The sequence below is a fragment of the Acidimicrobiia bacterium genome, from assembly GCA_012959995.1.
In the GTDB taxonomy this organism is placed as follows: Bacteria; Actinomycetota; Acidimicrobiia; order Acidimicrobiales; family MedAcidi-G1; genus MedAcidi-G2B.
In genome coordinates this window covers 1-57671 of sequence record DUCC01000011.1, presented here as the reverse complement: position 1 = coordinate 57671, position 57671 = coordinate 1, and the positions used below count along the sequence as shown (strand labels likewise).

The following is a 57671-nucleotide window of genomic DNA, read 5'->3' as shown; positions in this document are numbered from 1 at the left end:
CAGCATAGGCCGCCCGTTTTTCGGCAGGGTCGCGTACCGCCGGAACCACCAACCCCACGTCGAGGCCCAACCAGCGGTGAATCTGGCCCATCCATTCGGCATCTCGGGTGGCTAAATAATCGTTGACCGTGCAAAGGTGAACGCCTTTGCCACCTAACCCATTGAGGTAAGCGGGCAGTGTGGAGACCAAGGTTTTGCCTTCGCCGGTTCGCATTTCGGCTACCCACCCGAGGTGCAGGGCCATGCCTCCCATAAGTTGCACGTCGTAATGGCGTTGTCCAATAACTCGGCAACTGGCTTCACGCACCACAGCAAACGATTCGACCAAAAGGTCGTCGAGGTCTTCTCCTTGGGTAAGCCGTTGACGAAACTCACCGGTTTTGGCTCGTAGCGCATCGTCAGAGAGCGCTTTGGTTTCTGCTTCCCTAGCGCTTATATCTGGAACGATGGCTTGTAGTGCTTTAAGTTTTTTTCCTTCGCCGCTGCGCAGGACTCGCGAAAATGCTCCCATAGTGGCTGAGTTTACCTTCTCTGTCTTGCGGGTTAGGCGGCAGCTGGGTGATAAAGCAAGCCCAGTTCGTCTAGTCGTGGGGCGGCGGCCTCTACGGTGGTTCCCAAAATGGCTGCTAAGGCTTGTAGGTCATCGCCTCGAATGGTCAGAACTCTTCCGTTGAAGTCTTGGCGTTTGACTTGGATGATGGTGAGGTAGCGGTTAATCATTTCGGCTTCTGGCCCGGTTGCTTTGGTCAGTCGGGTGAGGTCCATGATTATTTTTTGCCCCGGCACCCAGACGGGAGCTACTTCAATGGGTGCGGAAATGCCGAGATCTGTTTCGCCCTCTAAGGGCAATAGTTGATCTACCGGCACGCTATAGAAACGGGCCAAGCGTTGTAAGCGAGGAACGGAGATGGCTCGTTCACCTCGCTCGTAAGCCCCCAACACTGACGCTTTGAATTCAGCTTCCGAACGTGCTTCAACCTCGTGTAAAGAAAGCCGCTGCTGGCGGCGGATCACTCGAATACGCTCGCCAACTTTGCGACGGTATTGAGTATCGATTTCGTCAGACATCAGTGTTTTGGCTTCCTTTTACTGGATCGTTTTGGCCGAAGCCCAAGGGTAAGGCACCACACAGCGCGTGGTCGTTGAGAGATGAGCGTAGCGTCCAATGCGGTGGAGCGCAATTTTTGAAATGGCTCCCTAAAGTCGCAGGTCAGCAGGGTTTTATACTCAATGCTGTATTTATTAAAGAGAAACCAGCATTACTTAAGATGCCACGCAGTGCGTTCAACGCAAGGCGGAACGCACCCGGCTAATGAACCCTTCGTCGGGTGGGGAAACCTCTTCTTGTCGCTCTTCGGCAAACTTCCTGAGCGAGGTTTCTTGCTCTTCGGTTAAAGAAAGCGGTGTGTCAACGGTGACCTCAATAAGCAGGTCGCCTCTCCCCCGTCCGTTGACGTGGGGAACCCCTTTTCCTCGTAGACGAATTATTTTTCCGGTTTGCGTTCCTGCAGCAATAGTTAAGGTTTCGTCCCCGTCGAGCGTTTCGTAAGGCATGGTCACCCCGAACACTGCTTGTGTTACCGGCAGGTGCATGCGGTGCACGAGGTCGTAGCCGTGGCGCTCAAATACTGGGTGGTCTTCTACACGTAGTCGAACATAAAGGTCGCCCGCCGGGCCGCCCCGAGGCCCCACAGCGCCGCGACCGGTTAAGCGTAAACTGGCTCCTTCGTCTACGCCGGCCTGCACATCAATGGTGTAACTGGCCTCTTCGATGTTGCGTCCTTCGCCGGAACATTCTTGGCATGGTTTAGCAATGGTGGTGCCGGCCCCATTGCAGGTGGGGCACAAAGTGTTTGAAACCATTTGGCCCAAAATTGATTGTCTTACCCGTTGTACTTGTCCCGCTCCGTCGCAGGTATGGCAGGTAACGGCTTCGCTGCCTGGGGCTGCTCCGGTGGCTTCACAGGTTTGACAAGGCACTGCGGTGCGCACCTCAATGGTGGCTTCGGTGCCAAACACTGCTTCTTCGAAAGAGAGCGTGAGCACCGTTTCGAGATCTTCGCCACTAGCCACTCGAGGTCCGTTTTGTTGACCCCCAAAGAACGAATTAAATATGTCACCGAACCCGCCGAAGGGGACGCCAGCGGGCGCTCCTTGACCGGTGTGGCCGAAGCGGTCGTAGTTGTTGCGACGCTCTGGGTCGGAGAGCACTTCGTAGGCGGCGGCGATTTCTTTAAAGTTGCTTTCGGCCTCTGGGTCATCGGGGTTGGCGTCCGGGTGGTACCGGCGGGCCAACCCTCGGTATGAGGATTTCAGTTCGGAGGCTGAAACATCGCGCTCAACTTCGAGTATTTCGTAGAGATCTTTCGCCATCTGTTAGCCCTCGGTTATGCGTTGCCCAAGTTGACGCCCCACTACCGCCACGGTAGCGAGAGCTTGGGGGTAGTTCATATGGGTGGGCCCGAGCACCGCAATAGACCCGGCCCGTTCGCCTTCTACTTCGTAGGGAGCTACCACTAGGGCGCATTCAGCGAGGGGCTTTACCCCGGTTTCGCTGCCGATGGCTACGGTAAGCCCCCGGTCAATGACGTCACGGATCAAACTCACCACGACGAATTGTCGTTCCAATACTGCTAAGACTTGCTGGATGCGTTCCACGCCGTGGAAAGAGGCAGCCACTTGTGAGGTGCCGCCCACGAATGCTTGATCGAGGGCTTCTGGTCGGGCCCCCAACACGATCATCACCGCAGCCAAGACCTGGTCTACTGCTACGTCTCCAGAGAGCGGAGCGGCCGGGACGTCTGAAGAACGTCGGCCAATGAGCGCTGCGGAAAGGTGGGCGCTGGCCACCGCCACGGTTGATTCAACAGCCTCAGCGGCCAACTCTACAACATGTTTTTCTAGCGAACCGTTGGCCATAACCAAAACCAGCAACGTCACTTGGGCGCTTAGAGAAACCAGTTGCACGGAGCGAACTTCTTGATGGTGGCGGTCGGGGGCGATCACCACCGCAGCGGTTCCGGTCAGGTCGGCCAGCAGGGTGCTGGTGTCGCTGAGCATTTGTTCGAGTTCATTATAGGAGCGAGCAAAAAATGCTGAGACTTGTTCTCGGTCACCGGGATCTAAGGGGCCGGGGCGATCAAGTTGGTCAACGAAGAACCGGTAGGCCTTATCGGTGGGTATGCGGCCCGCCGAGGTGTGGGGTTTTACGAGGTAGCCTTGTTCTTCGAGATGCACCAGTTCGTTGCGCACGGTGGCCGAAGAAACGTCAACACCGGGGGCGGTAGAGATGTGCCCAGACCCCACGGGGACTGCTGTTTCGATGTATTCGGCCACCACGGCACTCAAGATGGCGGCTTTGCGGTCTTCGAGCATGGGGTGATGCTACCGCCCTACTACGGGTGGCGTAACCAATGGGACGCTTTAGTCGTCGAGGCGAAGTGCCGACACGAAGGCTTCCTGAGGGACTTCGACTCGCCCGATGGATTTCATTTTTCGTTTTCCGACTTTTTGTTTTTCTAAAAGCTTGCGTTTACGGGTGATGTCTCCACCGTAAAGTTTCGCTGTTACGTCTTTTCGGAAAGCTCGTACTGTTTCTCGGGCGATGATGCGCCCCCCGATGGCCGCTTGGATCGGTACTTCGAATTGTTGCCGTGGAATGAGTTCTTTGAGTTTTGCGGCCATCCGTCGCCCGTAAGAATCTGCGGCGCTTCGATGCACGATCATGGAAAAAGCGTCCACCGTTTCGCCGTGGAGCAAGATGTCTACGCGTACGAGGTCTGAGGAGCGGTAGCCCTCGGGGTCGTAATCCAAACTGGCGTAACCCTGGGTGCGGCTTTTCATTTGGTCAAAGAAGTCGATGACTACTTCGGCGAGGGGAAGGTGGTAACTCAGTTCTACGCGTTTGGGTGAGAGGTAGGTCATTGATTCCAACTCGCCTCGACGTTCTTGGCAAAGTTCCATGAGTGCCCCGGTGTATTCCGATGGGGTAATAATCTTTGCGGCCAGCCATGGCTCGTTTATGCGTTCAATTTCTGCCGCTAAGGGCAGGTCGCAGGGGTTGTCTACTTCCAGCTTTTCTCCGGTGGTTAATTCGATTTGGTATTCCACCGAAGGTGCAGTGGTGATGAGGCTGAGGTTGAATTCGCGTTCTAGGCGTTCTCGTACGATCTCCATGTGGAGGAGGCCCAAGAACCCGCATCGGAAGCCGAAGCCTAAAGCTCCGGAAGTTTCTGGCTGATAGGTAAAGCTGGAGTCGTTGAGGCGAAGTTTTTCTAGAGCGTCGCGCAGGTCGTTGAATTCATCGCCGTCTATGGGGTAAAGGCCGCTGAAGACCATGGGTTGAGGTTCGCGGTAGCCTTGAAGGGCTTCTTGGGCTCCCCGACGGTTGCTGGTTATTGTTTCGCCAGAGCGGGCTTCACCCACATCTTTTACTCCGGCCAGAAGGTAGCCAACTTCGCCGGGGCCTAATTCGTCTACCGGGGTCATTTCGGGACGCCGGACACCAATTTCATCTACGTCGTGCACTGCACCGGCTTGCATAAAACGCGCTTGAGTTTTGGGGGTAATGGTTCCGTTTACTACCCGGATAGAAGACACCACCCCTCGATATTGGTCGAAGTGACTGTCGAAAACAAGTGCTTGGAGGGGGGCATTTGGGTCGCCCACCGGCGGCGGGGTGCGGTCCACCACGGCATCGAGAAGTTCTATTACCCCTTCTCCTGTTTTTGCGCTGATCAACAATATTTCTTCGGCGGGGATGCCTAAAACGGATTCGATTTCTTCGGCGTAGCGTTCGGGTTCCGCTGCCGGGAGATCGATTTTGTTGAGAGCGGCCACGATTTCTAAATCATTTTCTAAAGCCAGGTAGCAGTTGGCCAGGGTTTGTGCTTCGATTCCTTGAGCGGCATCAACCACCAAAATCACCCCTTCGCAGGCCGCCAACGATCGGCTTACTTCGTAGCCGAAGTCCACATGGCCGGGGGTGTCGATCAGGTTAATAACTGCATCGTTCCAGTCCAGGCGCACGCTTTGCAACTTGATGGTGATGCCCCGCTCACGTTCAATATCCATGGAGTCCAAGTATTGGGCCCGCATTTCTCGGGGGTCTACTGCTCCGCAGAGTTCTAACATGCGATCAGCCAGCGTGGACTTGCCGTGATCAATATGCGCAATAATCGAAGTGTTGCGTAAGCGTGATAAGTCCATTGTGGGCTGACCGTACCGTAGGTTCAGGGTTGGTGGACACCCTTGGGCAGAGAAGTCGGTTTAAGACCGTATTTTTCTTTGCTGGGCGGTAGCATTGTGGGCTGTTCGTTAAGTCTTATTAACGGCGAGGTCTTTTGACTTCATGTCCCAAATATTTTCTCATAGAGGTATGTGCCCCCGTGGCAAACATTAAAAGCCAAATTAAACGAAACCGTCAAACCGAAAAGCAACGCACGCGTAACCGTATGGTGCGCACCGAGTTGCGTACCCGCACCAAGGCTGCTTTGGCCGCTGCGGAAAACGGTGCTGATCGTGACGAAGCCCTGTTGCTGGCTATGCGCCGCATTGACACGGCAGCTGCTAAAGGTGTGATCCACGCCAACACTGCAGCTCGTCAAAAGTCTCGTTTGCAAAAACGTTTCGACGCACAAAGCGCTTAACTGTTTTTTATCGGCGGGCCAGTGAGGCCAGTCGAGCGACTAATACTTCGGTCACCAACTCTGGCGGCCATGCGGTACGCCCTTTGAGGTCGAGGTCAGCGACGGCCAAGAGTTTGATGGCTTTGCCTGCTCCACCAGGGCCAAGCCGTCGGCTTACTTGTAACGCTTTTTTGGCCGGGAAGCCTTTGATGCCTAAGGCCTCGCTTGCTCCATTTTCGGTAGTTATTCCCGAACCGTCGAGGCGTAAAAGTCGACCGTAGTGGGCGTGGAGCGCGCTGACAATGGCCAACGGGTGCCGGTCTCCTGATTCTTGCATTCGGTGGAGTCGGTCTAAGGATTTTGCTACGTCACCGGCATCTATGGCGTCGGTGAGGTCCCAGGGAGCCACTCCCCCGGCTTGCCCTAAATAGGGTTCTACGTCGCTTGCGCTGAGTTCTTTTTCGGTGCCGAATACTGCTCCGAGGGTGGCGAACAAAGCCACCACTCGAGTTCGCTGTTCACCAATGCGTTGCGTTATGGCGTTACGGGCTGAACGATCAAAGCGAAGGTCGGCGGCGTCGAATCGCTTTTGTAACCATTGGTCGGCTTCTCTTCCTCGACCCACCGAACAGTGTTGAATGGCCCCGCCGGCGGCTTCGATCGCTTCTTTTAAAGATTTTGGCGGGGCACTCAGTTTTTGGTGGGTGGGGTTTTCGCCTTTTTCCCATACCAAAATAAGCCGGGTTGTGGGGAGAGGGTCGGCTAAGTATTCCACGATGGGGGCCACCAGGTCTTTGGTGCTAAAACGCCCGCCGTGGCGGCCTACCACGACCCGTCGTTCGGTTAAAAAGGGCGGGGTTTGTGCGGCATCAACGAGTCGGGCCACTGAGTATTCGTTTTCTACTAGGTAAGCGGTTTCGTTGAGTTCTTCAAGAGCCAGCGACCGGTCTTGCCCGTCGAGCGCTTTTTCTACCAGGGAGCGCAGGGCTTCGTTAATCAACGTGGGGTCGTCCCCGGTGAGCAGAACAATCGGATTTTTCATGGTTGTCCTTTTTTACCGTGGGCTAAGACTGCTGCCATCATGTCACTTACCCGACGTGCCCCTTGCACATCGTGAGCTCGCAGTACCCGGCACCCTAAGGAAATGCCTAGGGCATGAGCGGCCCAGGAGGCTTCTTTTCGCTGGTCAACTTCGGTGCCTACCAGTTCACCAATGAACCCTTTGTTGGAGGCCGAAAGAAACACTGCATAACCCAAGCCGGTCAGGTCGTCGCTGTGGCGCAGGAGTTCGGCCGACATGGCAGGGATTTTGCCAAGGTCTAGTCCGGCGTCAATCATGATCCGTTCGGTGGGGATGCCGGCCGCTAACGCCCATTGGGCACGGGTAGCGAGAAAATCGGTTACCTCGGTACGTACGTTTTGGTAGCGGGGTTGGGGATCGGGAATACGCGGCCCGAGGCGCACTTGGGTAGCCACTACCGAGGCTTGATGTTCGACACAGGCCGGAAGAAACGTCGGGTCGGCGAACCCGCTGATGTCGTTGCCGATGCATGCTCCGGCGGTAAAGGCGGCATCGGCTACCGCACCTCGCCAAGTATCTATGGAAAGGGGCAGGTCGAAACGGGCGGCCAGGGCTTCAATAGCCGGGATGACTCGGTCGAGTTCCTCGGCTTCGGTTACTTCTGGGCCGGGGCCGGCTTTTACCCCGCCCACGTCAAGAAAATCAGCGCCGTCATCTACGTGTTTTTCGGCTAAGGCCAAAAAGTCATCAAACGACCAGTAGCGGCCTTGGTCATAGAACGAGTCGGGAGTGCGGTTCAAGATCCCCATGACTAAAGCCCGGTGGGTTATATCAAAAGTGTGGGAGGGCCCTAAACAAAGTTGCACCCTGAGGACGCTACACGGCGGCTACCCCGGCGGGCGGTTCTGCTACCCCACGGGCCGCACCAAGAGGTGGCCGCTTTGTTGATCTACCTGCCATTGTTGCTGGCCGGCCATTACCACCGTTCCAGAGTCGGGAACCACCGCTGGGGGCGGCCCGCGAGGTGCCCAAATAGCTACGTCATCAAAGCGCTGCACTAGTGCGCTAAGCACTGCTTGGTCCACGGCGTTGCGAAAGATCAAAAGTTCTGGGGCCACTATTTGGTGGCGGCGCAGGCGGCCTAAGAGTTCTTCGGCACCGTAGTGATCATCGACCACCACGAGTTTTCCGGCAGAAGCAACCCGTAGGCCGTCGGAAACTTCGGTGACTGGCGACCGCAAGAAAGTAGCCCCGCCAACCAGCAGCAGGGCCAACAACACGGCAGTTAACGCGCTGCGTGCTGCGGTGAAGTTTTCTCGGTGGCTGGCCCCGGCGGCCAGGAACACCAGCCCCACCAGCAGCAACGCTCCCCCGGTGGGCAAGGCGGCGAAAGGTCGTTCCCCTACTTGGGCCGCTACTCCGGAAATCCAGCGCAGGCCTAGGGAGCTCGGAAAATGCAGCATCGTTGCTAACGGCGGGCCGACCACCCCGGCCACCAGTCCGGCGGTGATCCCCCAAATCATTAGCAGCCCCGCCACCGGCGCGGCCAGCAAGTTGGCGGGTAGGGCCGCTACCGGTACGGGCCCGAACCACACCAGCAGCAGCGGGGTGACCGCCGATTGAGCGGCCAGGGTGACTGCCAAACTGTTGGCCACGGTGCGGGGCCCCGGAAAAGCCTGAGCCAGCGGGCCGGCCAAAAGCAAAATACCGCCCGAGGCGGCCACCGAAAGTTGAAAAGCGGCCCGGTAAAGCAGCAGAGGGTCAACCAGCAACAAGGCAACGGTGGTGACACCCAAAAGTCGTAGTCCCATGATGGGACGCCCCGCCCCGAGGGCCATAGCGCTCCCCCCGGCCATCACCGTGGCTCGCAGCACCGAGGGCTCAAACCTGGTCAATAGAGCAAAAAAGATTAACAATAAGAGGGTAAGCGGAAGCCGGCTTCGTGTGCGCAAACGATTTAGCAAGGGGCTCGCCGCCGTTAACACGAAAGCCACGTTTTGACCCGAAACGGCCAAAAGGTGGCCGAGGCCGGCGGCTCGAAAATCATCAGAAATGGCGGGGCCTTGAAAACGGTCGTCGCCGATGGTTAGCCCGCTAAGTAGCGCAGCCTGGCCTGGTTGAAGCACCGCAGTGCCTCGGGCCAAGATTCTTCTTACCCCGTTGGCCAAGCGGTACGGCCACCAGGCTTGTTGCACCGGCCCGAGCTCGTCAACTCGAAGCGTGCCCACCACGTGGCGGGTGCGTTGCCATTGCCGCGGGGCGGTGCGTACCTGCCCGGAGAGTTCTAAACGCTGCCCAGCCAAAAGCGCAGCGATGCTGTTTTGGGTGGGGGTAAAGGTAGCGTCGTACCGTTTTTCATCGATGCGGACTTCAACCCGCCACCCGCCTCCGATGCGTTCGGTGGGGTCGCTCATGAGTTGCGCCACCCCGGTTACCGGCCCCAGGTATGGAGCGGCCGTGGCTTGCCAAGCCAGACCGCTGAAGTGGCAGGCCACCGTTCCTAACAGGAGCATGCCCACCCACCGCCGGTGACCACCCAAAATCAGCCAACTGAGAGTCAGACCGAACAAAACGCCCAGCCATGGAGCGCTTAGTGGTTGGGCCAACAATGCCCCGGCCATGACCCCAAGAAGGGTGAAGGCCACCGTCACGGAGCACTTATTTGCAACCGGAACCCGGCCAACTTGGCGGGACCGATGCCTGTCACGTTGAGCAGGTCATCTATGGAGGTAAAGGCTCCTTGGTTTTCTCGGTGGGCCACAATGGAGGCGGCCAGCGACGGGCCTATTCCAGTGAGTTGTTCCAACTGAGTGGCCGTGGCTTGGTTTATGTTCAGCGGTTGATTATTGGCCGCTTCATTTTCGGCTGGGTCGCTGGGTTCGCTTTGACTGGGTACCCAAATGCGTTGCCCATCGGTGAGTCGAGAAGCCAAGTTGAGTTGGTTGGGTAAAGCTTCTGGGGCGGGGCCGCCCGCTGCGTCGAGCGCATCGGCTATTCGTGCCGTGTTTTCTAGATGGTAAAGCCCGGGTGAAATAACCGCCCCAGCCACGTGCACCACTACCAGGCTGGGCATGGTGGTGGTGGAGGGAGCCACCGTCACGAAAGGCAGTGAGGCCACGGGGCTCTCGTCTTTTTGGCTCCAAGAAAGCGCGGTAATCGCTAGGGCGATAAGCAAGACCGCTACCGCCAGCAAGACCCGTCTCGGGTTTACTGGGTGTTCAAAAAGGTAATCGTCTATTCGGCGGCGCAGCGGGCTGGCCGGTTCGGCATCAATAACGGGCATGGGCCCACTTCCGGTTCTTTAAACATCAGAGGGGGGAAGTGGGTGTGGCCGGTAGGGCCGGTATTTGTTGGGGGTTTAGTACAGGGAAGAGGTGAGTTTTTTTCGCCATCCCGTGGTGCGAGGGTCGTCGGGGCCCAATACCTCGAGAAGGTCTATGAACGCTTGGCGGGCTTCTTCGTCGTCTTTTACTTGGGTAAGCAGTTCGGCGAGGCGACCTTCTATATCGTCAACTTGTTCTACCCGGGCCAGCGCGGCAAGCCGGCGAGCTTCGGGGGTTTCTGGTATGCGGGCCAGCAAGGTTGTTGCTTCTTCTCGGTCGCCTTCGTTGTTGCGTTCAATAAGTAAAGCGGCGAGCGCTAACACACCTTCAAGGTGGTCGGAGGTTTCTTCTAGCAGGGAACGTAGAGAGGCTTCGTCGCCGGCCGCTAGTCGTTGGTCTACTGGTGGTGCGGGTTCTTCGCCGAGCAATTTGCTCACAAACTGGCGTACAAAGTCTTCGCCTTGGGCGCCCATGAAAGAGTCAACCGGTTTGCCTTCGACAATGGCGTGGACGGCAGGTATGGATTGCGCCTGGAAGGCTTGCGCCAAACCTGGGTTTTCGTCAACGTTTACTTTGGCCAGCATTACCCGGCCGCCGGTTTCCCCAATAACTTTTTCCAAGATGGGGCCCAATGATTTGCATGGCTCGCACCATGGGGCCCACAGGTCCACTACCACGGGGGTGGTAGCGGAGCGGTTAATCACTTCGGTTTCAAAGGTGGCGTCGGTGACGTCCATGAGGGTCCTCTCGCTGCTAGCGGCAGAAAAACTTACGGGGGAAGAACTTGTGGTCTCAGGGTAGGGAGCCTGAGCCCTTCCTCCACTACTCTGCAAGGGATGAACGATATCTCTGGCATAAACGCGGCGAACCTGCAGAAATGGTTTGACTCTAAGGTGGGGGGCCTTGACGGGCCGTTGACTTTTACCCCGGTGACGGGAGGACATTCCAACTTGACTTACCGGGTTGCCGATTCGTCAGGACGCCAGTGGGTGCTGCGTCGTCCCCCACTTGGTCATGTATTGGCCACCGCTCACGATATGAGCCGCGAGCATCGCATAATTAGTGCTTTGTCCGACAGCGGTGTGCCTGTGCCGGGGATAATTGGCCTTTGTCAAGACACTGAGGTAAACGACGCCCCGTTTTATGTCATGGATTTTGTGCCGGGAGTAATTCTGCGCCTACGTGATGAGGCCGAAGAATATTCGGTGGAGGCCCGGCAAAAGATGGGTCACTCATTAATAGAAACCTTGGCTCGTATTCATTCTGTGGATGTTGATGCGGTTGGTCTTGGCGATTTGGCCCGACCCGATGGCTACATCGAACGCCAGTTAAAGCGTTGGCGTCGCCAGTTTGTGGATGCAACCAGTCGCGAGATTCCTCAGGTGCTTTCCGTGCACGACACGTTGGCGGCGTGCATCCCCGAACAACAGGGGGTGAGTTTGGTGCACGGCGATTATCGCTTAGACAACTGCATGATGAACCCTGAGGGGCCAGTGGCTGCTGTTTTGGATTGGGAAATATCTACTCTGGGCGATGCTTTAGCTGATGTGGGCGGCATTATCTCGTCCGTCACTGACCAGGTTTCTGGGGCCAATGATTTGGCTAGCCGTTCTGAGGGTTTCCCTACTGCTGATGAGATTCGTGAGATTTACGGCACGTTTAGCGACCGCAACCTTGAACACTTGGATTTCTATGTGGCCTTCAACTATTGGCGCATGGCTTGCATCATTGAAGGGGTTTACTCTCGGTATGTGGCCGGCGTCATGGGAGAGATAGATGACGTAATGGTGAAGGCCTTTGGGGAACGGGTAGTCGTTTTGGCCGATTTGGCGGCGGAGACTGCCGCTACTTTGTCATGAACTTGAATAGCGGCCCCATGTATGACTTACATGATGTTCCTTTCCTAGGCGACGCCGTGTTGGTGGTGTCTTTAGCAGGCTGGGTGGATGCTGCGCAGTCCAGCGCCGAAGCTACTAAGCAGCTTTTGCGTGACCCCGATAAACGTTTGATGGCTCGTTTCAATACTGATCGGTTGCTTGACCAACGGGCTCGCCGGCCAATTTTAAAACTGGTAGATGGGGTTACCCAAAGTTTGACTTGGCCTGCGCTGGAGATGCACTTGTTGTCTACAGAGGCCGACCGTCCGGTGTTGTTGCTCCATGGGCCGGAGCCCGACCACGAGTGGAAATCTTTTGCTCAGTCGGTGGTGGAACTTGCTCAGCAGTTCAATGTTTCTTTAGTGGTGGGCTTGGGGGCGTTTCCGGCGGCTGTCCCCCACACTCGCCCCACTCGGTTGTCTTGCACGGCCAGCACTCCTGCTTTGGCCGAGCGTTTATCTTTTGTCACGTCAACTTTGGAGGTGCCGGCGGGCGCTCAGGCGGTCATCGAGGTCGCCGCAGCGGCCGCTGGTATCCCTGCCGTAGGCATTTGGGCCCAGGTGCCTCATTATTTGGCCGCCATGAGTTTCCCTCCGGCTAGCGAAGCGTTGTTGGAAGGGCTCAGCGATTTGACGGAGGTAGATTTTTCTTTGGGTTCCTTGCCAGAAAAGTCTCTAGCAGCACGCAGTCGTTTAGATGAACTAATCACCCAAAACCCCGAACACGTCACCATGCTAGAAACACTGGAACAGGCTTACGACGACCTCCACGACGATCGAGGCCAACTCCCTTCCGGCGATGAACTAGCTGCCGAACTCGAACGCTTCCTCCGCGACCAATAATCAACTCCTAATAAATCGCAGTCACGTGGGGTTAGATGACTACGTTTACCAGGCGGGGGGCGCGGATGATTATTTTGCGGGGGGTGGCGCCTTCGAGTTGGGCGATGACTTTTGGGGTGGCCAAAGCAAGAGCTTCAGCGGTTGCTTCGTCGATGTCGGCTGACACTTCGAGACGTTCGCGTACTTTGCCGTTTATTTGCACCACCATGGTCACCGTGTCGTCCACCAGTTTTTCGGGGTCGGCTACCGGCCAGGCTTCAAGATGGATGTGGCCGTCGTTGCGTTGTTGCCATAGTTCGGCGCAAATATGCGGAGCGGCCGGAGCCATAACCAGTAGCAAGGCATCCACCGCTGCTTCCAAGGTTGGGCCGTGTGCTCCTTCGTCGGTTTGAATCCAGCGGTACAGGCTGTTGGTGAACTCCATAAAACCAGCCACCGCAGTGTTGTATGACCAGCGTTCGTACTCATCGGTGATTCGCTCCACCAAACGGTGGGTAGCTTTTTCGATTTCTTGATCGGCGGCCGTCATTTCGCCTTGGCGACACGGCCCGGGCAGCGAGTTGGTGGAAAGCGCTAAACGCCACACTCGCCCCAAAAACTTGGCGCAGCCGTCTATGCCGAGGTCTTCCCAATCCACGTCTTCTTGTGGCGGTTTTACCTGCAGGTGAGCCAGGCGCAAGGCATCGGCGCCTTGATCATCCAAGATGCCTTCTGGAGCCACCAAGTTGCCTTTAGATTTTGACATTTTGGTGCCACCCAAACGGATCATCCCTTGAGTAAAGAGGCGTTTGAATGGTTCCCGCAGTTCTTTAGGTACGACGCCTAAGTCGGCCAGCGCTTTGGTAAAGAACCGGGCGTACATGAGGTGCAAAATAGCGTGCTCTACACCGCCGATGTATTGGTCTACCGGCAGCCAACGTTTCATGGCCTCTTTGTCGAAGGGAACTTCTTCGTTCCACGGGTCGGTGAAACGCATGAAATACCAGGAGGAGTCCACGAAAGTGTCCATGGTGTCGGTTTCTCGACGAGCGGGGCCTGCACACTTGGGGCACGAGGCGTTGAGGAAGTCTTCGTGGGTGGTTAAGGGCGAGCGCCCGGTGGGCATGAACTCCACGTCATCGGGCAAGTCCACCGGCAACTGGTCAAGGGGCACCGGTTGTTCACCGCAGTCGTCGCAGAACACAATAGGGATCGGGCAACCCCAGTAACGCTGGCGAGACAACAACCAGTCCCGCAGGCGGTAGTTGATCTTGGCTTCGCCGAGGCCTTGGCTGGTTATCCATTGGCCGGCTGCCTCTTTCGCTTCGGCGATTCTCATGCCGTCAAGGAAACCGCTGTTAACGGCCGGGCCGTCGTCGGTAAACGCTTCGCCGTCAAAATCTGCCGGTGGTTCCACCGTACGCAAAATCTCGCAGCCGTGGGCTTTGGCGAAATCCCAATCTCGTTGGTCTTGCCCAGGCACCGCCATAATGGCGCCGGTGCCGTAGGTCATCAGTACGTAGTCAGCCAAAAATACCGGTATGGCTTGCCCGGTAAATGGGTTGATGACCGAACCGCCGGTGGCTACGCCGCGTTTATCTAACGTCCCTTCGCTGCTTAACCGCTCAATGTCCGAGAGGCCGGCGACCGAAGCACAAAAATCTTCTACTTCTTGGCGTTGTTGGTCACTGGTGAACTCTTCAACTCGGGGGTGTTCTGGAGAAAGCACGGCAAAGGTCATGCCGAAACCGGTATCGGGCCGGGTGGTGAACACCGCGAGGGGGTCTACATCGCTTCGAGCATTTCCGTCGGCACCGACTAGAGGCAGGCCGAACTCCACCCCTTCGGAGCGACCGATCCAGTTGCGTTGCATGACTTTGACCTTGTTGGGCCATTCCACTAATTCCAAGTCGTCGAGAAGTTCCTGTGCGTAATCGGTGATGCGGTAGAACCATTGTTCCATGTCTCGGCGATCCACTAAATCGCCGGAGCGTTCGCAGGTGCCGTCGGGCAGCACCTGTTCGTTGGCCAGCACGGTTTGACAGCCGGGGCACCAATTGACCGGAGCTTCGGCCCGGTACACCAAACCGGCTTCGTAGAACTTTAAGAAAATCCATTGCGTCCAGCGCATGTATTTAGGGTCATGGCTGCGCACCATGCGGCGCCAGTCGTAGACCGCTCCGATACGGCGCAGCGAAGCGGAGAGCGCTTCGACGTTGGTGTCGGTGTGTTGACGGGGGTGGGTGCCGGTTTTGATGGCAGCATTTTCGGCCGGCAAACCAAAGGAGTCGAAACCGATGGGAGAAAGCACACCGTCGCCTTGCATGGTCCGGTAGCGCACCAACAAATCGCCCATGGTGTAGTTGCGTACGTGCCCCATGTGGGCGGGGCCGCTGGGGTACGGGTACATCGATAGCACGTAGTACGGCGGGCGAGGGTCGTCGTTTTCAATATGGTAGGTGCCCTCGTCGAGCCAGCGTTGCTGCCAGTGGGCTTCTATTGCTTGGGGGTCGTATTGCGTAGACATCTTGATCAAGGCTAGCGACCTCTGGTGGGCGGGCGAGGGTTCTACCCATTCTTAAAAAGAGAATTTACCGGGCCGCTTCTGTTCTCAGTAGCAGACCTCGCTGGTAACCTGTGGCCTTCGCGGGGCTATAGCTCAGTTGGCAGAGCGCTTCCATGGCATGGAAGAGGTCGAGGGTTCAATTCCCTCTAGCTCCACGCATCACCCCAGGTCGTTGGCTTGGGGTGTTTCGCTTTCATTCCAGACTTTAGACTCTGTTGATGCCTCCCCTCTCTCCTAAGTCATCTTTTTCTGGCTGGCGCATCCTCGTTTTTGCCACCATTGCTTTAGGCCTTACCGGGCCGGGTCAAACCATAGGGGTCAGTGTTTTCATTGATCACTTTGCCGAAGATCTCAACCTTTCGAAAAACGCTATTGCCGGCGGTTACGCCATCGGCACTTTGTGCGGCGCTCTCGCCATGCCCACCGTCGGTCTCTGGATTGACCGCTATGGCGTCCGCCGGGCCATGACCATCATCGCCACCTTGTTTGCCGGAGCACTTTTTTACATGTCGGGGGTGCAAGGAATAATTAGCCTCACTATCGGTTTTTGGTTTATCCGCATGCTCGGTCAAGGGAGCCTTTCGCTGGTCAGCAATGTGGCTGTTTCTCTCTGGTTTGAACAGCGTCGCGGCCTCGCCTTGGGCCTTACCATGACCATCTCTTCGGCCATGATGGCGCTGGTTCCGGTGGGGTTGAGTTTTACTATTGCTCAGTGGGGGTGGCGCACTGCTTGGATTGTTTCTGCCAGCACCGTCGCCATGGTGGTCATTCCCCTCGCTTGGTTCGGCATTATTGACCGCCCCTCCAGCGTCGGCCAGCACCCCGATGGTCTTGCCCCTCACCCCGATCCGCAAAAAAGAGCCGCCGTGCGTCCCAGCATGGATCGCTCGGCGGCTTTACGTACTCGCGCTTTTTGGGTTTTGGCGGCCGCCTCGGGGGGCGCTTCTATGCTCAGCACCGGGTTGAATTTTCATCAGATTGCTTTGCTGGGTGAAAGTGGTTTTAGCCAAACCGAGGCAGCCATCATGTTTCTCCCGCAGGTCATCGGTACTTCGGTGGGCTCTCCGCTCATGGGGGTAACTCTCGACAAAATTGGCGCCCGTTTTGCTCCGCTAGTTTCTTTGCTGTTGTTGAGTGCCACTTTGCTGTTGGCCAGTCAGGTTTCGACTTTGCCTGCGGTCATTTGTTACGCCGTGCTCTTTGGCTTGATGTCGGGAACTGTCCGCACTTTGGGCGCAGCGTTGGTGCCGAAATGGTTTGGGCTTGACCACATTGGGTCCATTCAAGGAGCATTAATGTTTATAGGTGTGTTGGCGTCGGCCATTGGCCCTATTGCTTTTTCGGTGACTGCTTCGGCCACTGGTTCATTTCGTTCAACGGCTTTGTTGTGGGCCGCTTTGCCTTTGGTTGGTGCCGTTTTTGCCGCCACCAATCACCCATCAAGGCGTATTAAGGCTAGCTAGGGGAAGTATCGGCGCGCCAGTCGATGGTCGGACGGTCGCTCCATAAACGTTCTAGGTCGTAAAAGGCTCGTGCTTGTTCGTCGAACACGTGAACCAGAAAACCGCCGAAGTCCATTAATATCCAGGTTTGTTCATCGTCGGTGCCGCGGCCTTCAACGGCCCGAGGTTGAGGGCCGTCGAGGATAGTGAGTTGTTCTTCTATCTCGTCGACAATGGCTCGTACCTGGCGTCGGTTTCCGCCGCTGGTTACCACGAAGAGGTCGGTTACCCCCATGACGTCACCTACATCTATAAGCACGGTGTCTCGGCCTAATTTGTCGTCGGCCGCTCGGGCCGCTTGCACCGCCCAGCGTTGGATACCGGCAGAAGTGTTGTAGTTTTCTTTGGAGTTTGAAGAAGTTTTCATCGGGGACAACGCTAACCGGTTAAACCGACAAAGTCGGCGCCAACTAGTACGGTTATTTCTGCGGCGGGGCTGGCAAAGGCGTCATATTCCGCTGGTATTCCGAGCGATTGGGCCATGGTTGCTGCTTCGACGGCCACCAAGGGGTCGCGGTAGGTGATTATTGATTCGGCCACATCGAAGCTGGGGTGGTTGCCGACCACGATTATTTCTCCGCCGGCGGCCACTACCCGTTGGCGCGCTACGGGGTCGGTGGTGAAGTCGCCGGTTCCGTTGATCAGTCGTACGCTTACCCGGTCACCGGGGTGAGCGGAAATAGGAAATAGGAACATTTCTACAACGACCTGCGCTAAGAGATCTGCTTCTACATAAAGGCCGTCGTCGGCTTCGCTGACCAGCAACGGAACCACTACATGGTTTCCTGCGGAAATCACCGCCAAGAGTTCCACTACGTCGAGGTCAAGGGCTGGCAGTTTGTCGAGCGGGTTTTCACTTTCAGAGAGTTCCGCCAGCCACGAAGACCAAAAGGCTTGGCTCAAGGCCAGGTCGTCGTGGCCTGCTAAACCTTCGGAGAAATCCAAAAATTCAACGGTGTGGTTGGGCAGAATTAATGTTTCGCCTGCCTCAAAATGCGTTATTTTCACCCCTTCGCTGTTTTCGCTGGTCAATGCAGCGGGCAGCGGCACAGTTACCCCGCCTACTGGCCCGGTTAAACCTGCCCAACGGCTTTCGGTCAGCAACACTTCTTGGGTAAACCCGACGTTTAAGAGACTAACCATGGCTTCGGTGAGAAGTTCTTGCCCGCCTTCTTTGTAGAGGGCGGCCAAGTCGCAGGGTTCTTTGGCACAACCACCGGCTACCCGTAGATGGGGCGGCACGACCAGAATCGAACCTCCCCCGTTTTCACGGTCAGCGACCGTAGCTACGGCAAGGTCCGCTAGGTCTTCGTTTTTGTTTTCGGTGATGATCAGCATGGACCAGGTTTGTTCGACGAATGCTTCGAACCCCGGTGAGGTGGGGTCGGTCTGTGCGGTGCGAATTTCTCCGTCTTGGCTGTCTAAGAGTTCATGGGCACTTTCGATGAGCAGCATGGCCGACCAACCCATGGCCGCTACGAGAGCAACAGGAAACAACCAGCGCCACCCGTGCGAAGCCCGCGGTGCTGGGCTTTTGCGGCGAAAACGTTGAGGCATTTCGTTAGCGGTGGGTTCGGTCATGAACAGGACTCGCCAGAGTAGAGCCCATATTTTTTGATGTAGTCAGCGACGGCGAGCGGAACCATGGCCGTTAGGTCGTGTCCTACTTGGCCGCGCAAACGCACTTCGGTGCCCGCTATGTCTGGGGTGACAGCTACCAGTCGTTGAAAATCCCAGCCTTCGGGCGGCATGGCTTGGTGGTATCCGGGGCGATCCATAACCACAATTGTGGCACGTTGGCGTACCCTTTCTGCTTCTACCCAAGTATTGAGTACTGGAGCCACATCGCCGCCTATAAGTAAGAAAAGTTCTGCTTCGGGAAACCGGTTCCCCATTTCTGTCAAGGTAGCAGCCGTATAGGTCGGCCCGCCGCGGTTAATCTCTGATGGGTCGGCGGAGATCCCGTTAAGGTCGGCCACTGCTTTTTCAACCATGGCGAGCCGATGGTTTGCTGCGGTGACTTCTTGTCCTGCTTCGGTTTTTTGCCATGGGTCGTTGGCTACCACCAGCAAGACTTGGTCAAGGGCTAGTTGTTCTTGAGCCGCCAATGCAGCGGCCAGATGACCCAAATGTGGGGGGTCGAAGGTGCCGCCTAAAAGGCCGATCCGACGGTTGTTTGGTTGACTCACAAAACGAATCCTAGCCGAAAATCCTTGATTCGGGGAGCACCGGACTAAAGAAATGCCCCTCTGACCTGCGCTTTTAGCTCGTGTGTCACAAGACACAAAATTAACTCTTCCCTTGAGGCCAAATCTGTGCTTAAGTTGTCTATCGGCAAGGAAGCCACAAAAACAACCCCGCAGGGGTAATCGGGCATCCGCCACCTTTCCCTAGTATCAAATAATACCTTCGGCGCGTCGCCGAGGCTAAAACAGAGTGTGAGAAACAAATGAGTGATTCAGTAGGACAATACCTAAACGAAATCGGCATGGTGCCGTTGCTTGATGCACAAAAAGAGCGTGAGCTTTCTAAGATCATTGAAGCTGGTGCTGCTGCTCGAGCGGCCAAAGAAGAAGGCGAAACTGGTCGAGAGCTTGATCGGGCTATCCGTAAGGCTGCCCAAGCCAAAGATCGTTTTATTCGCTCCAACCTCCGGTTGGTAGTGAGCGTGGCTCGTCGCTACCCCTTGCCTCCCGGCATGGAACTCCTTGACCTTATTCAAGAAGGCAACTTGGGTCTTGAACATGCTGTCGACAAGTTTGATTGGCGTAAGGGGTTCAAGTTCTCCACTTACGCTACTTTTTGGATTCGTCAAGCTATTGGTCGTGCGCTGGATCAAAAGGCCAGTTTGGTTCGTTTGCCTGGTGACCGTTCCGCGAGTTTGCGTGCCGCTTTACGAGCAGTTTCCGGCAACGGAGACGAACTCGACGAAGAACATGCTCGTCTGCACCGTTTGACCACCCCTACTTCGTTGGATCGCACCATTGGTGACGATGACAGCAACGAGTTGGTTGATCTTCTTCCTGATTCCAAGCCAGGCCCCGAAGCTTTGGTTATGGCTCAGGCCGAAAACGACATGGCCACTGGCTTGCTTGATGTTTTGGATCACCGTGCTCGTTTTGCGGTGGAACAGCGCTTTGGTTTAACCGATGGCCGGAAGCGTTCTTACCGAGAAGTAGGCGAGAACCTTGGGGTTACCGCAGAAGCTGCTCGCCGTTTGGTGAAGCGTGCGGTAAACACCGTGCGTGACCGGGCTGGCGAAGTAATCGACGCTGCTTAGTTTTCTTAAGAAAACGACCAGACAGCAAAACTCATTAGGGCACAGCCCGCCAAGGCCGTAGACTGCTCTTTGTGACAACCCCATCTTCGACCTCTTCTTCAACTGATGCCGCTTGGGCTCCTGATTCTTGGCGGGGCCGGGTGGCTTTGCAGCAACCTGAATGGCCCGATCCGGCGCAACATGAGGCGGCTTTAGAAGAGTTGCGGTCTTTGCCCCCCCTAGTTTTTGCTGGCGAAGGGCGTGACCTCACCCAAAGTCTGGCGGCAGTTTGTCGCGGCGAAGCTTTCCTCTTGCAGGCCGGCGACTGTGCGGAATCTTTTGATACTTCTGCTGACTCTATTCGAGACCGTCTGCGGGTAATTTTGCAAATGGCGGTGGTGCTTACCTATTTCACTGGGGTGCCGGTGGTCAAAGTTGGGCGCATTGCTGGCCAATTTGCTAAGCCGCGTTCCAGTGATACTGAAACAATTGATGGCGTTGAGTTGCCTTCATTTCGCGGACACATTGTGAACGACATTGGCTTTTCGCCGGTTGATCGTTCTCCGAACCCCCAACGTTTGGTTACTGCATATAACCGTGCCGCCTCAACGCTTAATCTGCTTCGGGCGTTCACTAAAGGTGGGTTTGCCAACCTTTCCGAGGTGCACCGCTGGAACCGTGAGTTTGTAGCCGACAGTCCTGCCGGCCAACGTTACGAAACGCTGGCTGACGAAATTGAACGGGCCGTGCAGTTCATGGCGGCCTGCGGCATTTCTTCCGATACTTTGTCTGAATTGCGTCAGGTGGATTTTTATACCAGTCACGAAGCTTTGTTGCTGGACTATGAAGAAGCCTTAACCCGTCAAGATTCTTTAACCGGCGACTGGTACGACTGCTCGGCTCACATGTTGTGGATTGGTGAGCGAACCCGCCAACTTGATGGTGCGCACGTTGAATTTTTACGTGGTGTTCGTAACCCCCTTGGCTGCAAAATAGGCCCGACGGCCACCCCCGAAGAAGTTCTTGACCTTTGCCAGGCTTTGAACCCTGAAAAAGAACCCGGCCGCCTGTCGTTAATCGTGCGCATGGGGGCCAACCAAATTATCGACAAGTTGCCTCCGTTGGTCAAAGCGGTAAAAGACGCTGGCCATCCGGTGGTTTGGGTTTGTGACCCCATGCATGGCAATACTTTCACTGCAGAAGGCGGGCACAAGACGCGCCACTTTGAAGATGTTCTTGCTGAGGTATCGGGCTTTTTTGCGGTGCATCGTTCGCTGGGCACCCATCCCGGTGGCGTGCATTTAGAACTCACCGGTGATGATGTAACCGAATGCCTCGGTGGTGGTTCGGTGGTTGAACAAGGCGACCTTGGCACTCGCTACGAATCCATGTGCGACCCTCGTTTGAACGGCGGACAAAGTGTAGATTTAGCTTTCCGCCTGGCCGAGTTGCTTCGTAACGGGCACCGCGAAGATTGAACCTAAATTAGTTTCTCTACAAAGCTTTCTAATTGCCGCAGGTTGCGTACTTCGTAGCAGCCGTCAGCGTGGGTAGCGTATTCGCCCACGATGGAGTCACCGGTGTCCCAGTAGGCCCGCGGTTCGGGGTTTAACCAAAATACTTTGCGGGCTTTGTGCCGCATTTCTTTTATGATCCAAGATTGCGATGCATGGTAGTTATTGCGGGCATCACCCAAAATCAACACCGTTGTTTTTGGCCCTACGTCTTTACCGAAACGTTCCCAAAACACATCAAAAGCATGCCCATAATCTGAATGCCCATCTACCCACACCACGTCAGCTTCGGTATTTACCCGATGCACCGCTTGACCGATGTCTTCGGTGCCTTCAAAGAATTTGGTTACTTCGTCTAGCCCGTCGATGAAAACGAACGACCGGACTTTGGAGAATTGGTTGCTTATGGCATACACCAGGTGCAAGGTGAAACGGGCGAAGGAAGCTACCGAGCCTGAAATGTCGGCGATGACCATCATTTCTGGTTTGGCCGGCCGGGGAAAACGAAACTTTGGTTCGGCGGGCACCCCTCCGTAACTTAGGGAGTGGCGAATGGTGTTGCGAAAGTCCAAGGCTCCTTTGCGTCCGTGGCGACGCTTACGCGCTAAGCGCACCGCCAATTTGCGGGTCAGGGGGTAAATAGCTTTGCGCAGGTCAGCCATTTCTTCGCGTGAAGCGTGCATGAAGTCCACGTCTTCGGGTAATGGTTTACGCAGGGTGCGTGCCATTGCTTCTACCCCGCGGTCGGCCACCAGGCGCCGGCGAATTTCTGCTTCTACTTCTGCTTTAAGTTTTTCAATGCGGCCGGCAAACTCGTCGCGCTCTAAGCGTTCTTCAAACTTGGTCAAGGGTTGCGGTGCTTGGTCTTGCGCAGACTCCATAAGCCGATCCAACATGGAATCAAGTTCAAGGTTTCTTAGCGTGCGGTACAGGTAGTACGTGCCTCCCACGGGCCTCCCGGGTTCCATTCCGGCGAACCTTTTTACGGCTTGGCGAGCCAGGGCGGTCATCATGGCACCGTCGCCGTTCATGAGGGCTTTAAAAAGCATTTCGGCCAGTTGTTCAGGGGTGAGAGATTGCCCTCCTCCCCCACCGCCTTGGGCTTGACCCTCTCCGGGGAGTGAACTTTGTTCACCATCTGGGTCGCCATCGCTGCCTTCGCCTTCACCGACCAACTCGTATTCTGGGCCACGCAGGGTGAAATAAACTTCAAAAACTATTTCGAAAGCTTTCCAGTGGGCATAATTTTTTACCAAGGTGGCACCGAGTGCGTATTTGAATGCTTCTCGGTCCTCTATGGGTATGTGGGTGACCGCTTCCATAGCGTCAAGGTTTTCGGTCAAACTAACCGGCAAGCCAGCCGCCCGGAGTTCCACGATGAAACCCCCCAGAAGGTCCAGCAGCGGGGTGTCAACCGGGGTGTCGGCTAAAGCCACGGCGGGTTTTAGCTTTCGGTTTCGTCGAGCCCGTCGGGGGCTTCAGAAAATTCTTTAACGGCTTTGTCAATATCGGTGCGGTATTTAAGCAAAATGTTGACTGTTTCGGTAGCCGTCTGGGCATCTACTTTGTCAATGCCGAGCAGCACTAGGGTGCGGGCCCAGTCAATGGTTTCCGAAACCGAGGGAGATTTTTTTAAGTCCAGTTGACGTATGGAGCGCACGATGCGTGCTACTTGGTCGGCTAAATTTTCATCGATTCCCGGCACTTTGTTCAAAACGATTTCTCGTTCTCGTTCAAGGTCGGGGTAATCGATGTAGAGGAACAGGCAGCGGCGCTTTAAGGCTTCCGAGAGTTCGCGGGTGGCGTTAGAGGTTAAGAAAACCAATGGTATTTGTCGGGCCTGCACCGTGCCGAGTTCCGGTATAGAGACTTGGTATTCGGAGAGTATTTCTAACAGCAAGGCTTCTGTTTCGACCTCTACTCGATCTACTTCGTCAATAAGCAAAACTACGGGGTCTTCGGCCCGGATGGCTTCCAACAGCGGGCGAGTGAGCAAAAACTCTTCTGAGAACAAGTCGTCTTCGATCTCGTCCCAGTTACTGCCACCGCCTTCGGTTTGAATACGCAGCAATTGCTTTTTGTAGTTCCATTCGTAGAGCGCTTTTGACTCGTCGAGGCCTTCGTAGCATTGCAGACGAATTAACCGTGCCCCAATCATTTCGGCCACGCTTTTCGCTAACTGGGTTTTCCCCGTGCCGGCGGGGCCTTCAACCAAAATTGGTTTCCCGAGGCGGTCGGCTAAGTAGACGATTCCGGCTATGCCATCGTCGGCTAAATAGTTGGCTTCTGCGAGGGCACCACGCACCCCAGCGACATCTTCAAATCGGTTATCCATAGCACGCAGCGTATCTAAAAAGCCGGCCGGGCTTACTATTGGCCACCGTTAAGAACGGGTTTGTCCGGTTCCTTGAATTACGTACTTTTCGGTGGTTAGTTGGGGAAGCCCCATGGGCCCACGGGCGTGAAGCTTTTGGGTGCTGATACCGATTTCTGCGCCGAAGCCGAACTCTTCGCCGTCCACGAATCGTGTTGATGCGTTCACTACCACGGCCGCCGCATCTACTTCTTGAGTAAATCGGTCGGCGGCTGCTTGGTCGGCAGTGACGATGGCTTCGCTGTGGCCCGTCCCATAAGTGTTTATATGCGTAATAGCTGCCGATAGGTCGTCGACTATTTTTATAGAAATTTTGAGATCTAAAAATTCCTTGGCAAAGTCCTCTTCAGTGGCCGGGCCGACGCTGGGCAAAATCTTTCGCGCAGCGGCATCGCCGACCAGCGTTACCCCAACCAGCGCTTGCGCAACTTGAGGCAGAAACTGCTCGGCAACTTTTTGGTGCACCACCAGGCTTTCGGCGGCGTTACACACTGATGGTCGCTGCATTTTGGCATTCACAAGAATTTTCGCCGCCATAGTCAGGTCGGCGTCTTGGTCAACGTAGATATGGCAGTTGCCGTCGCCGTCAATAACGTAGGGAACGGTGGCATGGTCCAAAATAGATTGAATAAGCGAAGGCCCGCCCCGGGGTATGAGGCAGTCGATGGTTCCCCGTTGCTGCATAAAAGTAACTGCTGCTTGGCGGCTTGTTTCTTCGACCAATACCATGGCGTCGGGGGTGATTCCGGCGTGCTGCAGGGAGCGGCGAATAACTTTAGCCAATGCCATGTTGGAGGCAAAAGCTCCGGACGAACCGCGCAAAAATGCTGCGTTACCGGCTTTGAAACATAAACCAAAGGCATCGCTGGTCACGTTGGGGCGGTTCTCGTAGATAACTCCAACTACGCCGAGCGGAACCCTTATTTTGGTGAAAGATAAGCCATTGGGGCGTGTCCATTGGGCGGTAATTTCCCCCACCGGGTCAGCCAAGTCAGCTACTTGCTCAAGCCCTTGAGCCATGGCAGCAATTTTTTCAGGGGTTAAACGCAAACGGTCAATCACCGTTGCCGTGACTCCTTCGGCCTCTACCCGAGCGATGTCTTCTGCGTTGGCTAATAAAATTTCTTCGGTGGCTGTGAGTAATTCTTGAGCAACTAAGCGGAGTGCTTGGTTTTTTTTGTCGGTGGTGAGTGCCGCTACGTGGGGGGCGGCAGCTTTTACCTTTTGTGCCAAGTCAGCTACCGGGGTTGCAACGGTGGTCATTGGTTCAGACTATCGCTGCGCATCGGCAACTACCGGTGCCCGCCAAGTACTAACCTGCCACCTGTGCCTTCCTCTGCGACTCCTTCACCTCAATCAACTTCGGGTGTCCCTCGTGGGGCCTCCGCTGTGGCGGCGGGCATTTTTTTATCTCGTTTAGCGGGTTTAGTGCGCGAATCTTTACTGCGTTCTGTTTTGGCTTTGGGCCCGGCGGCCGATGCCTTTGCGGCGGCTTTACGGATCCCCAATATTTTGCAAAACCTTTTAGGCGAGGGCTCTCTCTCTGCCTCTTTTATCCCTGTCTATAGCCGCTTACTAAGTGAGGATAAAGAAGAAGAGGCAGCCCGGGTGGCCGGTGCGGTGGCTGGTTTATTGGCTGCACTCGCTGGGGTTTTTGCCGTGATAGCCATTTTTGCTGCTCGGCCTTTGACTGCTTTGTTGACCCCGGGGTTTTCTGGTCAACGTTTTGAGTTAACCGTTGACCTCATGCGCATTACCACTGCTGGGGCGGGGATCTTGGTGGTTTCGGCGTGGTGCCTTGGGGTGTTGAACAGCCATCGTCAGTTCTTTTTGTCTTATGTCGCTCCGGTACTTTGGAACGTTGCACAAATTGCCGTGTTGGTGGCCGCTTTATTCGGCGGATGGGACCCCGTTGATGCAGCCACTGGGGTTGCTTGGGGATTGGTGGTAGGCGGCCTCTTACAATTTGGGGTGCAGGCAATAGCGGTGCGCAAGTTGTTGCCGGGGTTGCGCCCCACCTTGCAGCATCGCTTACCTGGGGTGGCCGAAGTTCGTCGGCGTTTTTTGCCGGCGGTCGCTGGTCGCGGGGTGGTGCAATTATCTGCTTACCTTGATCTTGTTTTGGCGTCTTTTTTGGCTACCGGGGCGTTGGCTGCTTTGATGTCTGCTCAAGTGCTTTACCTGTTGCCGATAAGCCTGTTCGCCATGAGCGTGGCGGCCGCTGAGTTGCCAGAAATGTCGCGGACCGAAGATCAATCTGTTCTTATTTCTCGAGTAGATACATCGTTACGCCGCACCTCATTTTTTGTTGTATTTAGTGCGGTGGCGTACCTCAGTGTGGGCGAGCAGATTGTTAACGCTTTGTTTGGTTGGGGAGCATTTTCGGCCGATGACGCTCGCTTGGTTTGGTTGGTTTTGGGGGCTTATTCTTTGGGCTTACCCGCTATTGCCATTTCACGCCAGTTACAAAACACTTGTTATGCCTTGGGGAATACCGCGGGCCCGGCGCGCATTGCTGGCATTCGGGTAGGCGTTTCTGCGGTCATTGGTTTGGCTTTAATGTTCCCGCTCGACAACTACGCCATCATGGGAGGCGCTTTTGTAAGCAACCAGTCTGCTGGCCCGCATCTTGGGGCGGTGGGCCTGGCTTTGGGCTCTGCGGTGGCGTCTTTTGTTGAAGCGATTTTTTTGATTCGTTTGCTACGGAGGTCGTTGCCTGCTTTGCCGGCTGTTTCGCTCATCTTTATGCGGTTAGCGCCGGCCGCTGCTTTGGCTTTTCTGGTGGCCGCCGGGTTAAAGTTTTGGCTCCTTGATTTGCCTGCTTTGCTGGCTGCCCCGCTGATTGTGGGCTTCACTGGTTTGCTTTACACGGTGACGGCTCAACGCACTGGGGTAGCCGAAGCCCATTTAATTCTTGGCCCGGTGCGGCGCCGTATCTGGCGAAGCTAGTTAGGTAAAACTACTAAATCGTCGGCGTGTATTACTTCTGGTGAAACCCCGGCGTTCAAGTCGGTGCTTCGTGTCCCCTTGGTGTCCCGCAAGGTGGCCGCATTTTGGCGCACTAAACCTTTGGCGAAAACTATTTGATTTTCGTCGACTATTTCTACGGCTTGACCAATTTCGAAGTCGCCCTCGACCCCGGTTACTCCTGCCGGCAGCAAAGAGACTCGGCGTTCTTCTAAAACTTTGCGGGCCCCGGCATCTACGGTGATGCGGCCGGAAGACCCCACGGCAAAAGCGATCCACAGGCGCCGGGATCCGAGGCGGTTGGGGCGAGCGTGCACGGTGGTACCGATCCCGGTTTTTGCCGCTAAGGCGTCGACCAGCACTTGGGGGCGGTGGGCATGAGCGATGACCGTACGCACTCCAGACCAAGACGCTATTTTTGCCGCAGCCAGTTTTGAGGCCATACCGCCGCTTCCGTGCAGTGAGCCGCTGCCGCCGGCCAGTTGTTCAAGGTCGTGGTCTACTTCAACAATTTCTTCTATGAGCGAGGCTTGGGGGTTGAGTTTGGGGTCCGCGGAGAGCACTCCTTCAATGTCGGTGAGCAGTACCAATAAATCAGCGTCCACCAGGTGCGCTACTAGGGCCGCGATTCTGTCGTTGTCGCCCCAACGAATTTCATCATCGGCTACCGCATCGTTTTCGTTGACAATCGGTACGGCGCCCAGTTCTAACAGGCGGGTCAGGGTTGATCGTGCGTGCAGGTACTGGGCCCGTAGAAAGAAATCCAAGGGGGTTAAGAGAACTTGACCGGCCAACAAACCGTGGCGACTGAGTGCGCTTTGGTAGGTGCCGATTAGTTTCCCTTGGCCGACTGCTGAAACTGCTTGCAGTGTTTGGGCGTCTTTGGGGCGTGCCGCTCCGCCTAAACCAAGAGCGGGAAGCCCGGCGGCGATGGCGCCCGAGGTAACTACTACCACTTGATGGTCGGCGGCTTTGAGTGCTGCTACTTCGTCGCAGAGGGCGTTTACTCGGTGTTGATCAATCGTTCCGTCATCGGTGGTAATCGAGGACGTGCCAACTTTAACCACCACGGTTTTTTGTGCGGTGTTGACATTCTCAGCCTCGGTCATAGTGAAATTCTAAGCGCCCGATACGCACCTTTTCGCCGTCTTTTACGCCGGCACGAGCGAGCGCTCGATCAACCCCCATAGATTTTAGTTTGTCATGAATGTAGTGCAGGGCGTCTGCGTTGGTGAGGTCGTTGAGGTTCACGGTGCGGGCCACGTCTCGGTCAAACACTTCCCACATGCCATCTTCGGCCCGAGCCACCACCACATCTTCGGGGGCGGGGCGGTGCACGACTTTTGGTGGGCGCTGAGGAAGCGAACTGCGCGCTTGTTCAACCAAATCTGCCAAACGGTGCAGCAAGGTGTCGAGCCCTTCACCGGTAAAAGCCGAAAGCCGGTCACCAGAAAACTCAACTTCTCCGGCTACGTCTGACCGTGACCCCACCACGAGGCGGGGCCGAGTTAAAAGTTCTGGGCGATAGGCGCCAAGCTCTTGTTCAAGGATTCTGAGTTGTTCAGCCGGGGTGTGCAACGCTCCGGGGGCCAGGTCCAACATGATGAGGAGGACACGGGCTCGTTCGATGTGGCGTAAGAAGCGGTAGCCCAAACCTTTGCCGTCACTGGCTCCTTCGATAAGCCCAGGGATGTCGGCGATAACGAAATCGGCACGCCCGGGGGGACGAACCACGCCCAGGTTGGGTTCGAGGGTGGTGAAGGGGTAATCGGCGATACGGGGGCGGGCCGCTGAAACGCGGGCAATTAGCGTGCTTTTTCCTACGTTGGGAAAACCCACTAATGCCACATCGGCCAAGAGTTTTAGTTCTAGGGTTAGCCAGCGTTCTTCACCATCTTCCCCTTGTTCGGCAAACGTTGGGGCCCGACGGCGGTTGCTGAGAAACTTGGCGTTTCCTTTACCGCCTCGCCCGGCCCGTACCGCTTTCCAACGGTCTCCGCTGCTTACTAGGTCACAGAGCACTTCTCGGGTGTGCAGATCGTAAACCGTTGTACCTTCTGGCACTTTGATTATCAGGTCTTCAGAATTTTTACCGTGTCTTTTTTGCCCCGAACCGTGGGTGCCGCTTTTTGCTCGCCGATGCGGATGGTCGCGAAAAGCTAAAAGGGAAGCCACGTTGTGGTCGGCTTCGAGCCATATGGTTCCGCCGTCGCCGCCGTCGCCGCCATCGGGGCCGCCTAAAGGTACGTGTGCTTCTCGACGGAAAGAGACCGAGCCCGCTCCCCCGTCGCCCGCTTGGAGGTTGAGACCGCATTCATCGACAAACTGAGACATGCCGGTAATCCTACTCTTGGTCTGCTGCCGCTGGTCCCGTTATTTCAGGTTCTCTTGGTTTCAACGGTGAGCCTTGGCCAGTGCCAGTAACTGAAAAAGCCCTGACCGAAGCCAGGGCTTTTTCTCTCGTTCTTTTTTTTTTGCTGGCTAGTAAGCCTGCATGGCTAGTCAACCAGAATGTCGACCAGTTTGCGGCCGCCACGGCGACCAAATTTTACTACTCCGTCAGCGGTGGCAAACAAGGTGTCGTCCTTGCCGCGACCGACGTTGCTGCCGGGGTGAAACTTGGTGCCTCGTTGGCGCACGATGATTGATCCAGCGGTTACTTCACCACCGTCGTAAACCTTGACGCCCAAGCGTTGTGCGTTGGAGTCCCGGCCGTTGCGGGTTGAACCGCCACCTTTGGTCTTTGACATCTCTTAACCCCTTGTGATTGCGGTGATTTCGATTTCAGCCAAGTGCTGACGATGCCCCCAGCGGCGACGCTGGTTGCTTTTGTTCTTGTAGGTAAAGCCACGAATCTTAGGGCCGGAAGCATCGCCCACAATGCGGGCGGTGACTTTAGCGCTGGCCAAAGCATCTGGGGTGGCCAAAGTATCGTCGCCGTCCACCACCATGATTGGGGTGAGTTCAACGTCGGTACCTAAGTCCCCGAGGCGCTCTACCACAACTCGTTGGCCTTCTTCGACTCGATATTGCTTTCCGCCTGTGGCGATTACTGCATACATAGTGGCTCCAGACTATCCTTTTTATATCCCGTCGCCACCAAAGTGGTGGACGTAATTTTTTTGCTTTTTGCGGTCATCGGGCACCCTTTGTGCCGGAACCCAACAAGTTTTCGTCTAAAAGGTGGCCGCGGCCTTCGCAATCTTGGCAGGCCGTGGTGAAAGCTTCCAACAATCCTTCTCCGATGCGTTTGCGGGTCATCTCGACTAAACCCAGTTCAGAAATATCGAATACCTGGTTGCGGGTTTTATCTCGAGACAAGGCGTCACGCAGGGTGGTGGCTACTGCTTCTCGGTTGGAGCGAACTTCCATATCGACAAAGTCAATAACGATGATGCCACCGATGTCTCGTAAACGAAGTTGCTGCGCTACTTCTTCGGCTGCTTCGAGGTTGTTGCGGAAAACGGTTTCTTCCAGGCTTGATTTGCCCACGTTTTTTCCGGTGTTGACGTCGATCACCGTAAGTGCTTCGGTGTGTTCAATAATTAGTGAACCCCCAGAAGGCAACCAAACTTTACGATCTAAGGCTTTGCGCAGTTGTTCGTGTATGTGTTGGCGTTCGAATAATGGCAAGTTTTCGTTCTGGGGATCGTAGAACTGGATGCGATCAACCAAGGCCGGGTTCACCCCTTCGACGTAGGTACGTACTCGTTCGTACATTTCCTGATCATCAATAAGCACCGAGCGGAAGTCTTTGTTGAACTCTTCACGGATAAAACGGAAGGCCAATTCAGGTTCGCGGTACAACAGAGCCGGTGCGTTGGATTTTTTAGCCAAATTTTCGATGTCGTCCCATTGTTGCACCAGACGACTGACATCACGTTCGAGTTCTTCGTCGGTAATGTTTTCGGCTGCGGTGCGCACGATGATGCCGTGTTGTTCTGGTTTTACTCGATCCAAAATGCGGCGCAAACGTTTGCGTTCGGTTTCTGGCAGTCGTTTAGAAATGCCGTAGGTGCTGCTGTTGGGCACCAGAACTACAAAACGCCCGGGAAGCGAAACCTCTTGGGTGAGGCGCGCCCCTTTGTGGGCGATGGGGTTTTTAGAAACCTGACACACGATGACTTGTTTAGCGTTTAATACTTGTTCAATACGGGGGCGGCTTTTTCCACCCACATCTTTGGGATCAAACTGCAAGTCGCCTCGATAAAGCACAGCATTTTTTGGGGTGCCGATATCTACGAATGCTGCTTCCATGCCCGGAAGTACGTTTTGTACTTTGCCCAGATACACGTTGCCGTGTATTTCGGCTACGTCGTCGGAGGGGCGAGACAAGTAGTGCTCGATAAGCACCCGGCCTTCTAATACCGCTACTTGGGTGCTGGCCCCAGACACGCTGACACACATGGTGTAGCGACCGATGGGCTTACCTCGCCGTTCGCGACCGCGGCGGCGTTTAAGAGTTTCTGCATCAAGTTCTATCGGGCCGTCGTTGGTGACCGCTTCGACCGGGTTGTTGCCGTTTTGCGACGACCCTCCCCCGCTGCGGCCTTTATTGCGGCCCCCGCGACGGCGCCGACGTTTGCGGCTGCCCTCGTTTTTTGGTTGCCCATTTGCCTCAGTATTATTTTCTGGCGCAGGCCGGCTGTCACCGACTTGCGGCTGATCGGTTGGGGCGGGACGGCTATCGCCGACCTTTGGCTTATCTACGGAGTCAGATGACCCCTGGTTGGTGTGGCCCGTCTGAGCAGGCGCGTCCGTTGGTTCGGACATTGGTTGATTCCCTTCTCGTCACGTCCGCCAAGGTGGCGAACGGGGCAGGGCCGGCGTTTACCGACAGCGGTTCGACGCGTTCGTCGCCCTGCAACATCCATTGATTCATTCTGCACACGTACCGTGCCTTTAGCGGCGGATCGGAGACCGCCAGAAACTCTGTCGGTCGAAGTGCTCGAGGTTGGGTACCGAGTTCAGCTAAAAGCCTTACTCCGTGATCCGTAGCCTCGACGACTTGTATAAAGAGTATCTGCTGGCGGAGGTCTTCCACGACTACTTTGCCTTTACGTTCTCTTTCCACCACGATTTCTTCAGCCCCTAGTACCGAGTCGACCCAGTCTTGAGCGCCCGAAATATCAAGATCGTCAATGTCAAAGCGCCAAGTACAGGAGCGAACGGCTTGCTGTAGCGATTCGTCTTTACGGCTGGCGACCGCTATTGCTTGTACTTCAAGGCCAACAGGCAGTGTAGCATTTAGTTGTTCTTTAATTTTTTCTGTGCCTTCTGGGGTGAGTTCGTCGTCGGCTGCTAACTCGATTTCGAGGTATTCGGCAAATGACTCGTAACCGTTAGATAGGGCAAGGCCGAAAGAAAGTTTAGGCCGCGGCGAAAATCCTTCGCTGTAGCTCACTTCGATTTTGGCTTTTCGGAGGGTGCGTTCCCAAATGCGGGCCACGTCACGATGGCTGGTGAAACGTATTTTTCCTAATTTTGAAAAACGTACCCGTACCCGAGTCATGATTTCAGGCCGGAGAGTTGCACCGGTACTGCTCCCCCGTTGCTGGGTTGGCCGGTGCCTTGACTGCCTCCGGCCGGAGGCACGGCGGAGGCCACTACGTGTTCGATGCCGTATCCGGTGCAAGCGCCGCAGTCATAGCAGGGGGTCCAGCGGCAATCTTCGAGGCCTACTTCGTTGAGGGCGTCTCGCCATTCTTGCCACAAGAAGTCTTTGTGAAGTCCGGCCGAAAGGTGATCCCAGGGCATTATTTCGTCTTCGGTGCGGTGCCGGTAAACGTACCCTTCAAAAGATAACCCGTGTCGTTCTAAGGCTTCGGTCCATAAAGAAATATCGAAGTGTTCGCTCCACTCTTGAAACACTCCCCCGGCTCGCCATACGTCTTCGATGACTGGCCCTAAGCGTCGGTCGCCGCGACTCATGAGCCCTTCCACCACGGTGGCTCGCGAGTCATGCCATTTCATTTGAACGTTGCGTGACTTTTTGGCGTCATCGCGTAACAAATATATTTTGCGGCGAAGTTCCTCTTCGGTGTTTTGCCCGAACCATTGAAATGGAGTAAAGGGTTTCGGCACGAAACCGCCAATAGAAACCGTTACCGAGGGGCTCCGTTGATGAGTCTTGCCCATCTCCACACATTTTCTCGCCATGTCCATGATGGCCAACGTGTCTTCGTCGGTTTCAGTTGGTAGCCCGGTTAAGAAATATAATTTCATGCGCCGCCAGCCTTGCGAGTAGGCAGATTCCACCGCATGGTAAAGGTCGTCTTCGCTGATCAACTTGTTTATAACCTGACGCATGCGCCAAGAGCCCGCTTCGGGGGCGAAGGTCAAACCGGTACGGCGAGCCCGTTGCAATTCTGCAGCGATACCTACCGTAAAGGCGTCGACTCGGAGGCTGGGCAGCGATACCGAGACTTGCCCACAGTCTGCGTCGTTCACGGTGGCCGCTACCACTTCTTCGATGCCGCTGAAGTCTGCGGTGCTGAGCGAGGTCAACGCCACTTCGTCGTACCCAGTGCGTTGCAAACCGTTGGTGATCATGGTTCGTACTTGGTCGGCCGGACGTTCGCGTACCGGCCGGGTGATCATGCCAGCTTGGCAGAAGCGGCATCCTCGGGTGCAGCCGCGAAACACTTCAACGTTTAAACGATCGTGGACTACTTCGGTGAGCGGAACCAGTTGATTTTTGGGGTATGGCCAATCAGCGAGGTCGGCCACCGTGCGTTTTTCGACTACTTCGGGGGCCTCGGGCCAGCGAGATTCAACGCCCGAAATGGCTTGCCCGTCGTAAGAAACTGTGTAAGCCGCCGGCACGTACACCCCTTCTATGCCGGCCAGAGCGCGTAGCGCTCCTTCTCGCGAGGTGCGGCCGGAAGCTTTCCAGCCGGTCACCACTTCGGTAATTTCGGAAACTACTTCTTCGCCGTCTCCAAGCACTGCGGCATCTATGAAATCCGCAATGGGTTCTGGGTTGTAGGTGCAGTGCCCGCCCACTATCACTAGAGGGTCTTCGGGTCGCCGGTCTGCGGAGCGAATAGGCACCCCGGCCAGATCTAAGCATTCTAAAAGATTGGTGTACACCAACTCGGCCGAAAGGTTGAAAGCCAACACATCGAAATCGGCAGCTGGGCGGTGGGTATCTACCGAAAAGAGCGGCAGTCGATTGTTGCGGAGAACCCCGGCCATATCGGTCCAAGGGGCATAGGAACGTTCCGCCACTGCGTCGGGGCGTTCGTTCAGGATTTCGTAAAGTATTTGTAACCCTTGATTAGGTAGGCCAACTTCGTAGGTGTCGGGGTAGATCAGCAACCACGCTGCTTTGTCGGGACGGTGTTTGGGGGTTACGGCACCGTCTTCGCAACCGATGTAGCGGGCCGGCTTTTGCACCTGGTCCAAAAGAACCTCAAGTTGTGGCCATAGGGAGGGCATAAGGTACTCATACTACCGCAGGAGCGCCCGTGGGGGTGCCAGTTATTGGCCGTTCTGGTTTAGAAAGTGCTGGAATAACGGTAGTCGTGGCGACGCATGTGCACACTTTGTACGAGCCCGAGAGCCAAAAAGGTGCTGAGTACCGATGACCCGCCGTAACTCACCAGTGGTAAGGGAATCCCAGTAATGGGCATAATGCCGATAGCCATGCCCACGCTTTGAAAAATTTGAAACAGGATCATTGAGAACACCCCGGCCGAAAGTAATAATCCGAAGCGGTCGTCGGCGATTTGCCCAATACGCCAGATGCGCACCAGGAGCAAAGCCATAAGGCCCAACACGGCCACGCTGCCCACGAAGCCGGTTTCTTCGCCGATCACCGTAAAAATAAAGTCGGTTTGTTGTTCCGGTACCAGGTTGGAGTTGTTTTGCGTCCCTTGAAATAGGCCTTTTCCGGTGAGGCCTCCGTTGCCGATGGCGATTTGTGCTTGTTCTAAGTTGTAACGGGCGCCTGAGTTTGATTCGCCGTCTATGAAAACCAGTAGACGGTCCACTTGGTAACTCGCTAAACGATCTGATTGCAACACCACTACGGTTCCGGTCACGGCCAGAAGCGCCAAAATAAATAGGTGGCGACCTTTTACCCCCGCCACCATGGTCATCCCGGCCGTTATAGCTCCATAAACCAGCACCGTTCCTAGGTCGGGTTGTTTCAAAATAATGAGGGTTGGTAGAGCCACCATGGCAAGCCCGGCTACTAGTCGCTGGGTATTGACGGTTTCTACCGAGCCAAACCAAGCGGCCAACACCACGATGATTATCGGTTTGCCGAATTCGGAGGGCTGTAGTTGGTAGCCCGCAAATTGAAACCAAGCGCGGGCCCCTTTGACCTCTACGCCCGCTACCAAAACTGCCATTAAAAGAACCAGCATCCCACCGTAGAGAGCTACTGCCATGCGTTGGGCAAACCGGTGGCCTATCAGTGCCGTAACAAACATGGCAAGCAACCCGATGAGCACAAAAGTGAGGTGTCGTTCGAGGTAGCGGGTTTGGGCGGGTAGAAGTTCGGTAGCCGGTCCTCGAGTGGCGGAGTAAACCATGGCTACTCCTACGGCAGAGATAAGAGCGGCAAAGATCGGCAGCAAGTAGTCAACGTGTCGCAATAAGGTTGGTCGACTTTCTTGCGGCAATCGGGGGTTGGTCATGAGGATCCTCCGGCCAGGAAGCCGTAGTCCGCCAGCAGCACTCGGCATTCAATGAGCATGCCGCGTACTCGTACTTTCCCATCGGCCTCAATCACTGGACCCGTTTCGGTGTCAGCGGCAGAGCGTGACCCTTCAAGCTGTGAGAGACGATCGCCGGTCATCCATTCTTGCCAGCTCAAACACAGCGGAAGCGCCGCCGCTTGGGCATAGCTTTCGGCGGCCGATGGCGCTTCGGCTACGGCATCGGTGAGCAGTTGATTGAGGATCCGTGAAACTAAGGGGGCGGCCACACGGCTACCAAAGCCTGCTTCTTCCAAAATGGCCACGATGGAAAACGACGGGTTTTCGGCTGGCCCGAAGGCGGCAAAGAGTGAGGTGTCGGCTTTGCCTCGCACTTCGGCGGTCCCGGTTTTTGCCGCTACCGGAAACTCTTCTAAGGGAAAATAGGTTCCCCCGGTAGAGCGACCGTTAAAGGCGTCGTACGCAGTGCCGTCTTCGTCGCTGGTTACCCCGGTTAGCCCGGCGAGGGCTCGCACACGAAACTCCGGGTCTATCTCGACGCTGGCCATGGCTCGTGGGCCAAAGGTTCGTATGGAGTCGCCTTCTTGGGTAGCGACCTCTGCCGCAATGTTGGGCGACCAGAGGGTGCCGTTATTGGCAAAAGTGGCGTAAGCGTTGGCCAACTGCAGGGGGGTCACCAAAACGCCACCTTGACCGATGGCGGTGTTTACGTTGTCTCCGGGGTACCAGCGGGCACTAGGGAAAGCTACCGGATTGGCGTCGTGGCGATCTTGGCGTTTGTCTGGAGTGGGCAAAAACCCGTCTTGTTCAAAGGGCAAGGCGATTCCGGTTTCGAAGCCCATGCCGTATTCTTCTGCCGTGTCTTGTATAGCTGTTTCGTTGTGTTGAGCGTTGATGTAAATAGATTCGCCAATGATGTAAAAGTACACATCGCTCGACACGGTAAAGGCGCGCACTAAATCTACTTGTGGGTAGGGGACGGACCCGGCGTTGCGAAACATGCAGCCTCCGGCCGAGGCCGAATCGTTGGTGTCCCCGACGCAACTTTTCAGGCGGTAGTAGCCGGGGTCATCCCATGGTTCGTCTGCGGGCTTCACCATGCCCACGCCAAAGACTTCTTCGTGCCATGCGGCGTGGGCGGTGAAGAGTTTAAAGGTAGACCCGGGGGCGTATTCGCCTTGAATGGCCCGGTTAAACATGGGCAGGTCGTTAAGAGGGTCGTTGAGGGCCGCCCACTGGTCCCGGCTAAACCCCCCGATGGATTCGTTGGGGTCAAAGGTGGGGTAAGAGGCCATAGCCACCACATCGCCGTTGGTGGGGTCGAGGATTACCACCGCTCCCCCTGGTACTTCAAACTCTGGGGGGTCTTCTTCGGCGTCTTCTTCTTTGATTGGAGCCACTAAGCGTTGCGCAAAAATTGTTCGCTCCAACTCACTTTCTACCAAGTACTGCACATCTATATCTAGGGTGAGGCGCACATCGTCACCAGGAATGGGAGCGATGAAGAGTTCTTCTCGTTCTCGAACTATCTGCCCGAGACGGTCTACTTCTACGATGCGCCGGCCTGCTACCCCCCGTAAGTCGTTTTCGAACATCAGTTCAATACCGGCTTTACCTATTTCATCGCGAAGACTGTAGGCCTTGTTTTCTGGAGGTCTTCGGCTGGAATGCTCGCCGTCGTTTATGGGCCCTACCCACCCCAAAATATGACTGGCCAGATCACCATAAAGGTAGGCCCGGACCGTACTATCGACCACCTTTACTCCGGGGAATGTTTCGGGTCGTTCACCAAAATAAATCAAGAGTTCTTCGTCGACATCTATCGCTATGGGCACGTCGTCGTAACTGCCGAACGAGGGGTCACTTAGTGAGCGTTCGATATCGATGACCTTAAGCAAGAGTCCTGAGCTGTTTACCTCTTGCGCTATTTCTGTCAACATGGTTTGACGTTGTTCACTGGTCAGATCGGCGTCGGCCAGTGAGCGACGATTAATGGTCACCATGGTGGTAAGGCGGTTTCCAACCAAGGTGCGCCCTTCTACATCAACGATGCGACCGCGGAGGGCGGGCACTCGTATTTCTCGTAAAATATTTGTTTGGGCCACCGCCGCTGCTTCTTCTCCGGTCAAGACCTGCAAAAACCAAAGTCGAGCGGTGAGCGCCGCAAAGAGCGAAAAGGCCACGACGGCCAGCATGCGCATACGGTAGCGACTGTTGGTATCCATCAGATGTTCTGGGGGTTGCGGAGTTCAATTTCCCCGGCGACAACTCCGTCGACCGACCAGCGAATGGCTTCGTTAACTGGTTTGGCTATTAGGGCAGTCAGAAAGCCAGCCACTAGGGCCCGTTCGCCCAGCGTCTCAAGCGGTATCGCTATTTGGCCAAAGAGAAGCCCCGCTATGGATACTAGGACACTTCCTGAGGCCACTACCAGCGCCAGTCCTAACCCGTTTAGGGCCGAGCTTGCCCCGACCGTGCGGTCTTCGAGGCTGCTAACTCCAATAGCGAGCGGGGCGTAGATCAGGGCGTGTATACCAAAAGGGGCTCCGGTAAGGGCATCTTGAATAAGGCTGGCCGCCAAGCCCACCCAGGCACCTCGTTCGGGGCCCCCATGAAAAGCCACTAAGACGGTGACCAGCAACAAGAGTTCTACCGATACCCCCAGAAAGCGAAACTCAGCCAGCACGGTGGCTTGCAGCAACCCGGCGGTTAACAAAATTAGGGTGAAGCGCAGACGGGTAGTCATTAGTTATCTTCGCCAGTGTTGATGACCACATTAAGAAAACTTAGATTCTCTAAACTGGCCGCTAACTCGACTCGGATTGAACGCTCATATTCGGCGTAGTTATCAGGGACGGTAACTCGCCCAACAGGAATGTCAGCGGGAAAACGGCTTCTTCCGCCGGCCGTTACTACTACCTCGTTGAGGGCGATCACTGCGTCAAGGCGCACTCCGGCTTCTATGCGAAGTTCATGACCACCGGTGCCACTGGCCAGTCCTTCATCTTGTGATTCAACCAAGCGTACGCCGACGGAAAAATCCGGGTGCGTGGCCAAAATTACTACAGAACGTTCTCGGTCTACTTGGGTGAGGCGCCCCACCAAACCGGCTCCGGTTACCACTGCTTGGCCTTCTTGGAGGCCATCGTCACTGCCCTTGTCTATTTCTATGAGGTGGGTGCCGAAGTTGCCGGGTGGCGTGCCCAAGATACGAGCGATAACGGTGTCGAGGTCGGTGTAAGCAATGTCGATTTCACCCAGTAAGCGTTCGAGAAGTTCTCGGTCTCCTTCGTCGCTCAGCACAAGCCCTCTGACTCTTGCAAGTTCGTTGGCTAAGCGCTCATTTTCTGCTTCTAACGAGCCGTAATTAAAAATACCCGACCAAGCATTTTGTAGCGGGTCGGTGCCTCGGTCTACCAGTGTGCGCACTGGGCTAATGATGTCGCGCACCCCTTGCTGGAAAGCATCAAGAGGTTGAGCGCCGCGTATCTGCAGAGTGAGCAGGGTCAGTGCTGCGGCCAGGATTATGAGCAGCGTGTGGCGCGGCCGTTCGGCAGGCCGGGGGGCCGCCATGGGTTATTCCATTCCGTCGCCGAAGACGGTGTCGCCATAAGCATCGAGGTGATCCAAGGCCATTCCAGCGCCGATTGCTACGGAGAGCAGTGGGTCGGGGGCGAGCCATATCGGCATGCCAGTTTCGGAGCGGAGGCGTTCGGGCAGTCCCACCAGTAGCGAACCGCCGCCGGCCAGGGTTATACCGCGTTCCATAATGTCGGCAGAAAGTTCCGGCGGGGTCTGGTCGAGGGTGGCCTTTACCGTGTCGATGATGGCCGCTACGGGTTCTTCAATTGCTTCGCGAATCTCGTTGGTGCTGATGACCACGGTGCGGGGCAGGCCGGTTACGAGGTCGCGACCGCGAAATTCTGCTCGTTGTTCTTCAAGCAATGGCACCGCCGACCCGAGTCCTATTTTGAGTTCTTCTACGGTGCGTGCTCCGGCGTCCACTCCGTATTCTTTTTTTAGATACTGGCGAATGGCTTCGTCGAGTTCGTCGCCCCCGATGCGGGAAGTTTGTGTTGCCACTACCCCACCGAGCGAGATGACTGCGGCTTCGGTGGTACCTCCGCCGATGTCAACAATCATTGATCCGGTGGGTTTGGCCACGGGTAACCCAGCGCCGATGGCCGCGGCCATGGGTTCTTCAATGATGTAGGCCGGGGGTCGGGCGCCGGCATATTCGGCAGCTTCTTGTACGGCTCGACGTTCTACCCCGGTAACGCCGGAAGGTACACAGATAACCATGCGGGGTTTTGACCATTTGCTTTGATGTACCGTTTGGATGAAGTAACGAAGCATTTTTTCGCAGACTTCGAAGTCGGCGATTACCCCGCCTTTTAAAGGCCTGGTGGCTTGAATGTGGCTGGGGGTACGGCCAATCATGCGTTTGGCTTCGGCGCCCACGGCTAGTGGGGTGCCGTCCATAATGTTGATAGCTGCCACGGAGGGTTCGTCGAGTACTACCCCTTCGCCGCGTATGTAAATAACGGTGTTCGCTGTGCCAAGATCAACGGCAATATCGCGGCTCCCTAGCCGAGCCCCTCTACTTTTTGGTTGATGTCGTGAGGCCATGCGCCGCAGTCCGTTTCGTCAAATATTTTTGGAGCGACGGTACGGCTTTTTCCCGCACAGCTTTTGCTCTATCTGACTGGCAACTGTAACCGGCTTTTTAACGCTTTGCCACTCTCGGCGCACGGTTGACCACAATAAGGGAGGAGATGGTGATGCACCCACCAATTCTCTACAAGTTGGGGAAGAAAATGCCTATTTCTCGTTCAGCGGAAGCCTTTGAGTCTGACCCATGCACCAAGTTTTCGGTCATTAACAAACCAAAGTCTCCTCGGATGGTCCCAGGGGCTGCTTGACAAGGGTTGGTGGTACCCATCATGGAGCGCACCACGGCGTAAGTATCTTCCGGACCCTCGAGCACCAAAACCATGGCTGGTGACCGCGACATGAAGGTCACCAAGTCATCAAAGAAGGGTTTTCCTGCATGTTCTTCGTAGTGGCGACCCAACGTGTCGTGGTCCAAAGTACGCAATTCTGCCGCTACTACCGTCAAGCCTTTACGCTCAAAACGGCTAATAATTTCCCCGACCAAACCGCGTTCTACGGCGTCGGGTTTACAAATGACAAAGGTTTTTTCCATGCCGGTCAGGCTACGACCAATCGCCCGCTTCCCGACAACGATTCAACCAATTATTCCTCTTCGGCCAGCACCTGTCGAGCCGACGACAGCACATAAAAAGAGCCGGTCACCAATACCAAATCATCTTCGTCACTTAGCACTAAGGCCCGGCGAACGGCCTCATGGCTGTCGGCCACCACTTCAACGTCCATGCCTTGAGCCGAAACCAAACGAGCCAACGCCTCGGCGTCTATCGCTCTTTCTGACGGAGCAGTGCAACAAATCACCAACTCGGGTTGCAGAGCGGTCAGTTCGGCCACTATCTCAGCAGGTTCCCGCGGGCCTAAAACCCCGAGCACTACGGTGCGGCGCACTCCCCCAAACACTTCAGGAACCGAAGCCACCAAGGCCCGCATGGCCGGTGGGTTGTGGGCCCCGTCAAGGATCACCAGCGGAAGAGCCGCTGCAACTTCAAGTCGCCCCGGCAAAGCCACGGCAGCCAAGCCTTCCCTCACTACTTCGCCATCCATGGCGGACCCTAAAAAAGATTCAGCAGCAGCCAAGGCCAGAGCAGCATTTTCTGCTTGATGATCGCCAAAAAGCCCTAAGAAAACTTCGTCGTGGGTCCTTTCTTTGGTCCAGAGGTCCACTGCTTGGCCCCCTACCGCTGGACTGGTTGCGGTGACCCCAAAAGATTCGCCTTGCATAAGTAATGGTTCGGGATTTTCGGCCACGAACAAATCAAGCACATCTACCGAGGTTTCACCCAACACCAGCGGTCGTAGTGCTTCAATAATCCCTGCTTTTTCTTCTGCGATGGCTCGCCGCCACCCCTCTTGGCCATCGGTGTGGTCTCGTCCGATGTTGGTAATCACCGCTACCTCGCCGTTAAGAACATTCGTGGCGTCGAAACGACCCAGCAAGCCAACTTCCACAATGGCCACATCTACCGCTTCGTTGGCGAACCACAAAAAAGCTGCGGCGGTAAGCAGTTCAAAATACGAAGGTGGCATGGGAGCACTTTGGGCAAAAAGTTCCACCTGACCTACCAGTTCACCGAAGTCTTCTTCGGAGATCATTTCACCATCGATGCGTAGGCGTTCTCGAATAGTGTCCACGTGGGGACTGACGTACACCCCGACCCGCAGACCTGCTGCTTGCAAAAGCGACGCCGTGAGAGCCGAAACTGATCCTTTGCCATTGGTGCCGGTTACCTGGATACTCCGAAAGTCTTGCTGCGGATCGCCCATGCATTGCATCAAGCCTTCCATGGCTTCAAGACTTAACCCGTGGATGCGGCCGGCAGTGGCCTCAAGATTTATGTGGCGATCCAAAAACCGCAGTGCGGCGGTGTAGTCCACGAAACAGGTTAGGAAGCGGCGCGTTTGGGCGAAGACCCACGGCTAATCAACGTAGGGGCGGTGCGTTCGGCCACACAATCTGCATCGACCACTACTTCTTCAATGTCGCTACCGCCGGGTAATTCGTACATGGTGCCCAGCAGAACTTCTTCCAAGATGGACCGCAATCCGCGGGCACCGGTGCCTCGTTCTAGTGCTTGTTCGGCAATGGCCGTTAGGGCTTCCTCGGTGAAGGTCAGTGTCACGTCTTCAAAGGCGAAGATGCGCTGGTATTGCTTAACCAAAGCGTTACGTGGCTCAGTCAATATTTTTATCAAGGCATCGGTTTCGAGTTGGTTGACCGTGCCTACCACCGGGAGGCGGCCGATGAACTCGGGAATCAACCCAAACTTGGTGAGGTCTTCGGGGCGCACTGAAGCGAATAATCCTCCAAGGTCTTTTTCGCCAGGTGACCGCACATCGGCGCCGAAACCCACACCGCTGCCCCCTAACCGTGCTTCCACCACATCCTCTAACCCGGAAAAAGCACCACCGCAGATAAACAAGATGTTGGTGGTGTCAATTTGCATGAACTCTTGGTGGGGGTGTTTGCGCCCACCCTGGGGAGGCACCGAGGCCACGGCACCTTCAAGAATTTTGAGCAACGCTTGTTGCACGCCTTCGCCGGAGACGTCTCGGGTGATTGACGGGTTTTCGCTTTTGCGAGCGATTTTGTCTATCTCGTCTATATAGATAATGCCGGTTTCGGCTCGCTTAATGTCTTGGTCGGCTGATTGAATGAGCTTAAGCAAAATGTTTTCAACGTCTTCGCCCACATAGCCTGCTTCGGTTAATGCGGTGGCGTCGGCAATAGCGAAGGGCACGTCAAGCATGCGGGCCAGCGTTTGGGCCATGAGGGTTTTCCCGCAGCCGGTGGGGCCGATAAGCAAAATGTTTGATTTGGCCAGTTCTACGTCTTCGCCGTTTTTGTCCCCTACTTGGATTCGTTTGTAGTGGTTGTACACAGCGACCGAGAGTATCTTTTTGGCTTGTTCTTGGCCCACAATGTAGTCGTCTAAAAAGGCGTTGATTTCTCGGGGGCGAGGCAGTTTGTCCAGCGTTACTTCGCTGGGTTCAGAGAGTTCTTCTTCGATGATCTCGTTGCAGAGGTCAATGCATTCATCGCAAATATAAACGCCGGGTCCGGCAATCAGTTTTTTCACCAACTTTTGCGTTTTGCCGCAAAAAGAGCATTTGAGGAGTTCTCCTCCTTCACCAAATTTGGCCACCGGTCCCCCTTTCGCTTACTTGTTGATTTTCGCTTGCTGTTTCGGTTGATTAGTCAACCGCTGAGATGGCCCCCGTGTTGTCCACGATGGACCGCTCGTTGATCACCTCATCAATGATGCCATACTCTTTGGCTTCAGCAGCGGTCAATACAAAATCACGGTCGGTGTCTTGGTGGATGCGGGCAATATCTTGACCGGTGTGGCGAGCTAAAATTTCTTCAAGTTGTTCTTTTAAACGTTGGATTTCTTTTGCGGCCAATTCGATATCGGTCGCTTGTCCTTGTGCCCCGGCGTAAGGCTGGTGAATGAGCACCCGGGCGTGAGGCAAAGCAAGCCGTTTGCCGGGCGTTCCGGCAGCCAGCAACACCGCTGCTGCGGAGGCTGCTTGGCCAAAGCAAATGGTGGTGATGTCGGGGCGGATGTATTGCATGGTGTCGTAGATGGCGAACAAGCCGTTGATGTCGCCTCCCGGTGAGTTGATGTACAGGCTGATGTCTCGGTCAGGGTTTTCTGATTCCAAGTGCAGCAACTGTGCGCACACCAAGTTGGCGATGGTGTCATCTATGGGCGTACCAATGAAAATGATGTTTTCTTTCAGCAGACGCGAATACAGGTCATAGGCCCGTTCACCACGATTGGTTTGTTCCACCACGGTGGGCACCAAATAGTTTTGGATCTTCAGGTCGGCCAAGCTCATTGGTTATCTTCTTCCTGTGGTTCGTCGCTGTCCGACGTTTCTTCGTCGGTAGCGGTGCTACTTTCGGCGGGTTCTTCAGTATCTGACACTTCGCTAGCTGATTCTTCAACTTCGGGCGGCTCAAGGTCGGCTCGGTCTATGACTGTTCCGTCTTCGTCGACTATTTCTGCTCGTTCGTAGAGCCATTCAATGGCTGCTTGTTTGCCCAGATCGGCTTCCAAGTCGATCATGCGACCCGAAGAAGTCAAGATCTCTCGAGCGTCTTCGGCGTCGCTACCCATTTGGGTGGCCAGCAGGGCAAAGTATTCGTCAAATTTTTCTTCGTCGGGTTCGAGCCCTTCGGCGGCCACCACACAACGCAAGGCAAGGTCTACTTTTACGGAAAGGTCGGCCCCTTCAGAAAAGCTTTCACGCAGGGTGGCTACGTCTTGCCCGATGGCTTCGAGGTAGCGCTCCATATCCATGCCTTGGGATTGCAAACGCATGGCCATGTCTTGCAAACGATTAGTTACTTCGGTTTCGATTAAAGAGGCGGGCGGGTCAAGGGTGACCAATTCTCCCAAAGCTTGCGCCATGAGGTCCCGAGCTTGCGAAGCAGCTTGTGAGCGTTTCATGTCGGTGATGCGTTTTTTGGTGTCTTCTCGGAGTTCATCGGCCGTAGCAAACTCCGAAGCCTGGGCGGCAAACTCGTCGTCTACCTCTGGCAGCACTCGTTCTTGTACCTTTTTTATTTCGATGCTGAAGTTCAACTTGCCGTCTTCGTCAGCATCGGGGTGGTCGGCATCAAAATCTACGGTGTCGCCGCTAGAGGCGCCCTGCAAGTTTTCGTCAATTTCTGGCACTACTGCTCCGGCCCCTACTTCGTAGAGGTAGTCGCTGGTGGTGAGGCCTTCGACTGCTTCGCCGTCGAGCGTGCCGTCAATGTCAATGGTGACTTGGTCGCCGTCTTCGACCGGACGGTCCACGTCTTCAAGGCTGGAAAATTGTTGCCGCAAAGCATCAATCTGTTGGTCAACGTCTTCGTCACTGGCTACCGGGCTGGGGATTTCTACCCGCAGGCTTTGATAATCAGTGACCGTCACTTTGGGACGTACCGGCACAATGGCGGTAAAGGTCAGAGCGCCGCCGCTTTCACCGCCGGTAACTTCAAACTGAGGCGAGTCAATGGCGTCAATTTGGTGTTCGATAAGCGCTTTTACATAATGCTCGGGTACCGCATCTTGGATAGCTTCCTGGCGGCCGGCGTCGGCCCCTAAGCGTGCTTCCAAGATTTTGCGGGGCGCTTTGCCGGGGCGAAAGCCGGGAAGCCTCACCTCTTTGGCGATGCGCCGAAAGGCCACGTCTACCGCTTGGTCGAATTCTTTTTCGTCGACGGCCACGCTGAGCTTTACTCGGTCGCCATCCAATATTTCACGGGTGCTGTTCACAATGAACGGAGCCTACCGGGGCCTTCGGCCGGTAACCGCATGGTTTTGGCGAGGATTTCTCTTTTTTGGCGCAGCCTTGTGGATCTTTAGGCCAGAGCGTCCACTACCACGGCGATGTCGTCTTTGGTGGTTAGCGGGTTGATGATGCATAACCGCAAAACGGTTTCCTCATCCACCTTGGTGGGTACCACCAAAGCGATCTCTCGGGCCAGCAGGTCGTCGGACCATTCCTGGTATTGCTTGGCGTTCCAACCGGTTCGGCGAAAGACCAGCACCGATAGTGAGGGTGGGTAGACCATCTCTAGATACGGGGCCGCTTGGATCAACTGGTGGGCTTGTTGGCTTACCGTCAAAGTAGTTTCGATGGCTTGTTGGTAGGCGTCGGTACCGTGGACGGCCAACGAAAACCAGAAGGGCAGGCCGCGGGGACGGCGGGTCAGGTGAATAGCTAGGTCGCTGGGGTTCCATTCGTCCCGGAGGGCAATGCCATCGAGGTAGTTGGCTTTTTGTGTGTGGGCTCGGCGCGCCAACTCGGGGTTGCGATAAAGCAGGGCGGCGCAGTCAAAGGGGGCATAGAGCCATTTGTGGGGGTCGATGGTCAACGAGTCGCAAAGTTCTATTCCTGCAAATTGGGGCCGTACCGATGGCGCTGCGAGGGCTCCCCCGCCGTAAGCGGCGTCAATGTGAAACCACAGGTCAAGGTCTTGGGCGGCGGCGCCTATTTCTTCTAGGGCATCGATGATCCCCATGTTGGTGGTTCCAGCGGTAGCCACCACGGCAAAAATTTCAGTGCCGTCAGGGCGGTTTTGGCAAGCCTTCCGCACGGCGTCGCCACGCAAGCGTTGTTGTTCGTCTACTGGTACGAGGATGATTTCTACGTCCATAGCCATGGCTGCTGAAGCCACCGATGAGTGGGCGCTGTCGGCCACCAGCATGGCCCAACGGTCGGGGCGTCCTTGGCCGGCGTCTTGGCGTTTTTGGTTGGCGGTGTAGCGGGCTGCTACTAAGGCCGAAAGGTTGGCCGTGGTGCCGCCCGAAACAAAACAGCCGCCTGCTTCGTCGGGCAGGTCGGCCAGGTCGGCCAGCCAACGCAGGGCTTGGTTTTCTGCGTAAATCAAACCGGCACCGTCTAACCACGATGACCCGCACGTTGATGATGAGCCCACCACGAGGTCGAACACGGCGGCGGTTTTGCTGGGCGCACCGGGCACGTAAGACAGGTAACGGGGGTGGTCGGCCGACAGGCTGGCTGGGGCGAGGTGTTCGGCGTAGGCCGCTAAGGCGGCGTTGCCTCCCATACCTTGCGGGGAGATGGTTTGGCCCACTCGGTCAAAAAGTTCGTCGGCGGTCATCGGGCCGTCCAACGGGGGCTGGTTCTTAATGCGGTCTAAGGAGTAGCGAAAAACCGACCAAATCAACTCATCGGTTTCATCGTCAAATTCGTGCAAGCTCATAGTGCAGAACTGTAGTGGGCAAAGCAATGCCTCAAGCAGCGTTTTCTTGCGCTAGCATCAGCGCCGTCGTGGGTGTAGTTCAACGGCTAGAACCTCAGCCTTCCAAGCTGATGATGCGAGTTCGATTCTCGTCACCCGCTCAAGTGTTTATTTTAGCTCTGCACTGATGGCATCAACCAATGGCCACATGATGGAGTCGGCCAAGTACGACGGTGCATCGGGTGCCGATCCAAACCGAACAATGATTAAATCTTGTGCCGGGTCGAGATAAAGCATTTGCCCGTGGGCCCCTCGAGCAGTCGGACAAATCCGACCTTGATGGTGGCGCATCCACCATTGCGAACGGTATGACCACCCCGGCAACTCGGGGTAGTCCCCTTGGGCAAAAGCTTCTTGGTCGCCGCCACACAAGATGTTTTTTACCGCAGCAGTCGGCACTACTTGTTGGCCCGCTACTTGCCCGCCGTTGAGCATCAACGCACCAAAACGCACAAAGTCTCGCAGGGTGGCGGCAGCGGTGGTTTCGGCTCCGCTGTCGTCGACCATATACACCCAGTCGTGTTCGGCCCCAAGGTGTTGCCAGACGAGAACAGAAGCCAAGGTGGCGAGGTCTCGGCCGGCCGCTCGCCTCACTACCCAGCCCAAAACAAAAATGTTGGGCTCTCGGTAAGCAAAAGCTTCTCCATGGTTGCCTTCTTTTTTAACCGTAGGCAAATAGTCGGCAATGATTGCCGGGTCGCCGGGTTGACGGGGGGCCATACCGGTAGAGCGCATAAACCGCCACACGTCAGAATCTGGGTCGAGGTAGTCCTCGTGAAAATGCATGCCGATGGTCATATCCATAATTTGCCGGATGCTGGCATCCCCCCAAGCAGAATCGGCCAATTCGGGAACCAAAGTAGGCACAAGGTCTTGGTCGTTGAGGGTGCCGTCAGCGATCAAGCATTCGGCTACCAAGCCCACCATAGACTTGTTGCAGGACATCAAAAGGTGGCGTTGGTGGGGGCCACTTTCGTTGAAATATTGTTCGAAAACTAAGTTTCCTCGGTGATAGATGGCCAAAGCGTCGGTGTGGATAGCGGCCAGCGCTTCAGACCATGAGTGCTCTTGTCCTGCCCCATCAATAATGCGTAGGTGCGAAAAATCATGGAGATGAGCCCCCAACGGGCGACAGGCTCCACTGCCCCGCCATACCTCTTTGGTGGGCACCAACTGCTCCATGTGGTTAAAACTCCACTGGGTGCGCGGCCAAGCGTAATAACTGCCGTCAGCGAAGCGCACGGTTTTTTCCGGTGGCGGCGGAAAGCCCTGCATCCAGCCACCAGCCTGCTGGGGCGACTCCGGGTTCTGGTTCTGCATGGCTCGACCGTAGTCTAGGCACACGTGACCTTCTTACTCACCCATTAGGAGCCCCCCATGTCTCAAGAAATTTCCCAACGGTTGCCTGAACTTTTTGCGCTCTGCGGCCAAGAGCTTGGGGTCAGCGACTGGAAATTTATTGACCAAGCAGCCATTGACCAGTTTTCTGCCTTAACGGGGGATGCCGGGCCTATTCATAACGACCCAGAGTTGGCCAAAGAGGTTGCCCCTTTTGGCGGAACCATTGTCCAGGGCTTCATGATGTTGTCGTGCCTCACCGGTTTTGCAAAAAATCTGCGCCTTCCCCAAGACGAGGTGGCATTTCGTTTGAACTACGGCTTTGACCGGGTACGCATTATTGCTCCAGTGCCGGTAGATAGCCGGATAAGGGGCCGTTTTTTCTTGGCCGACATCAAACCCCGGGGCGACCAAGCGGCCTTGATGACCATGAAAGCCACGGTGGAAGTTGAAGGCTCGGATGCTCCGGCTTTGGTCGCCGACTGGTTGGGTTATTTACAACTCGCCCCGGAGGATCCGTAAATGTCGGACACCCTGTTGCCGATCCTGGATTTGATTACCGATCATTTAGACCGTCAGGCGAAGCTTCTTCCCGACCAAGATTTCATGGTTTTTGAAGATAGCGCTTTGTCTTTTGCCCAAACCAAAGAGTTGGTCGACCAGGCCGCTCGAGCCTTGTTGGCGACCGGCGTGCAGAAACAAGACCGGGTGGCCATGATGAGCAATCCGCGGCCTGAGTTTTTTATTCACTTTTTAGCGGTGACCAGTATTGGCGCCATTTGGGTGGGCCTCAACCCCAAGTACACCGCCGACGAGTTGGACCATGTGGTCAACGATGCCGGCCCCTGTTTGCTTTTTGGGTTTAATGATGTTGAGGGCGACAACAACCAAGAGAAACTCCTTGCTTTGGCTCAAGAACACCAAAGCATCCAAAAACTTATCCTTTTTGACCAACCCACGGACCGCCAGGGAACATCTTGGGAAGATTTTTTACTTCAAGCTCAAAATATTTCTGGCCGCCAGTTGCTGGCCCGTCGCCAAGAGACCAACCCACTGGACCCGGCTTACCTTGTCTACACCTCGGGCAGTACCGGCCGACCTAAGGGGGCGTTGCTTACCCACCGGGGTACCAACTTTTGTCATGTCATCGCTATTGAGCGCAAGGGCCTCGCTAAGCGTCGCCTTATCTGCAACTTTCCCATCAACCATGTAGCAGCCATTGGCGATATCTGCGGCCGCACTTTGGTGGGCGGCGGCACAATATATTTTCAAGAACGTTTTTCGCCCGGCGCGGTGCTTTCACTTATGGCCGCCGAACACCTCAACACCATGGTCGGGGTGCCCACCATGTTGCAAATGTGTGTGAGCCACCCAGACTTTGCCCAAACCGATCTCACGGCGATTGACCTCTTGGCTTGGGGCGGGTCGGCCATGCCCGCCGAGTTGTTGCAGGCTTTGATGGACAAAACCAATTGCACTCGATGCACTATGGGTTATGGCATGACCGAAACCACCGGCGGGGTGACCTACAGCGGATTGCATGATTCTGTTGAGGTGCTGGCCACCACCATCGGCACCCCCGATGCACGACAACCGCTACGTATCTGGCACCCCGATGGGCGGTTGGCTCAGCTGGGTGAAGCGGGGGAAATCCAAGTCAAGGGCGATTTTACTTTGGCTGGGTATTGGCAACTGCCCGACGCCACTACAGCGGCTTTTACCGAGGACGGCTGGTTTCATACCGGCGATCTGGCGATGGAGCGCCCGGATGGAAATTTACAAATCGTGGGTCGCATGAGCGAAATGTTTAAAAGCGGCGGGTACAACGTGTACCCCCGTGAGGTTGAGTTGGCTCTAGAGGAGCACCCAGGGGTGGCCATAGTTGCGGTGATTAGCGTGCCCGACCCAAGATTCCAAGAGGTGGGGGTGGCTTACGTGGTGGGCGCAGAAACCGATGCACCGTCTGCTGAAGAACTCCGGGCTTTTGCCGCCCAGCATTTAGCCAACTACAAGGTTCCTAAACAAATCTTGTTTCTCGACGAGTTGCCTTTACTGGCCGTAGGCAAGGTCGACAAAAAAGCCCTCCGCTCCAACCACTAACCCTCACTTCACTTCTCCTCCTCAAAAGTCCGTTACATGGGGGCAGTCCCCATGTAACGGACTTTTGGGTGGGTTGGCGGGGTGTTGGTAGTGGGTTGGTAGGGTTTCTTGGTGCTTATTGCTCAAATTTCTGACTGCCATATTCAGGCAGACGCCAGCCCGTTAGATGCGTTGGCTAACCCTTCTGACACCTTGGCTGCGGTGGTTGCTGAACTCAACGCTTTGCCGGTAGCCCCCGATGTGGTCTTGGCTACCGGTGACCTCACCAACGATGGCACTGCTGCTCAATACGCCGAACTCAGCCGAGTGTTGGCGCCGTTGAACATTCCTTTGCTGCCTTTGCCGGGCAATCACGACGCCAATGATATTTTCTGCCAAATTTTCTCTGCGCAGTTGCCGGCCAGTCTGGCCAACGGGCATTGCAGTTACGTGGTAGAGGATTATCCGGTGCGCTTGGTGGGTTTAGATGCTTCGGTCGAGGGCCTCCATCACGGGGATTTTGATGATGAACGAGCCGCTTGGCTTGAAGACACCTTGGCGGCACAGTCCGACCGGCCCACTTTAGTTTTCACGCATTTTCCGCCTTTTGCTTCGGGCTTGGTGTTCATGGATATTTCTGGTTTGCGTCAGATCGAACGCTTTCGGGCCGTCATCGCTGCGCATCCCCAGGTTCGTTTGGTGGCCACTGGGCACTTGCATCGCACCATATGCACCACCATCGGTACGGCGGCGGTCACCGGGTGTCCGTCTACTTTTTTACAATTGGGTTTAGATCTACGCCCCGGGCGTGGCAGTTTTACTAATGAGCCACCGGGCTACCTGTTGCATCGTTGGGCCAGCAATTGTTTTGTGACCCACACGGCCACGGTTTGCGCTTCGGACTCTTTTGACCTTTCCGATTTTGCCACCCAAGTTATTGAGGGTGCCACGGAAAGCAACGATTACCTGCCGGGTCGTTGACGGTCCAAGAACCGATAAATATCTATGACGTCCACCCCGGGGAAGGGCGTAAAGTCTCGACTAGCGGGCGGCAAGGCGGTTAACACGAAACTTCGTTCGGCGGCCGAGGGCCAGGCTACGCCTTCCCAGCGTTTGATCATTTCGGGGTTGGCGGCTACGTCTTCGCTACGTGCGCTTAACCGGCGTACGGTTTCGCTGCCGCGAAACCAGTGGGCGTGGTCGGACCGACAACCCAAGGTGACGGCATACGGGGTGCGCTCGGTAGCGTTTTCTACATAGGTCACGCACCAAAACTCGCCGGCATCGGTGGTGGTGTACTGGTAATGCAGCACGTCCGATGAGGCCCACACTTGGCGTGCCCCCCAGTGGCGGCCCACCCGTTCGCCTTCCAGCGCCCCGTCGGCGTCGGAGGGAAACTCCATGCCGTCGTTTTCGTAGGCTTTGGTAATGGTGCCTTCGGGGTCGGTGCGCAAAAAATGTACGGGTACATCAAGTTGCGAGGTGGCCAAGTTGGTAAAGCGGTGGGCGGCCATTTCGTACGAAACGTAGTAACGCTCTTTGAGATCTTCGATAGACAGGTCGCCGTTTTCTTTGGACACATTAAGAAACGCCAAGGCGGTATCTTGGGGCACCAGCACTGCGGCGGCAAAGTAGTTTGATTCGATGCGTTGGCGAAGGTAGTCCTCGAAGTCGGTGGTGTCGGCGTGTTCGAGGGCAAAGTGGCCCAGGGTTTGCAGCACTACCGAGCGGGCCGACCGTACGCTGAGGTCGTCGCGTTGGGGAATGTAAATCACCCGTCGCCGGGTGTCGCTTACTGAGCGGGCGGTTACGGGCATTCCCTTTACTCGTTCGATGGTGAAGCCGTAGTGGGCGGCGAGGTCGGTGACGTTTTTTTCTGATGGGGGCCCTTGCCCGTTGTAGCCCACGGCTTCTAGGCAGGCGGCGGCTTCGGTTTCTATGTGCGGGTAATAGTTGTTAGTACTGCGCATTTCGGTGCGCAAAGACAAGTTGGCGCTTCGGGCTCGGTCCCCTGCTTCTTGGCGAGCTAGCCCGGTGCGACTTATGGGTTGGCTGGGGAGAGCGCGGTACAAACCGACCAATGTTTGGAGCACATCGGTGGTCATGGTGGCTCCGGGGCGGACTTCCGGTATGCCCAGTTCGGTGCGCCATACACTGTTTTGATAGTGGTGCAACTCGACTTCTAGCGCTGCTCGAGGGTTGGGTGGGGCGGTGCTAAGCAGGTCGGTGGTGCTGCAATTTAGTGCGGTAGCCAGGTTGGCCAGCACCCCCAGTTTGGGCTCAAGATGCCCGTTTTCGAGTTGACTAAGGTAAGAGGCTGGGCGATTAATGATCTCTCCCAAGGCGATTAGCGTGAGGCCTTGGGCTTTTCGGTGGTGACGTATTTGGTGGCCCATCATTTTCAAATCAAATTTTTCGTTACTCATGGCGTTCCTCTTCCGAATTTTCACGTTTTTTCTGGTTTTCAACAGGGTAGGCCAAGTTTTTGCTCGCCCCACTACCACAAAATCTTTAAAACATTAGATAATTGAGATCATCACGAAGAAGTAACCCAAAAGCAGGAAAACCAGACGTGCACAATCAACCCGGTGTCCAAATAGATGATCATCCTCTTGGTGAAGAAGTCTTTACCCCGGAGGCCACTGCTTTTGTTGCCGATTTAGTTCGCACCTTCCGGGGCCGCCGCGATGACCTTTTATCGGCTCGTGTAGAGCGCCAAGAACGCATTAACCTAGGTGAGTTTCCTGACTTCTTGCCGGAAACCGCTGCGGTGCGCTCTGGCGATTGGAAAGCCTCTCCCGAGCCAGAGCCTTTGATGGATCGCCGGGTCGAAATCACCGGGCCCACCGACCGCAAAATGATGATCAACGCTTTGAACTCTGGGGCGCGAGTTTTTATGGCCGATTGCGAAGACGCCACGAGCCCCACTTGGGACAATGTGGTGTCTGGCCAAATAAACATCCGTGACGCCTACCGCCGCAACATCACCTTGGATCAAGGCGAAAAGCATTACCAGTTGAACGATGAAATCGCCACCTTGTTTGTGCGTTTCCGCGGTTGGCACCTCGACGAACGCCACGTGATGGTTGATGGGCAAGCCGCTCCGGCCAGCCTGGTGGACTTCGCCTTAACTTTTTTTCACGGGGCACAAAAATCTCTTGATCAGGGTGCGGGGCCTTTTTACTACCTGCCCAAGTTAGAGAGTCACCTTGAGGCTCGCTTATGGAACGACGTGTTTAACCATGCGCAGGATGCACTGAACATTCCTCGAGGGTCCATTCGAGCCACCGTGTTGATTGAAACCATTTTGGCCGCTTTCGAAATGGACGAAATCATTTACGAACTGCGGGAACATTCGGCGGGGTTGAACGCCGGGCGATGGGACTACATTTTTTCGGTGGCCAAAAAGTTTGCTGCCCATAAGTCTTTTGTGTTGCCCGACCGCAACGATGTTTCGATGACTGCACCTTTTATGCGGGCCTACACCGAGTTACTCATTGCGACCTGCCACAAACGTGGGGTTCACGCCATGGGCGGGATGGCGGCCTTTATACCTAACCGCCACGACCCAGAAGTAACCGAACACGCCATTGCCAAAGTAACGCAGGGCAAAGCGCTTGAAGCGGCCGATGGTTGCGATGGCACTTGGGTGGCGCACCCTGATTTGGTGCCGGTTGCTCAGGCCGAGTTTGATGCGGTGCTTCAAGGAGCGGTTCATCAACTGGACCGCCAACGCCCGGAGGTTTCGATTACCGCCGCCGCTTTGCTTTCCGTTGATCAAACCGTGGGGTCCATTACCGAAGAGGGCCTGCGCATCAACATTTATGTTGGCTTGCGTTACCTCGCCGGTTGGCTTAATGGTCTTGGGGCGGCGGCCATCCACAACATGATGGAAGACGCCGCTACGGCCGAGATTTGCCGATCACAAATTTGGCAATGGATTCAACACGGATGCTCGCTTGATGACGGCCGTTTGGTTACCCCGGCGCTGGTCAGGGAATTCGCCGAACAAGAGATGGCCAGCATTGAAGAAACGTTGGGTGCGGAGATGTTTGCCCAATGGCCCTTTGGCCAGGCCAAGCAAGTCTTTGAAGACTTGGCTTTGACCGACGAATTTATTGAGTTTTTAACCCTGCCCCTTTACGAACTTCTTGACTGAATTACTTAAATAACTAATAACCAATCCAACCAAGGCTTCTGCCTTTACGAAAGAGAGCAACGTGAAAAAGAGTTTTAACCAACAGGTCGAAGAACTAGAAAAAGATTGGGCCGAAAACCCTCGTTGGGCTGGCGTCCAACGTGACTATTCAGCCGCCGACGTCGTGCGTTTGCGTGGGTCGTTTACTCCAGAGTGTTCTTTGGCTCAGCACGGCGCCGACCTGCTGTGGGAACGCATCAACGACATGGATTATGTTCATGCTTTGGGCGCCATGACCGGTGGCCAAGCCATTGAGTACGTCAAGGGCGGGTTGCCAGCGATCTACTTGTCGGGCTGGCAAGTAGCCGGTGACGCCAACTCTTCGGGCGAGGTTTACCCTGATCAAAGCCTGTACCCCGTGAACTCGGTACCTTTGGTGGTGGAACGCATCAACAACGCTTTGCGTCGAGCCGACCAAATTGAGTGGGCAGAAAACGGTGGCCGGGCTGACCGTGAGTGGTTGGCTCCTATCGTGGCCGATGCCGAAGCGGGCTTCGGTGGTGCTTTGAACGTTTACGAACTGATGAAAAACATGATTAAAGCTGGCGCCGCCGGCGTTCACTTCGAGGACCAATTGGCTTCCGAGAAAAAGTGTGGCCACATGGGGGGCAAAGTTTTGGTCCCTACTCAACAGCACGTACGCACTTTGACGGCTGCTCGTTTGGCTGCCGATGTGATGGGTGTGCCAACCCTTGTTTTGGCTCGCACCGATGCTTTGGCCGCCAACTTGATCACCAGCGATGTTGATGAACGGGATCGCCCCTTCTTGACCGGTGGTCGCACGGCGGAAGGTTTCTTTGAAACCGAACCAGGTATGGCAACCCCTATTTCTCGGGCCTTGGCTTACGCCCCCTATAGCGATTTGATTTGGTGCGAGACCGGTACTCCGGACCTTGACCAGGCCAAAGAGTTCGCCGACGCTGTTCATGCCGAATACCCAGATCAAATGCTGGCTTACAACTGTTCGCCTTCGTTTAACTGGAAGGCCGCTTTGGACGACGACACCATTGCCAAGTTCCAGAGGGAACTCGGCGCCATGGGTTACAAGTTCCAGTTCATTACTTTGGCCGGTTGGCACGCTCTGAACGCTTCGGCTTTCGAGTTAGCCCAGGGCTACACCGAGCGCGACATGACTGCTTATGTTGAGTTGCAGCAGCGTGAGTTTGGCCTCGAAAGCGGCGGCTACACCGCTACCCGTCACCAACGTGAAGTGGGTGCTGGTTACTTCGACGACGTGGCCACCGTTATTTCTGGTGGCAGCGCTTCTACCTTGGCTTTGGCCGGCTCTACCGAAGAAGAACAGTTTTAGCTAATGCTCGTTTTTTAGACTTGATTAGTTAACCAAGAACCCCCGGCTCCTCGCCGGGGGTTCTTTCTTTTTTTAACCTGTACACCTCAAATCATCAATTTGACGGCTCAAGTTTTGACTGGTTTACTCAGTAAATGAACACAGCCTCCACAGACTTTCGTGTGGTCATCATTGGTGCCGGCATGTCGGGCATTTTGTCAGTCATCAAACTGCGAGAAATGGGCATCACCAATCTGACGGTTTACGAAAAAGCCGAAAAACTTGGTGGCACTTGGCGAGACAACAATTACCCCGGGGTGGCTTGTGACGTGCCCTCGCACCTGTACTCCTATTCGTTTGCCCCCAACCCCGACTGGAGCCACCGCTTCTCTCCCGGGGCGGAGATTCAGGCTTACCTTGAGTCTGTAGCCGCCGACCATGAGGTAGAAAGTTCTGTTATCTACGGCGTTGAAGTTACTGAGCTAAAGCATCAAGATGGGCGTTGGCACATCACCACCGATGACGGGCGCCATGACCAAGCCGATGTAGTTATTGCCGCCACCGGGGTACTTCACCACCCGGCCTGGCCCGACATTGAGGGGCTCCAGAGTTTCGCCGGCCAACTCATGCACACCGCCCGTTGGGATTCCTCGGTGACTCTTGACGGCCTCCGGGTGGGCATTATCGGTACCGGCTCGTCGGCTATCCAAACCGTGCCCACCATTGTCGACCAGGTAGCGCACCTCACTTTGTTTCAACGCACCGCTCAATGGGTGATGCCCCAAGAGAACCCCGCCTACACCGAAGAAGAACGAGCGGGTTTTCGCAGCGACCCGTCAACAGCCGTAGCGCTGCACGATGAAATCTCTGAACTGTTCGCCAACGGGTTTTCTAACGCCGTGGTAGATGCCGACTCTGAGTTGCTGCACATGATTGAAGAAACCTGTCGACTCAACCTTGAAGAAAGCGTCACCGACCCGGTATTGCGTGAACAGTTGCGCCCCGATTACCGAGCGGCTTGCAAACGGTTAGTTATTTCTCCAAATTTTTATGAGGGAATCCAAAAACCAAATGCATCGCTGGTCACTGACAACATCGCCAAAGTGGAAGCAACCGGGGTGCGCACCGCCGATGGGCAACTTCATGAACTTGATGTATTGATTGTGGCTACTGGTTTTCAAGTAGATCGCTTTTTACGCCCCATTGACGTCATAAACCCCGAGGGGTTGCATCTTTCAGAAGCCTGGGCGAAACGGCCCAATGCGTACCTTTCGGTGGCTGTGCCGGGTTTTCCGAACCTGTTTATGCTCAATGGCCCCAACGGGCCGGTGGGTAACTTTTCGCTCATCGAGGTCGCCGAATTGCAGTTTGCTTATTTTGCCCAACTCATTGACCTGCTGCGCTCTGGTCAAGCCGAGGCACTTTCTCCTACTGTTGAGTCCACTAATGCTTTCGAAGATCGCCGGGTTGAGCAAGCTAAAAAAACCGTGTGGGCCACCGGGTGCCGCAGTTGGTACCTCGATGATCGCGGCGTACCAGCCGCTTGGCCGTGGACCTTTCAAGAGTTTCGTGAAGTCATGGCGCAACCCGACCTCACGCATTACCGCATCAACTGATTGAACTTAAAGCCTTGACCAGCGAGCGACAGAGGCCACTGTCTTGTGTCACCTTCCATTGGTGCTAAATTCTTCAGCGTTGCTCAATTTTTCAAACAACCAGACCGAGGCCTCTTTTGGCGAACAAGTACTCCTTGCCTAAATCTTTACGTTTCTTCCCGCATGGCGTGGTTTTGGCGGTTATGGCGCTTACTTCCCTGCCCC

The 57671-nt window shown here is 55.6% G+C and carries 50 protein-coding genes and 2 tRNA genes (1 of these 52 running past the window's edge); 15 read left to right on the top strand and 37 right to left on the bottom strand.

Annotated features, from left to right (window positions below):
- From secA to lepA, 5 genes are all read right to left on the bottom strand, one after another.
- Positions 1–511 carry the beginning of a preprotein translocase subunit SecA gene (gene secA, locus EYQ49_02975; GenBank protein ID HIG24843.1) on the bottom strand. 2180 nt of this gene lie to the left of the window's left edge, so 511 of the gene's 2691 nt are visible here — the first part of the coding sequence; the start codon lies at positions 509–511; the stop codon falls past the left edge of the window.
- Between the two features lie 32 nt (positions 512–543).
- Complete coding sequence (locus EYQ49_02970) at positions 544–1068, bottom strand: transcriptional regulator (protein HIG24842.1); 525 nt, start codon at positions 1066–1068, stop codon at positions 544–546.
- A gap of 216 nt (positions 1069–1284) precedes the next feature.
- On the bottom strand, positions 1285–2373 hold the full coding sequence (dnaJ, locus tag EYQ49_02965) for a molecular chaperone DnaJ (GenBank protein HIG24841.1): 1089 nt from the start codon (positions 2371–2373) through the stop codon (positions 1285–1287).
- Between the two features lie 3 nt (positions 2374–2376).
- Entirely contained in the window at positions 2377–3375 is a 999-nt protein-coding gene (gene hrcA / locus EYQ49_02960) for a heat-inducible transcription repressor HrcA (protein HIG24840.1), read from the bottom strand.
- A gap of 48 nt (positions 3376–3423) precedes the next feature.
- Positions 3424–5208 (bottom strand): elongation factor 4, encoded by a 1785-nt coding sequence (lepA, locus tag EYQ49_02955; protein ID HIG24839.1) that lies wholly within the window; start codon positions 5206–5208, stop codon positions 3424–3426.
- 179 nt (positions 5209–5387) lie between these two features.
- Between lepA and rpsT the strand changes: the two genes are divergently transcribed.
- Positions 5388–5648, top strand: coding sequence for a 30S ribosomal protein S20 (rpsT, locus tag EYQ49_02950; GenBank protein ID HIG24838.1), 261 nt, complete (start codon positions 5388–5390; stop codon positions 5646–5648).
- Positions 5649–5655: 7 nt separating this feature from the next.
- Here the strand turns inward: rpsT and holA are convergent, their stop codons facing one another.
- The 5 genes from holA to EYQ49_02925 form a co-directional block, all read right to left on the bottom strand.
- Positions 5656–6669, bottom strand: coding sequence for a DNA polymerase III subunit delta (holA, locus tag EYQ49_02945; protein HIG24837.1), 1014 nt, complete (start codon positions 6667–6669; stop codon positions 5656–5658).
- Positions 6666–7514 carry a dihydropteroate synthase gene (folP, locus tag EYQ49_02940; protein ID HIG24836.1) on the bottom strand — a complete coding sequence of 283 codons (849 nt, stop codon included), beginning with the start codon at positions 7512–7514 and terminating at the stop codon, positions 6666–6668. Before folP ends, holA begins: the two co-directional genes overlap by 4 nt.
- Positions 7515–7556: 42 nt before the next feature.
- A complete protein-coding gene (locus tag EYQ49_02935; protein HIG24835.1) occupies positions 7557–9293 on the bottom strand; it encodes a ComEC/Rec2 family competence protein in 1737 nt (578 codons plus the stop codon).
- 2 nt (positions 9294–9295) lie between these two features.
- A complete protein-coding gene (locus EYQ49_02930) occupies positions 9296–9931 on the bottom strand; it encodes a competence protein ComEA (GenBank protein ID HIG24834.1) in 636 nt (211 codons plus the stop codon).
- A gap of 75 nt (positions 9932–10006) precedes the next feature.
- Positions 10007–10708 (bottom strand): tetratricopeptide repeat protein, encoded by a 702-nt coding sequence (locus EYQ49_02925; protein HIG24833.1) that lies wholly within the window; start codon positions 10706–10708, stop codon positions 10007–10009.
- A 99-nt stretch (positions 10709–10807) separates the two neighbouring features.
- On the opposite strand from EYQ49_02925, the gene EYQ49_02920 reads away from it, so the two are divergent.
- Both EYQ49_02920 and EYQ49_02915 read left to right on the top strand, forming a co-directional pair.
- Positions 10808–11830 carry a phosphotransferase family protein gene (locus EYQ49_02920; GenBank protein HIG24832.1) on the top strand — a complete coding sequence of 341 codons (1023 nt, stop codon included), beginning with the start codon at positions 10808–10810 and terminating at the stop codon, positions 11828–11830.
- Positions 11827–12690, top strand: a complete 864-nt coding sequence (locus EYQ49_02915) for a PAC2 family protein (GenBank protein ID HIG24831.1) — start codon at positions 11827–11829, stop codon at positions 12688–12690. The genes EYQ49_02920 and EYQ49_02915 overlap by 4 nt, the downstream gene beginning before the upstream one ends.
- A gap of 31 nt (positions 12691–12721) precedes the next feature.
- Here the strand turns inward: EYQ49_02915 and EYQ49_02910 are convergent, their stop codons facing one another.
- A complete protein-coding gene (locus EYQ49_02910) occupies positions 12722–15196 on the bottom strand; it encodes a leucine--tRNA ligase (GenBank protein HIG24830.1) in 2475 nt (824 codons plus the stop codon).
- Between the two features lie 121 nt (positions 15197–15317).
- On the opposite strand from EYQ49_02910, the gene EYQ49_02905 reads away from it, so the two are divergent.
- Together EYQ49_02905 and EYQ49_02900 are read left to right on the top strand one after the other, a co-directional pair.
- Positions 15318–15390, top strand: a tRNA-Ala gene (locus EYQ49_02905).
- A gap of 63 nt (positions 15391–15453) precedes the next feature.
- A complete protein-coding gene (locus tag EYQ49_02900; protein ID HIG24829.1) occupies positions 15454–16698 on the top strand; it encodes an MFS transporter in 1245 nt (414 codons plus the stop codon).
- Here the strand turns inward: EYQ49_02900 and rsfS are convergent.
- From rsfS to nadD, 3 genes are read right to left on the bottom strand one after another with little or no spacing between them, the layout of a single operon-like run.
- A complete protein-coding gene (rsfS, locus tag EYQ49_02895) occupies positions 16691–17104 on the bottom strand; it encodes a ribosome silencing factor (GenBank protein ID HIG24828.1) in 414 nt (137 codons plus the stop codon). The genes EYQ49_02900 and rsfS overlap by 8 nt on opposite strands.
- An 11-nt stretch (positions 17105–17115) precedes the next feature.
- Positions 17116–18318 carry a LytR family transcriptional regulator gene (locus EYQ49_02890; protein HIG24827.1) on the bottom strand — a complete coding sequence of 401 codons (1203 nt, stop codon included), beginning with the start codon at positions 18316–18318 and terminating at the stop codon, positions 17116–17118.
- The gene (gene nadD / locus EYQ49_02885) at positions 18315–19121 is read right to left on the bottom strand and encodes a nicotinate (nicotinamide) nucleotide adenylyltransferase (GenBank protein ID HIG24826.1); all 807 of its coding nucleotides are present in this window, start codon (positions 19119–19121) and stop codon (positions 18315–18317) included. Before nadD ends, EYQ49_02890 begins: the two co-directional genes overlap by 4 nt.
- Before the next feature lie 65 nt (positions 19122–19186).
- Here nadD and EYQ49_02880 point away from each other — a divergent pair, with 65 nt between their 5' ends.
- Both EYQ49_02880 and EYQ49_02875 read left to right on the top strand, forming a co-directional pair.
- Positions 19187–20017: a sigma-70 family RNA polymerase sigma factor gene (locus tag EYQ49_02880; GenBank protein HIG24825.1), complete on the top strand. Its 831-nt coding sequence runs from the start codon at positions 19187–19189 to the stop codon at positions 20015–20017.
- A gap of 71 nt (positions 20018–20088) precedes the next feature.
- Complete coding sequence (locus EYQ49_02875) at positions 20089–21474, top strand: 3-deoxy-7-phosphoheptulonate synthase class II (protein ID HIG24824.1); 1386 nt, start codon at positions 20089–20091, stop codon at positions 21472–21474.
- A gap of 2 nt (positions 21475–21476) precedes the next feature.
- Here the strand turns inward: EYQ49_02875 and EYQ49_02870 are convergent, their stop codons facing one another.
- From EYQ49_02870 to EYQ49_02860, 3 genes are read right to left on the bottom strand one after another with little or no spacing between them, the layout of a single operon-like run.
- Entirely contained in the window at positions 21477–22913 is a 1437-nt protein-coding gene (locus EYQ49_02870; GenBank protein HIG24823.1) for a VWA domain-containing protein, read from the bottom strand.
- A 41-nt stretch (positions 22914–22954) separates the two neighbouring features.
- Positions 22955–23845, bottom strand: a complete 891-nt coding sequence (locus tag EYQ49_02865; protein ID HIG24822.1) for a MoxR family ATPase — start codon at positions 23843–23845, stop codon at positions 22955–22957.
- A gap of 48 nt (positions 23846–23893) precedes the next feature.
- Positions 23894–25147, bottom strand: coding sequence for a glutamate-5-semialdehyde dehydrogenase (locus EYQ49_02860; protein ID HIG24821.1), 1254 nt, complete (start codon positions 25145–25147; stop codon positions 23894–23896).
- Here EYQ49_02860 and murJ point away from each other — a divergent pair.
- The gene (murJ, locus tag EYQ49_02855; GenBank protein HIG24820.1) at positions 25052–26833 is read left to right on the top strand and encodes a murein biosynthesis integral membrane protein MurJ; all 1782 of its coding nucleotides are present in this window, start codon (positions 25052–25054) and stop codon (positions 26831–26833) included. The genes EYQ49_02860 and murJ overlap by 96 nt on opposite strands.
- On the opposite strand, the gene proB is transcribed toward murJ, so the two are convergent.
- From proB to EYQ49_02765, 18 genes are all read right to left on the bottom strand, one after another.
- Positions 26830–27960 (bottom strand): glutamate 5-kinase, encoded by a 1131-nt coding sequence (gene proB, locus EYQ49_02850; protein HIG24819.1) that lies wholly within the window; start codon positions 27958–27960, stop codon positions 26830–26832. The genes murJ and proB overlap by 4 nt on opposite strands.
- A complete protein-coding gene (gene obgE / locus EYQ49_02845; protein ID HIG24818.1) occupies positions 27947–29185 on the bottom strand; it encodes a GTPase ObgE in 1239 nt (412 codons plus the stop codon). Before obgE ends, proB begins: the two co-directional genes overlap by 14 nt.
- Positions 29186–29349: 164 nt before the next feature.
- Positions 29350–29601 (bottom strand): 50S ribosomal protein L27, encoded by a 252-nt coding sequence (locus EYQ49_02840; protein ID HIG24817.1) that lies wholly within the window; start codon positions 29599–29601, stop codon positions 29350–29352.
- A gap of 3 nt (positions 29602–29604) precedes the next feature.
- Positions 29605–29913: a 50S ribosomal protein L21 gene (gene rplU, locus EYQ49_02835; GenBank protein HIG24816.1), complete on the bottom strand. Its 309-nt coding sequence runs from the start codon at positions 29911–29913 to the stop codon at positions 29605–29607.
- A 73-nt stretch (positions 29914–29986) separates the two neighbouring features.
- Complete coding sequence (locus EYQ49_02830) at positions 29987–31624, bottom strand: Rne/Rng family ribonuclease (GenBank protein ID HIG24815.1); 1638 nt, start codon at positions 31622–31624, stop codon at positions 29987–29989.
- Positions 31566–32363: a DUF2344 domain-containing protein gene (locus EYQ49_02825; GenBank protein HIG24814.1), complete on the bottom strand. Its 798-nt coding sequence runs from the start codon at positions 32361–32363 to the stop codon at positions 31566–31568. Before EYQ49_02825 ends, EYQ49_02830 begins: the two co-directional genes overlap by 59 nt.
- On the bottom strand, positions 32360–34291 hold the full coding sequence (locus EYQ49_02820; protein ID HIG24813.1) for a TIGR03960 family B12-binding radical SAM protein: 1932 nt from the start codon (positions 34289–34291) through the stop codon (positions 32360–32362). The genes EYQ49_02825 and EYQ49_02820 overlap by 4 nt, the downstream gene beginning before the upstream one ends.
- A 59-nt stretch (positions 34292–34350) precedes the next feature.
- Positions 34351–35544 carry a rod shape-determining protein RodA gene (gene rodA / locus EYQ49_02815; protein HIG24812.1) on the bottom strand — a complete coding sequence of 398 codons (1194 nt, stop codon included), beginning with the start codon at positions 35542–35544 and terminating at the stop codon, positions 34351–34353.
- Positions 35493–37742, bottom strand: a complete 2250-nt coding sequence (locus EYQ49_02810) for a hypothetical protein (protein ID HIG24811.1) — start codon at positions 37740–37742, stop codon at positions 35493–35495. The genes rodA and EYQ49_02810 overlap by 52 nt, the downstream gene beginning before the upstream one ends.
- Complete coding sequence (mreD, locus tag EYQ49_02805) at positions 37742–38263, bottom strand: rod shape-determining protein MreD (GenBank protein HIG24810.1); 522 nt, start codon at positions 38261–38263, stop codon at positions 37742–37744. The genes EYQ49_02810 and mreD overlap by 1 nt, the downstream gene beginning before the upstream one ends.
- On the bottom strand, positions 38263–39090 hold the full coding sequence (locus tag EYQ49_02800) for a rod shape-determining protein MreC (protein HIG24809.1): 828 nt from the start codon (positions 39088–39090) through the stop codon (positions 38263–38265). The genes mreD and EYQ49_02800 overlap by 1 nt, the downstream gene beginning before the upstream one ends.
- A 3-nt stretch (positions 39091–39093) precedes the next feature.
- Entirely contained in the window at positions 39094–40146 is a 1053-nt protein-coding gene (locus EYQ49_02795; GenBank protein ID HIG24808.1) for a rod shape-determining protein, read from the bottom strand.
- 169 nt (positions 40147–40315) lie between these two features.
- Complete coding sequence (locus EYQ49_02790) at positions 40316–40723, bottom strand: nucleoside-diphosphate kinase (GenBank protein HIG24807.1); 408 nt, start codon at positions 40721–40723, stop codon at positions 40316–40318.
- 50 nt (positions 40724–40773) lie between these two features.
- On the bottom strand, positions 40774–42063 hold the full coding sequence (locus tag EYQ49_02785; protein HIG24806.1) for a bifunctional folylpolyglutamate synthase/dihydrofolate synthase: 1290 nt from the start codon (positions 42061–42063) through the stop codon (positions 40774–40776).
- A gap of 8 nt (positions 42064–42071) precedes the next feature.
- Complete coding sequence (clpX, locus tag EYQ49_02780) at positions 42072–43331, bottom strand: ATP-dependent Clp protease ATP-binding subunit ClpX (GenBank protein ID HIG24805.1); 1260 nt, start codon at positions 43329–43331, stop codon at positions 42072–42074.
- A gap of 49 nt (positions 43332–43380) precedes the next feature.
- Positions 43381–44028, bottom strand: coding sequence for an ATP-dependent Clp protease proteolytic subunit (locus EYQ49_02775; GenBank protein HIG24804.1), 648 nt, complete (start codon positions 44026–44028; stop codon positions 43381–43383).
- On the bottom strand, positions 44025–45458 hold the full coding sequence (gene tig / locus EYQ49_02770) for a trigger factor (protein HIG24803.1): 1434 nt from the start codon (positions 45456–45458) through the stop codon (positions 44025–44027). The genes EYQ49_02775 and tig overlap by 4 nt, the downstream gene beginning before the upstream one ends.
- 83 nt (positions 45459–45541) lie before the next feature.
- Positions 45542–46909 (bottom strand): aminotransferase class V-fold PLP-dependent enzyme, encoded by a 1368-nt coding sequence (locus EYQ49_02765; GenBank protein ID HIG24802.1) that lies wholly within the window; start codon positions 46907–46909, stop codon positions 45542–45544.
- A gap of 68 nt (positions 46910–46977) precedes the next feature.
- On the opposite strand from EYQ49_02765, the gene EYQ49_02760 reads away from it, so the two are divergent.
- Positions 46978–47052: transfer RNA gene (locus EYQ49_02760), tRNA-Gly, on the top strand.
- Positions 47053–47056: 4 nt separating this feature from the next.
- Here the strand turns inward: EYQ49_02760 and EYQ49_02755 are convergent.
- Positions 47057–48268: a class C beta-lactamase-related serine hydrolase gene (locus EYQ49_02755; protein ID HIG24801.1), complete on the bottom strand. Its 1212-nt coding sequence runs from the start codon at positions 48266–48268 to the stop codon at positions 47057–47059.
- Positions 48269–48325: 57 nt separating this feature from the next.
- On the opposite strand from EYQ49_02755, the gene EYQ49_02750 reads away from it, so the two are divergent.
- From EYQ49_02750 to EYQ49_02740, 3 genes are all read left to right on the top strand, one after another.
- Positions 48326–48808 (top strand): MaoC family dehydratase, encoded by a 483-nt coding sequence (locus EYQ49_02750; GenBank protein ID HIG24800.1) that lies wholly within the window; start codon positions 48326–48328, stop codon positions 48806–48808.
- Positions 48809–50386: a long-chain fatty acid--CoA ligase gene (locus EYQ49_02745; GenBank protein ID HIG24799.1), complete on the top strand. Its 1578-nt coding sequence runs from the start codon at positions 48809–48811 to the stop codon at positions 50384–50386.
- 108 nt (positions 50387–50494) lie between these two features.
- Complete coding sequence (locus EYQ49_02740; protein ID HIG24798.1) at positions 50495–51346, top strand: phosphodiesterase; 852 nt, start codon at positions 50495–50497, stop codon at positions 51344–51346.
- On the opposite strand, the gene EYQ49_02735 is transcribed toward EYQ49_02740, so the two are convergent.
- Entirely contained in the window at positions 51328–52791 is a 1464-nt protein-coding gene (locus EYQ49_02735; protein ID HIG24797.1) for an ImmA/IrrE family metallo-endopeptidase, read from the bottom strand. The genes EYQ49_02740 and EYQ49_02735 overlap by 19 nt on opposite strands.
- 146 nt (positions 52792–52937) lie before the next feature.
- Between EYQ49_02735 and aceB the strand changes: the two genes are divergently transcribed.
- The 3 genes from aceB to EYQ49_02720 all read left to right on the top strand — a co-directional run bounded on the left by aceB (position 52938) and on the right by EYQ49_02720 (position 57467).
- Positions 52938–54524 (top strand): malate synthase A, encoded by a 1587-nt coding sequence (gene aceB, locus EYQ49_02730; protein HIG24796.1) that lies wholly within the window; start codon positions 52938–52940, stop codon positions 54522–54524.
- Between the two features lie 61 nt (positions 54525–54585).
- Positions 54586–55872 (top strand): isocitrate lyase, encoded by a 1287-nt coding sequence (gene aceA / locus EYQ49_02725; GenBank protein HIG24795.1) that lies wholly within the window; start codon positions 54586–54588, stop codon positions 55870–55872.
- A gap of 134 nt (positions 55873–56006) precedes the next feature.
- Positions 56007–57467: an NAD(P)/FAD-dependent oxidoreductase gene (locus EYQ49_02720; GenBank protein HIG24794.1), complete on the top strand. Its 1461-nt coding sequence runs from the start codon at positions 56007–56009 to the stop codon at positions 57465–57467.
- Positions 57468–57671: the final 204 nt, after the last annotated feature.

What these genes read in the sequence shown, in the direction of transcription:
- EYQ49_02970 (HIG24842.1), bottom strand. Translation starts at nt 1,068, where the DNA reads ATGTCTGACGAAATCGATACTCAATACCGTCGCAAAGTTGGCGAGCGT.
- dnaJ (HIG24841.1), bottom strand. Translation starts at nt 2,373, where the DNA reads ATGGCGAAAGATCTCTACGAAATACTCGAAGTTGAGCGCGATGTTTCA.
- hrcA (HIG24840.1), bottom strand. Translation starts at nt 3,375, where the DNA reads ATGCTCGAAGACCGCAAAGCCGCCATCTTGAGTGCCGTGGTGGCCGAA.
- lepA (HIG24839.1), bottom strand. Translation starts at nt 5,208, where the DNA reads ATGGACTTATCACGCTTACGCAACACTTCGATTATTGCGCATATTGAT.
- holA (HIG24837.1), bottom strand. Translation starts at nt 6,669, where the DNA reads ATGAAAAATCCGATTGTTCTGCTCACCGGGGACGACCCCACGTTGATT.
- EYQ49_02930 (HIG24834.1), bottom strand. Translation starts at nt 9,931, where the DNA reads ATGCCCGTTATTGATGCCGAACCGGCCAGCCCGCTGCGCCGCCGAATA.
- EYQ49_02925 (HIG24833.1), bottom strand. Translation starts at nt 10,708, where the DNA reads ATGGACGTCACCGACGCCACCTTTGAAACCGAAGTGATTAACCGCTCC.
- EYQ49_02920 (HIG24832.1), top strand. Translation starts at nt 10,808, where the DNA reads ATGAACGATATCTCTGGCATAAACGCGGCGAACCTGCAGAAATGGTTT.
- EYQ49_02915 (HIG24831.1), top strand. Translation starts at nt 11,827, where the DNA reads ATGAACTTGAATAGCGGCCCCATGTATGACTTACATGATGTTCCTTTC.
- EYQ49_02910 (HIG24830.1), bottom strand. Translation starts at nt 15,196, where the DNA reads ATGTCTACGCAATACGACCCCCAAGCAATAGAAGCCCACTGGCAGCAA.
- EYQ49_02900 (HIG24829.1), top strand. Translation starts at nt 15,454, where the DNA reads ATGCCTCCCCTCTCTCCTAAGTCATCTTTTTCTGGCTGGCGCATCCTC.
- rsfS (HIG24828.1), bottom strand. Translation starts at nt 17,104, where the DNA reads ATGAAAACTTCTTCAAACTCCAAAGAAAACTACAACACTTCTGCCGGT.
- EYQ49_02890 (HIG24827.1), bottom strand. Translation starts at nt 18,318, where the DNA reads ATGACCGAACCCACCGCTAACGAAATGCCTCAACGTTTTCGCCGCAAA.
- EYQ49_02880 (HIG24825.1), top strand. Translation starts at nt 19,187, where the DNA reads ATGAGTGATTCAGTAGGACAATACCTAAACGAAATCGGCATGGTGCCG.
- EYQ49_02865 (HIG24822.1), bottom strand. Translation starts at nt 23,845, where the DNA reads ATGGATAACCGATTTGAAGATGTCGCTGGGGTGCGTGGTGCCCTCGCA.
- EYQ49_02860 (HIG24821.1), bottom strand. Translation starts at nt 25,147, where the DNA reads ATGACCACCGTTGCAACCCCGGTAGCTGACTTGGCACAAAAGGTAAAA.
- proB (HIG24819.1), bottom strand. Translation starts at nt 27,960, where the DNA reads ATGACCGAGGCTGAGAATGTCAACACCGCACAAAAAACCGTGGTGGTT.
- obgE (HIG24818.1), bottom strand. Translation starts at nt 29,185, where the DNA reads ATGTCTCAGTTTGTCGATGAATGCGGTCTCAACCTCCAAGCGGGCGAC.
- EYQ49_02840 (HIG24817.1), bottom strand. Translation starts at nt 29,601, where the DNA reads ATGTCAAAGACCAAAGGTGGCGGTTCAACCCGCAACGGCCGGGACTCC.
- rplU (HIG24816.1), bottom strand. Translation starts at nt 29,913, where the DNA reads ATGTATGCAGTAATCGCCACAGGCGGAAAGCAATATCGAGTCGAAGAA.
- EYQ49_02830 (HIG24815.1), bottom strand. Translation starts at nt 31,624, where the DNA reads ATGTCCGAACCAACGGACGCGCCTGCTCAGACGGGCCACACCAACCAG.
- EYQ49_02825 (HIG24814.1), bottom strand. Translation starts at nt 32,363, where the DNA reads ATGACTCGGGTACGGGTACGTTTTTCAAAATTAGGAAAAATACGTTTC.
- EYQ49_02820 (HIG24813.1), bottom strand. Translation starts at nt 34,291, where the DNA reads ATGCCCTCCCTATGGCCACAACTTGAGGTTCTTTTGGACCAGGTGCAA.
- rodA (HIG24812.1), bottom strand. Translation starts at nt 35,544, where the DNA reads ATGCCGAGTGCTGCTGGCGGACTACGGCTTCCTGGCCGGAGGATCCTC.
- EYQ49_02810 (HIG24811.1), bottom strand. Translation starts at nt 37,742, where the DNA reads ATGGATACCAACAGTCGCTACCGTATGCGCATGCTGGCCGTCGTGGCC.
- mreD (HIG24810.1), bottom strand. Translation starts at nt 38,263, where the DNA reads ATGACTACCCGTCTGCGCTTCACCCTAATTTTGTTAACCGCCGGGTTG.
- EYQ49_02800 (HIG24809.1), bottom strand. Translation starts at nt 39,090, where the DNA reads ATGGCGGCCCCCCGGCCTGCCGAACGGCCGCGCCACACGCTGCTCATA.
- EYQ49_02795 (HIG24808.1), bottom strand. Translation starts at nt 40,146, where the DNA reads ATGGCCTCACGACATCAACCAAAAAGTAGAGGGGCTCGGCTAGGGAGC.
- EYQ49_02790 (HIG24807.1), bottom strand. Translation starts at nt 40,723, where the DNA reads ATGGAAAAAACCTTTGTCATTTGTAAACCCGACGCCGTAGAACGCGGT.
- EYQ49_02775 (HIG24804.1), bottom strand. Translation starts at nt 44,028, where the DNA reads ATGAGCTTGGCCGACCTGAAGATCCAAAACTATTTGGTGCCCACCGTG.
- EYQ49_02765 (HIG24802.1), bottom strand. Translation starts at nt 46,909, where the DNA reads ATGAGCTTGCACGAATTTGACGATGAAACCGATGAGTTGATTTGGTCG.
- EYQ49_02755 (HIG24801.1), bottom strand. Translation starts at nt 48,268, where the DNA reads ATGCAGAACCAGAACCCGGAGTCGCCCCAGCAGGCTGGTGGCTGGATG.
- EYQ49_02750 (HIG24800.1), top strand. Translation starts at nt 48,326, where the DNA reads ATGTCTCAAGAAATTTCCCAACGGTTGCCTGAACTTTTTGCGCTCTGC.
- EYQ49_02745 (HIG24799.1), top strand. Translation starts at nt 48,809, where the DNA reads ATGTCGGACACCCTGTTGCCGATCCTGGATTTGATTACCGATCATTTA.
- EYQ49_02735 (HIG24797.1), bottom strand. Translation starts at nt 52,791, where the DNA reads ATGAGTAACGAAAAATTTGATTTGAAAATGATGGGCCACCAAATACGT.
- EYQ49_02720 (HIG24794.1), top strand. Translation starts at nt 56,007, where the DNA reads ATGAACACAGCCTCCACAGACTTTCGTGTGGTCATCATTGGTGCCGGC.